The sequence below is a fragment of the Streptomyces sp. AcH 505 genome (assembly GCF_000818175.1).
In the GTDB taxonomy this organism is placed as follows: Bacteria; Actinomycetota; Actinomycetes; order Streptomycetales; family Streptomycetaceae; genus Streptomyces.
This window is the reverse complement of record NZ_JTIY01000002.1, coordinates 839,688-883,035: the sequence shown is the minus strand read 5'-3', so window position 1 is coordinate 883,035 and position 43,348 is coordinate 839,688. Positions and strand designations below refer to the sequence as shown.

The window sequence follows — 43,348 nt, the reverse complement described above, 5'->3', positions numbered from 1 at the left end:
CGAGCGCGACGGCGGCGGCCAGCCATACGGCGTCGTGCCCGGCCGCGCGTCGCAGCAGGTCCGTGGCCGAGTTGCCCCGCTCGGGGCGGGCCAGGGCGAGGGACGCGGCCACCACTCCGCTGCCCGGCCCCGATATCTTCGACAGCCGTCCAGGTCGCTTCATGAACTTGCCACACCTCTGCACCTAGTGAATCCGCTCTACGCGACCGGACCGGACCGCGGCGCCTCACCCTAATGGCGCCCCACTCCACCGTCGACGAGATGGTCGTCTGACGGATGCCCCCGACTCGGGCTCTCAGCCGCTCCGGAATATTGCGGTCCTGTGGAAGTTGCCCCGCGGGAGCTTCCTGGTTGCGGCGAAAGCGGGAATAGTGTTCCCGCGCGCCCGACCGTGTCCCCCACGACCGAATGACGGAAGAGGCTCCGGTGACCGCTGCTCCTGCTCCCGCTTCACGACGCCGTCGAGCGTCCTTTCGCTCAGCCGTCCTCTCCGTCGTCGCGGCCTCCGCGATGCTCGCAACGCTCGTCGTCGCCTCACCCGCCCAGGCAGCGGCGGGAGTTGACCCGGTCCCCGCCGCCGGTGACCCCTGCCTCGGCCAGTGCCAGGACATTCTCCCGGCCGGTGAGAACGGCCACGCCACGCTCGCCGGGATCCTGCTGCACCAGAGCGTCGGCACCCGGCCGAAGCACTCCGCGGACCAGATAGAGCCGTACGACAACCTCCTGCACGACTACTCGGGGCTGACGGAGGATCAGCTCGCCGCGTACTTCAACGACGCGTCGTTCGGGGTGGCGTCCGATCAGGTGGAGAGCACGAAGTCGCCCCGGTCGGACGTGACGATCACCCGGGACAAGGCGACGGGCACCCCCCACATCAAGGGAACGACCCGCGCGGGGACCGAGTTCGGCGCCGGGTACGCGGCCGGTGAGGACAAGCTGTGGCTGATGGACGTCCTGCGGCACGTCGGCCGGGGCGAGTTGTCGTCCTTCGCGGGCGGCGCGGCGGGCAACCGCGCCCTGGAGCAGAGCCTGTGGGCGGTGGCTCCGTACACCGAGAGCGACCTCACGGCCCAGCTCGAACGCGTCCGTGACTCCGGCACCAAGGGCGCGCAGGCGTACCAGGACATCCAGAACTACGTGGCCGGCATCAACGCGTGGATCGACGACACCGTCGGAGCCAACAGCTACCCCGGTGAGTACGTGCTGACCGGCCACGGCTCCTCGATCAAGGACTTCACGGCCACGGATGTGGTGGCGATGGCGTCGGTCGTCGGCGCGATCTTCGGTGGCGGCGGTGGCGGCGAGGTCGGCAACGCGCTCGCCAAGCTCGAATTCCAGCAGCGCTACGGCACGGCGGCCGGCAACACCGCGTACGCCGCGTGGCGCGCGCAGGACGACTCCGAGGCGGTGACCACCGTCCACAGCGGCACCTTCCCGTACGGGAACTCCCCCGCCTCCCCGAAGGGTGTCGCCGTACCGGATCCGGACACGGTCCAGGCCTTCAGCCACGCGCAGAACGGCACGGGAACAGGCGCGGCGAAGGCGGCGAAGGCATCAACGGCGGCAGGCGTGCTGCCCGGTGACCTGATCACCGCGAAGAAGGGCATGTCCAACGCCCTTGTGGTGTCCGGCGAGCACACCGCCTCCGGCCATCCGGTCGCGGTCTACGGGCCACAAACGGGTTACTACGCACCGCAGTTGCTGATGATCCAGGAACTGGACGGGCCCGGGCTGCGCGTCCGGGGGGCCGCCTTCCCCGGGTTGAGCTTCTACGTGGAGATCGGCCGCGGGCTCGACTACTCCTGGAGCGCCACCTCCGCCAACCAGGACATCACCGACACCTTCGCCGTCGACCTCTGCGAACCGTCGGGCGCGGCGCCCACCCGGGCCTCCGACCACTACCTGCTGCGCGGGGTGTGCACCCCCTTCGACACACTGACCAAGCACAACAGCTGGTCGGCGACCGTGGCGGACTCGACCGGGACCGGTGCCTACGATCTGGTCAGCAAGCGCAGTGCGTACGGGCTGGTCACGCACACCGGCGAAGTGGACGGGCGCCCGGTGGCCTTCACCGCGCTGCGCTCCACGTACCAGCACGACATCGACTCGGTGATCGGCTTCCAGCAGTTCAACGACCCGAACGCGATCACCTCGGCCCAGACCTTCCAGAAGGCCGCCCAGGACGTCGGCTACACCTTCAACTGGTTCTACGTCGACGCCGATCACACGGCGTACTACAACTCGGGCATCAATCCGGTCCGGGCCGCGGGAACGGATCCTGACCAGCCGATCCTGGCCGGGGCCGGCCACGAGTGGCAGAACTGGGACCCGGTCCGCAACACCTCCGCCGTCACGCCGCCGGCCGATCATCCGCAGTCCGTCGACCAGGACTACTACGTCAGCTGGAACAACAAGCAGGCCAAGGGCTTCGCTTCGGACTGGGGCAACGGTTCGGTCCACCGCGCCGACATCCTCGACAAGCGGGTCTCGGCCCTCGTCGCCGCGGGCAATGTCACCCGCGTCCAGCTCGTGAAGGCCATGGAAGAGGGCGCGACGGTCGACCTGCGGGCCGAGAGCGTGCTGCCCTCCGTGCTGGACGTCATCGACAGCGCGCAGATCACCGACCCCGCCCTGGCAGCGACGGTGGCGAAGCTGCGGGCCTGGACCGCGGCCGGTTCGCACCGCAGGGAGACCGCGAAGGGATCGCGCGTCTACGCCGACGCCGACGCGATCCGCATCCTGGACGCCTGGTGGCCGCTGCTGGTGGAGGGCGAGTTCAAGTCCGACCTGGGCAACGACCTCTACCAGGCGCTGACGTCCGTCGCCCCGATCAACGAGTCGCCTTCGGGCGGCCAGAACGGCACCGGCGGCGCCGCCACCGGGATCGCGGCGGGCGAGGCACACAAGGGCTCGTCGTTCCAGCACGGTTGGTGGAGCTACGTCGACAAGGACCTCAGGTCCGTGCTCGGCAAGCCCGTGAGCAGTCCGCTCAACAAGACGTACTGCGGGGCCGGTTCGGTGTCCGACTGCCGCGACGTGCTGCTCTCCACCCTGGCCACGGCGGCGGCCACGCCGGCGACCGAGGTCTACCCGGCGGACGACGAATGCGGGGCGGGCGAGCAGGTCTGCGCCGACTCGATCGTGCACCGGGCGATGGGCGGCATCACCGTGCCCCGCATCGCCTGGCAGAACCGGCCGACGTACCAGCAGGTGGTCGAATTCCCGGCCCGCCGCGGCGACAACCTCACCAACCTCGCCGCCGGCGCGAGCGTGAGCGCTTCGGACTACCAGGACGCGATCATCGTCTCGTACCCGCCGAAGAAGGCGATCGACCAGGACCCGGCCACCCGCTGGGCGAGCAAAACCACCCCCACCGCCTGGATCACCGTCGACCTCGGCGCACCCCGCCAGGTCGGCCGCGTCACCCTCAACTGGTCCGACCAGTACGCACTCGCGTACCGCATCGAGGTCTCGACGGACAACGCGACCTGGCGGACCGTACACACCACAACGGCGGGCAGGGGCGGAGTGGAGAACCGGGCGTTCACCCCGGGCAGCGCCCGGTACGTACGGATCACCTGCACGCAACGCGGCACGGACAACCGGTACTCGCTCAACGAGATCGGGGTCTACAGCAGCTGAGTAGGGGAGTTCGCGACGGACTGACCGGGGCCCGCGAGAAGGCCGGGCGTACGCGTAGCGGCCATGCTCACGGCGCTCAGCGCAGTACGGCCGCCAGCAGGTCGGATCCCAGCGCCGTCAGGTCGGGCAGTTCGAGGGTGTAGTGGACGTAACGGCCGTGCCGCCGGGCTGTGAGCAGGCCCGCGCGGCGCAGGACCGCGAGGTGGCGGGAGACCTCCGGGGGTGAGAGTTCCCAGGCCTGGGCCAGCTCGCCGGTGGTGTGCGGGCCGCGGGCCAGGGTGCGCAGCAGCCGTAGCCGTACCGGATGTGCGAGTGCCTCCAGCCGTAGCGTGACGGTTTCCAGCGACACCGGCTCGGACTGCTCAGGGCCGGCCACGGGGTACTGCATCACCGGCTGCCACCCGGGCGCGTAGACCGCCACCAGGTGCGGGTGTCCGAAGACACTGGGGATGAAGGTGGCCCCGGTGCCCTGGGCGGACGTCGACTTGTCCTGGAGCTTGTCCACGACGATGTGGCCGCCGTCCGGTGCCAGGGTGACCGCCTCGGAGACCGATGCCAGCGCGGCGCCGATGCCCTGGCGCTTCAGCAGGTCGTTCTTCAGTCGCAGGTCGGTGGCGAGTCGCACGGCGACGCCTGTCCAGGCGGCGTCGAAGAAGGCCTCGGCGCACTGTTCCAGGGTGTGGCGCACCCGCGCCCGTACGACGGCCGGGTCCGCCAGCAGCCGTTCCGCGAAGGCACCTTGGAGTGCGCCACGGGCCTGGGCCAGGCCCAGGGCGCGCTCGCGCGCAGTCGCGTCGGCGAGCGGCGACGGCGCGCCGAAGTGGAGCCGGTTGCTGCCGCACGTGGTGACGAGCGCGGACGTCACATACGTCTCGTCGTCGATCCGGTCCACGTCGTCCAGCTCCTCGGCGAGGGTCGCCCGGGGCCGGGCGGGGACGAGGAAATCGGCTCGTGAGGAACGCCAGAGGAACTCCGCCTCCCGCAACCGCTCGGCCAGCTCCGGCCGCAGGCCCGCCCAGACGTCCCCGGCCCAGCCGGCGAGCCGCGGATGGTGCCCGGGTTCGGCCAGCACATGCAGCATCGCGGTCAGCTCGGCCAGCGGGGAGGCGGCGAACCGCAGCCGCTCCGGCGGCAGGCCGTTGATGTCGATCCGCAATGTCATACCCACATCATCACTGGCCGGACGGCCTACGGCGGAGTCGGTTGACGGTGTCCGTCAACCGACTCCGCAGGCCCGGCGGACGAACGCACCGTTGGCGCCATGGCAACCACCACCAAAGTCCGGCCCGCCGCCCTCGTCCGGGCCTCCGGAGGTCCCCGCTACGCCGTCGCCCTGGCCGTGGACGCGCTCGGCACCGGCCTGCTGCGGCCCTTTCTGCTGCTCTACGGGGTGACGGTGCTGAGGCTGTCGGCTCCGGCCACCGGCATCGCCATGACGCTCGGCATCGTCGCGGGGCTGGTGTGCATGCCGGCGGTCGGCCGATGGCTGGACCGGGGCGCGCGCAGCGCGGTCGTGGCGGCGTCGATGCTGGTGCGGGTGGTGGGCGTGGCGCTGCTGCTGGCCGCCCCGGCGGGGCACGTCTGGGCGTTCTCGACGGCGGCGCTCTTCCTCGGCATCGGCAACCAGGCGTGGCCCGCCGCCCACGCGGCTCTTGTGGCGACGGTCGCCCACGGCCGGGAACGCGACACCGCTCTCGCGGCGGGCCGCGCTCTGCGCAACGCCGGCATGGGCGCGGGCGCGCTCCTCGCCACCGTATGTCTGACGGGCGGCGCCACCGCGTTGCAGGCGCTGGCGGCCGTCACCGGACTCGCCTATCTCACCGCGGCGGCCCTGGTGTGGTCGGTCCACCTGCACGCCCGGCCGGCCGCGGGCCCGGCCGAGGACCGGGACGACGGGCCCGCACCCCGTATGCGCGCGCTGCTCGCCGCCAACGTGATCTACGCCTTCTGCCTCAACGTTCCCGAAATCGCCCTCCCGCTGGTCCTGGTGACCGAGTTGCACGCCTCCCCGGTGTGGTCGGCGGCCATCTTCGTGGCCAACACGGTGCTGGTGGTCACCCTCCAGGTTCCGGTCACCGTTCTGCTGTCCCGCTTCTCCCGGCGGACGGTGCTCGCTTTCGCCGGGGTGGTGCTCACCGTGTCCTACCTCGGTTTCCTGGTGGCCACGTCCCTGGGACACGGCTGGGGCGCCCCGGCCGTCGCCGCGGTGTCCGTGGTCTGCACGATCGGCGAGATCATCTATGCCGGCAGCGCCACCGCGCTCGTCACCGCCCTCGCCCCGGCCCATGTCCTGGGACGCGCCCTCACCCGCTTCCAGCTCTCCACGGGCTTCGGCCTCGCCGTCTCCCCGGCGGTCATCACCGCGCTCGCACCGTACGGCCCGGCAGCCCTCTGGGGCAGCCTCGCCGGTGCGACGCTCCTCTCCGCCGGCGCCGTCGTCACCGAAGAGGAGCACGGAAGCCGGCTCGGCGATTGACGCCGCCGGGGCATGCGCGATCATGATCCGCATGGACGCTCGTTTCCTCGGCATCGCCGAACTGGCCCAAGTCCCGTCCGTGGCGGTCGTGGTCGACGTCATGCGTGCGTTCACCGTCGCCGCCTGGGCCTTCGCCCAGGGAGCGGAGAAGATCGTTCTCGCCGGGTCGCTGGACGACGCTCTGGCTCTCAAGGCCCGTCACCCTGACTGGGTGGCGGTCAAGGACGGTCCGGCCGCGCCGGGGTTCGACGCCGTCAACTCCCCTGGTCTGCTGCGGTCCTTCGACCTCGGCGGACGGACCGTCGTACAGAAGACCACGGCAGGCACGGTGGGCGCCCTCGCGGTCAAGGACGCCGAGCTGGTGCTCTGCGCCGGCTTCGTGGTGGCGGAGGCGACCGCCCGGCTCCTGCGGACGCGTGCGAGTGACCGGGTCACGTTCGTGATCACCGGCGAGGACGGGCGGGCCGACGAAGACCTGGCCTGCGCCGAGTACATCGCCGGCAGGGCCACCGGGGCCGGTACGGACCCCGGCGCCTTCCTTCGCCGCGCCGCCGCGTCGCGCGCCGCCGCCGAACTGACTCTGGGGGTACGCCAAGGGGTCCACCCCGATGACGTCGCACTCTGCCTTGAGGTGGACCGGTTCCCCTTCGCCATGGTGGCGGCCCTGGAAGGCTCGCTCATGGTCCTGCGTCCGCAGGCGATGCCTTCGCCGACCGACAGGGACCCGGTCTGATCCCACGCCGGGGACTCTCCCAAACCGGCAGTCTCAGCCAAGTCGGGTTCATCGAGAGGTGGCCGAAACGCTGGGACGCGTCTTATTCAGGCACTGCATGCATCAGCCACCAAAACCGACATGACGTCCATTAATGCCACAAGTGTCCTGGCACGGCTAACACGGAGTCTCACCGAGCAGCAAGACCGCATAGGCCATCCGGAACCATGTACTTCACTAGTCTTCGGCGCGGCCCGAGTACGGCTGAAACTGGGACCCTGAGATCGTTGACCCTCCGAAAGATGCCCAGCTACCTTGATGAGCGACCCATTCCGCGAAGGAAACCCTAATCAGGGTCACGCAGGTACGGGAATGGCAACCAACGATGTGCGATCAGGGTCGAATTTCCCCTGACTCGCCGTTCCGTAAAGCGCAGCAAGTGAACGTATGTCGTTGATTTCGTCGCACCGTCGCGGCGTTCCCAGGCCCCCGGTCGAGCCGATGCGATAACGCCGGCAGTCGGGACGAGATGAGGCTGATGCACGTGGTGGATTCTGTCTTTGTCATGCCCGGTACGGTGGCTGCCCCGCGCGGAGGAATTCTGCGCGATTTGCACAACCGTTACGAGACCGTACGTGAAGCGCTGTCCCGCATCGACAAGGCGGCCCAGGAAATGGGGCTGCCGAACATCAGTGAACGACTGATCGAGCAGAACGGGACGAGCGACAGGCGCGGCCCCGAGGTGCAATATCTTGAGATATTCGCGGTCAGTATCGCGACACACCACATGCTGATCGCGGAGGGCGCCAAGCCGGTGGCGATCGTCGGACAGAGCATCGGGGAGCTGTGGGCCCTCGCCGCCGCCGGGCACCTGTCCGTCGAGGACGCGGCGCGGCTGGCCGTGGCCCGGTCCCAGGTGCTGACCCGGCAGAGCTGGGACGGAAAGATGCTGGCGGTGGGAGTGGACGGCCGCAGGGCCGAGTCGCTCGCCGGGCTGATCGACCATCCCCATCTGGTCCTGGCCTGCGAGAACGCCCCACGACAGAGCGTCATCAGCGGCCCCGAGCCGTTGATCGAGCACGTGGAGCGGGTGGCGGAGGCGCTGGACTGGCCGAGTCTGCGACTCGACGTCCCGCACCCGACGCACACTCCGGCGATGGCGCAGGCCGCGCGGGACCTGCGGGAGACCGCGCCACGGGTGCCGTACGGCGCGGGGCGCTGGCGCGTGTGTTCGCCCTGGCTGGGGCGCGACATCGGCGACGACGACCCGGTCGACCTGGTCGCGGGCGCACTCACCGCCCGGGTCAGGATGCTCCAGACGATCCGTGAGCTGCACGCGGCAGGCGCCGACGTCTTCGTCGAGTGCGGTGAGTGGCCCGTCGTGACGAAGTTCGTCGAGGGGTCGGTCCCGGGCGTGCGATGTGTCGTGCCGCTGAGCGAGAGCGACCCGGTCGAGGCCGTTCGGGCGCTGGTCGCCGAGTCCGCCGAGATGGGCCCGTTCCGCTCGCGCCCGGCGGCACCGTCGAGCAACGGACGCGGTCCCGTCGTACCGGTACGTGAGCCCGTGCCGGCCGGAGCGGTCGCGACACTCCCGGTCGCCGAGGTGCTGATCCCGGCCACCGCACCCACGGCTCCGGTGTCGTACGTGGCGCCGGTGTCCGACGTCGCACCTGTCTCCGTCGCGCCCCCCGTCTCCGCCCCGGCCCCCGTCTCCGCCCCGGCCCTCGCAGCGTCCTTGGCTCCGGCCGCTCCGGCCGCTCCGGTCGAGGTCGCGCCGCCCGCCGTCGCTCCGGTGGCTTCGCCGCCCTCCGCCGGTCTTGACTACGAGACGGTGCTGACGGAACTGCGGACGCTCTACGGCGACTTCCTCGGCTACCCGCCGGACCTGCTCGGTGAGGACGACGGCCTGGAGTCCGAGCTGGGTGTCGAGTCGCTCAAGCAAGTGGCCCTGCTCGGCCGGGTGTCCGACCGGTTCGACCTGCCAGGACTGCGGGCGAACTCCGCCCTGCTGACCATGGGCACACTGCGCCGGATCGCGGACGCCGTCGTACAGGGCCGGGCGGAGGCTGCCGCACGATGACCTCCACGGAGAATCTACGGGGCCGGGTCGCGCTCGTGACCGGTGCCGCGAAGAGCCTCGGCGCGGACATCGTGCGCTGCCTGGCCGAGCGCGGCGCCCATGTGATCGTCAACTACTTCCACTCGGTCGAGCAGGCGCGACTGCTGCAGGCGGAGCTGGAGGCGGCCGGTCACAGCTGCGAGTTCATCCGCGCCTCCGTGGCCAAGACCAGCGAGATCGACCGGATGTTCGACCTGGTCGAGGAGCGGCACGGCGGCCTGGACATTCTGATCAACAACGCGGCGGGCGGAGCATTCCTGCCGCTGTTCGACATCGACGACACGTACTGGCAGCGGGCCTGGTCCACCAATGTGATGGGGGCCTACCACTGTTCGCGCCGGGCCGCCGAGCTGATGGCGGGCAGAGAAGGCGCGACCATCCTCTGCCTGTCGAGCGTCGGGGCGCACCAGCCGGTACCGGGTTACGGCCCCGGCGGTGTCACGAAGGCGGCGCTGGAGTCGCTGGTCCGCTACCTGGCGCTCGAACTGGTCGGCCAGGGCGTGCGGGTGAACACCGTGCTGCTCGGCTCCGTCGCCAGCGAGATCCTGGTCAACCTCGGCGCGCCGGCGGCGACGCCGGGCGGCTCTGCCGAGACCGAGCTGATGAGCCGCGCCCTCTCGACGCCGGAGGCCGCCAGGTTGATCGTCCACCTCCTGCACGAGGACACCGCCTTCATCACCGGGCAGACCATCGTCGCCGACGGTGGCATCAGCATCGGCGGGATGCAGGGGATGCGGTTGCACAGCAGGCTGGCGGACCAGGTGAGCAAGCCCGACAAGCGCCAGCCGGTCCCGGCGGCTACAGCGCCAACCGCGACCACGACTGAGGCAGTTACGGCAACGATGTCGACCGGGGCGAGCAGGCCCGCGCCCGAACAACCGGCGGCCGTCCCCCCGGCGCACGCACCGGCACCGGCGCCCGTACCCGTATCCGCGCCCGTACCAACACCGGCACCTGTGCCCGCACCCGTCGCGGCACCAGCAGCGGAGACGGACCCCGGAGCCGTCGCCGTCGTCGGGCTCGGTGTCGCCCTGCCCGGCGCGAACAACACGTCGGAGTTCTGGGACCGGCTGCGCGAGGGCGTCCTGCTCTCCAGCGAGCCGTCCGCCTTCGACCTGAAGCACTTCTGGGCTCCCACCCGGCAGGACACGGACGCCTTCTACGTCCGTGAGGCCGGGTATCTCCACGACTTCGTCCCCGACCCCGCCTCGATCGCCGAGCCGGACGGCAACGCGGGACACCCCGGGTGGCCGCGTACCACGCGCTGGCTGCGGCACTGTGCCGTCCAGGCCCTGAAAGGGGTACAGCGGCGCCCCGACGACCGCTGGCTCGCCGCGACCACCGGCATCCACGACCAGACGGGACTCGGCTCGCAGGGAGTCATCCTGGGCGACGAGTACCGGCGCATGATGCGCGAGGCCCTCCCCGCCGACCAGGAAGGCGACTGGCTGGCCGAGTTGGCCGACCACGCGATCACCGCGCACTACGGCGGCGACGGCGGCGACCCGCAGGCCTATCTGCCCGCGTCCGTCTCGCGCAACGCGCTGCGCGGGCTCGTCCCCGACGATTCGCAGCATCTGACCCTCGACGCGGCCTGTGCGAGCGGGCTGTTCGCCATCGACGCGGCGGTCAAGGCGCTGCGCGAGGGCTCCTGCGACGTGGCGCTGGCCGGCGGCACGTCGGTGATCGAGCCGATCGGGTTCACCCTCTTCTGCCGGGCGCAGGGCATCTCGATGAGCGGCAAGGTCCGCCCCTTCGACCAGGCGGCCGACGGAACCCTCATCGGTGAGGGCTCCATCGTGCTCACGCTGAAGTCGTACGCACGGGCCGTGGCGGACGGCGACCGGGTACTCGGGGTCGTCCGGGGCACCGGTCTCGCCGCCGACGGGCGCGGCAAGGGCATTCACGCCCCGGCCACGCGCGGGCAGGAGATGGCGATCTCCCGGGCCTGGGCCGACGCGGGCGTCGAGGCCGACGACGTGGACTGGGTGGTGGCGCACGGCACCGGCACACCGGTGGGCGACGAGATCGAACTGCGCTCGCTGCTCTCCCAGTTGGGGCCGCGCGAGCGGGCCTGCCTGCTGACGTCGAACAAGCAGGTCTTCGGGCACACCGGTGTGCTGGCGGGGCTGGTCTCGGTCGCGCACGCCCTGGTCGCGCTCGAACGCGGCGCGGTCCCCGGCCAGCCCGTGGTCACCGATCCGCATCCGCTGCTGGAGGACGGCGCGCGGCTGACCGTACCGGTCAAGGACGCGCCCTGGCCGACGGACGAAGCCCGGCCACGGGTGGTCGGCGTGTCGTCGTTCGGCCTCGGCGGCGCGGACGCGCATGTGGTCCTCTCGGACCGCGTGCCGCGGACAACTCCCCCGCGACGGCCGGGCGTCGACGCTCCGACGGACACCGAGGAACTGGTCGTCGTCGGCTGGAACACCCATCTGCCGGGCCTGGACACCGCGCGGGTGCCCGCCTGGCTTCGGGGCGAAGGCCCGCTGCCGGAGGCCGACTTCGGGATGCCGTACCCGCTGCCGTCCCCGCGACAGGTACGTATCCCGCCGCTGACGATGCGTCATATGGACCCCGCGCACCTGATGATGCTCCAGGCCGTCGGCCCGCTGCTGGAGCAGCTCGGCGAACCGGGGCTCAGCCTGCGGTCGACCACGGCCATCGTGGTGGGGGCGACGCTGCCGACCACGCACAACACCCGGGCCGCCCTGCGCGTGCATGCCGGTGAGTGCGCCACCACGTTCGACATCCTGCCCGACCCGGCACAGGTACAGACGCTGAAGGACTATCTCGCGAAGGGGATGGCGGAGGCCAAGGGGGTGATCCCCGGCGACCTGAACGAGGACGACTTCACCGGGGCCGTCTCCTGCATCCTGTCGGGCCGGGCGGCCAACTACTACGACTTCCAGGGCCTCGGCACCAGCGTCTACGCCCAGCGGGACTCCACGCACACCGCCCTCGACCTGGCGCTGCGCCAGCTGCGGCACCGGGCGTGCGACCTCGCGATCGTCGGTGCGGTGTGCCAGCGGCCCATCAGCGGCTGGGACCGTCACCTCGACGATCTGGTGCCGGAGGGCAGGTCCATCGCGGAGGGTGCCGCCGTCATGGCGGTCACCCGGCTCTCCACCGCGCTGGAGCACAACCTGCCCGTTCTGGGTTCGCTCTCCACCGCCGTGGACGGCACGGACGCCCGGCACCCGGCCACGCCCGCGCACGCCTTGTCGGCGCTGGCCGACTCCGGACGCACCTACCTGTCGCTGGACGCCCTGCTGGCGGTCCTCAAGGCCGTGTCGACCAAGACGGACACCGTCGTGACGCCCACCGTGCCCGGATCACCACCGATCCGGTACACCCGGCCGGCCGGCCCGCGTCAGGGCGACCCCGCCGAGGCGGACGGAGCCGCACACGCCGAGCCGTCCCGTACGGCTTCGGAAGGTACCGCCCCGGCGACCGCCCCCGCCCCGGCCGGGCAGCCCGAGCACGCCGAGGCCTTCACCGGCCGCCGCCAGACCTTCCGGCTCGTCCCGACGGCCCCGCCCCGGAACGCCTCGGCCACACCGCCGGGCACCGTCGTCATCACCGACGCCCCGGATCTCGCCGAGGCCGCCGCGGGCCCGGACATCGCCGTCTGGTCGCCGTGCGCCGGCACCGGAAGCGTCACCCACGTACCGCCCGAGGAGGCGCCGGGCGTCCTGGCCGGTCTGCCGTTCATCCCGCGCCACATCCGGGTCCTGTCCCGGCTGCCGGACGGGATCGACGCGTACGACGACGCCGAAGCCGGCCGGATGGAGGACCTTCAGGACCTCGCGTTCACCACGCTCCAAGCCGCTCTGCCCGCGCTGCGCTCCGGCGGGTCGCTCGGCGTCCTGCTGCTCGGCGCGGTACCCGACGACCTGCCGCCCCCGCTCAGCGGGCTGTTCACCGGCCTGGTCCGCTCCGTCAGGGCCGAGGTCCCGCAGTGCGGCGGAGTGACCCTGCTGAGCGACGCCCCCGACGTGGCGACGGCCCTGGACCAGCTGGCGCGGGCAGGCACCGCGCAGGTGCCGACCCACACGCTGGCCTGCCGCGGGGACGACTGGCTCACCCTGGCCGTCACCGACGACCACGCGCCGCCGCCCCCGCCGGGGTCCGCGGCACTGCCGCCCGGCGCGGTCGTCGTCGCCTTCGGCGGCGCCCGGGGCATCACCCCCGAGCTGCTGCACGCGATCGCCCACAGCAGCGACCGGCCGTATGTGTACGTCGTCGGCCGCACCCCGCTGCCGGAGACCGACGAACCGCTGCCGCCGCAGGCCGAGTTCATCGCGTCCGAACGCCGCAGCCGTCCCGGCGCCTCGGTGGGTGAGCTGCGGGCCGCCTACGAGAAGGCCCAGGGCCGCCTGGAAGTACGCCGTACGGTACGGCGGTTGACGGAGCTGTGCGGCGAGGACCGGGTCCACCACCGGGTGTGCGACATCCTCGACGCCGGGCGCACCTCCGCCGTCCTCGACGAGGTGCTGGACCGGCACGGTCGGATCGACCTGCTCATCAACACCGTCCTGGACCTGCGTTCGCGCGCGCTGCACGCCAAGACCCTCACCGATTTCCGGGCGGTCAGGGCCACCAAGGCGATCGGTTACCGGAACCTCAAACGGGCCCTGGCAGGTCGTCCGCCGCGGATCTGGTGCAACTTCAGCACGCTGGCGACGCTCGCCCCCGCACCCGGTGACATCGACTACTGCGCCGTCAACGAGTACCTCGCCTATGCGAGCGCCCGGGCGCAGCGGCACGGCCCTGCGGGGCATCAGGAGTTCGCGGTTCTCTGGAGCGGCTGGCGGGAGGTGGGTGTCGCCAGCAGCGTCACCATGCGGGAGACCCTGGAACGCAACCAGATGGACGCCTACATCAGCACCGCGCAGGGATGCGCGCAGTTCCTCTCCACCGTGGTCCGGCCGCCGGCCGGCGGGGTGGCGTTCTTCATCCGCGAGGAGGAACGCGTCCTGCTGGCCCGGCGCGGCATCAGCACGTACGGGTCCGCAGGCGAACCGCAGGTCCCCGCCCCGGACGCGCCCGCGCCCGCAGCGCCGGATCCGTCGCTGACCAGTCCGCTGCTCGACGGTGTCCTGCACCGCGGCAAGGACTGGGCCGTGTTCACCAAGACCTGGGATCCGCACACCCTCGCCGAGCGGGACGGGCGGTGGATGCGTCATCACCGGGTCAACGGCGAGTACACGCTGGCCGGTACGTTCACCCTCGAAGCAGCTGCGGCGGCTGCCGCGACCCTCTGCCCCGGCCTGGTGGTCACCGGGTTCCGCGATCTCGTCTGCCGGACGTCGATCACGGTCAGACTCGCGGGACCGCTGCGCACGGTCGCGGTCGAAGCGCGGGTCACCAGCCGCGAGCGCGACCGCGCCGAGGTGGCGGTCCGGATGACGGCGCACCGGATCGGCAAGAACGGCAAGGTGCTGCGCTTCAACGACCTGCTGTGCGAGACGAAAGTCGTGCTGGCGGAGCGCTATCCCGCGCTCGCAGCGCCGCCCGACTCCTCGTCGTACGAGCCCGAACCCGATTTCGCGCCGCCGGTCTACTCCCCCGACCCGCCCATCTCGCTGACCGGCCCGTTCGCCGGCACCGGCGGCTACACCCGAGGGCGGACCGGGAACAGTGCCAAGTGGGCGCTGGACCACGTCACTTGGGCTCCGGCGCTGGCCGGGATGACCGTACCCGCGATCCTGCTGGACGCGATGGTGCATCTGTTGCTGCTGCCGCCGCGCGGTGACCACCCGCCCCTGGTCGGCCCGATGGCCGGCCTCGACGAGGTCGATCTCGGCGGGCCCGGCAACGACTGCGGGCTCAGCGCGGAGCACCCGGACATCCGGCTGCACTGCGCCTTCGACACCGGGGACCTGACCGCGGCGGGCGGTGACGGCCGGGTGCTGGCCCGGATCGCCGGCGTCGCCGCCCACCCCCTGGACCACAGCGGGGAGCTGGTCAGGCCCCGCGCCCGCGTTCCGCAGTCGCACCTCTCGTGACCAGCCGACAGCCGAGGAGACAGCAGTGTTGTGGCAGGACATCACGATCGCAGGGACCGGTGCGTGGATCCCGCCCATCAAGCCCGAGCACGGGCCGTGGGGCGGACCGGTCACCGAACAGCCCTCCGTGGCGGGGCTCAACGGCTTCACATCGGCCGCCGTGTCGAAGGACCACACGCCGACACAGATGGCGGTCAGGGCCGGTCTCAAGGCGCTGCGCCACGCGAACGTCGCCAGTGCCGACCTGAGTCTGCTCGTGCACGCCAACTTCCAGGACGAGGACCACTTCACGCCCGCGCCCTACATCCTGCGGGTGCTCGGCGGAAAGGACACCGCAGGGATCGAGCTGGGCGCCGCGAGTGACGGCGGGGTCGCCGGACTCGTCGCCGCGGCCGAACACCTCACCGCCCGGCCTGCCGCGAAAGCCGCCCTGGTCACGGCGGGTGCCCGCTTCTCCGACCAACGGTGGGGCCATGTACGGGAGATGGGGTACGTGGCCGGTGACGCCGGCGCTGCCGCCGTAGTCACCCGGGGGTCGGGCTTCGCCCGCCTGCTGGCGACAGCGCACGCGACGGAGCCGCAGCTGGAGGTGCTGACCCGGACCAGGCGGGGATACGCCGCCGGCGGTGGCGAGCGGCAGTTCATCGTCGAGGACACCGGGTTCATGCCCCACATCGAGGTCATGCAACGGGCCACCCACCGCTGCATCCGGTCCGTCCTCGACGAGACCGGGGTGAAACCGCGGGACGTCTCGCACGTGGCGGCCATCGCGATCGGCTCGGCCGTGCTCGACCTGCTGCTGACCGGTTCACCGCTCGGCCGCCGCTCCGACGACACCAGTTGGATCTTCGGCAGGCACCTCGGCCACGCGGGGCCGAGCGACAACCTGCTCGCCCTCGACCGGATGTTCCGCTCCGGCACCCTGCGGGCCGGCGAACACGTCCTCGTCGTGAGTTTCGGCGTCGGTTTCCGCTGGACCACGGCGCTGCTCGAAATCACCCGCGACCCCGTCGCCGTACCCGTACCCGCCGCCGCATCCGCCGGCCACTCACCCACAGAAGGAAGTCGTTCATGACAGACACCACCACGGCGACCGCAGCCTCGGTTCCGGTGGCCCCGGGGGCGCTGCCGCTGCTGGGCCACGCGCTGCCGCTGCTCCGCGATCCGCTGGCGTTCATCATGTCCCTGTCCGGGTACCGCAAGATGGTCCGCGTCCGGCTGGGCCCGAGCACCGCCATGATGATCTGCGACCCGGACCTGACCCGGCAGGTGTTCCTCAACGACCGGGTATTCGACAAGGGCGGCCCGATCTACGACCGGATCCGCGAGGTCATCGGCGACGGCCTGTCGACCTGCGCGTACCCCCTGCACCGGCGGCAACGACGGCTGTGCCAGCCGTCGTTCCACCCCACCCGGCTCCCCGGGTACGGGTCGGTGTTCGCCCGCGCCGCGACGCTGAAGGCGGACTCCTGGCACGACGGCGACGTCCTCGACATCACGCAGGAAATGATGACGCTGACGACCCGCGCAACCATGGAGACGATGTTCAGCGGCTCGCTGCCGGAAGAGACCATGCGCCGGGCCCTGGCCGACACCGCGACCATCGTGACCGCGTTCTTCCGCCGGATGATGACCCCGGCCCTGCTGCGCCGGGTGCCGACGCCGCGCAAGCGTCAGTACGAGAACGCCACCAACCGGCTGGCCGCCACGATCGCGGAGATCATCGCCGAGCGGCGCGCCGACCCGACCGACCACGCCGACCTGCTCTCCACGCTCGTCGCCGCCGTCGACGAGGAGAGCCAGGACGGCCAGAAGCAGCTGAGCGACGCCGAACTCGCCGACGAGGCCCTCACGTTCTTCCTGGGCGGGATGGAGACCACGGCCATCACCCTGGCCTGGGCCCTGCACCTGGTGGCCACGCACCCGGACATCCAGCGGCGTCTCCAGGCCGAGAGCGACGCGGTCCTGGCCGGCGGGAAGCTCGACCCCGCGCATCTGCCCGCGCTCGGCCTGGCCGGCCGGGTGGTGACCGAGACCCTGCGGCTGTATCCGCCCGCCTGGATGATGACCCGCGCGGTCAGGTCGGACACCGAACTGGGCGGGGTGCGGCTCAAGGGCGGCAGCACCATCGTGCTCAGCCCGTACCTGCTGCACCGCAGGCCCGACCTGTACGCCGATCCCGACACCTTCGACCCGGACCGCTGGCTCGAAGGGCAGCCCGACCGGGCGACCTACATTCCGTTCGGCGCCGGGGCGCGCAAGTGCATCGGGGACCAGTTCGCCCTCACCGAGGCGATCCTGGCCCTCACCGCCGTCGTCTCCCGCTGGGAGCTGAGCCCGGTGGGCGAACAGCCGTTCAAGCCCAAGGTGGAGACGAGCCTCAGTTCGCGCGGGGTACGCATGCGGCTCAGCGAGCGGCGGACCGGCGGTGCCAACCCCGCCGAGGCGCACTCGGCCGCACCGCTGACCACACCTGTCCAGCCGTCCACGCAGCCGGGCGCCGGCACCTGCCCGGTGAAGCATTAGGAGTGATGCCGTGAAGCCTCACCTGAAGCCTTTGGTGAAGCATCTCCTCACGAACAGGGAGGTGAGCCTGCCCACCGCGGCCCCGGCCGACAGTCTGCGCGCTTCCTCCCTGCCCTACCCGAACGGGTGGTTCTGTCTGGCCTTCAGCTCCGAAGTGCGACCCGGAACCGTCACCACCCGCCCGCTCGCGGGGGCGGAGGTCGTCCTCTACCGCACGTCCAAAGGTGTGCTGCGGGCGGTCCGGCCGCAGTGCCCGCACCTCGGCGCGCATCTGGGGGTCGGCGGATCGGTCGAGGGCGAGGACATCGTCTGTCCCTTCCACCGGTTCGCCTTCGACCCGGCCGGCGTCTGTGTGCGTACGGCCTACGACCAGCCGCCGCCGAAGGCGTCGCTGACGCAGTACCCGGTGTGCGAGGCCAACGGCTCGGTCTATGTGTGGCGGCACGCCCTCGGCCTGCCCCCGCAGTGGGAGGTGCCGGCCTTCCCGATGGACGACCGGCAGCCGTTCAGCCACAACACGTTCGACATCGCGGGTCACCCGCAGGACGTCATGGAGAACGCCTTCGACTGGGGTCATCTGCCGGCGTTGCACGGTCTGACGGGCCTGGACATCGGGGGCAATCCGGTGGCCGGCGAACAGACCAGCACGGTCACGGCGACCGCCCGCGGCACCATGGTGCGCGGGTTCAACCAGTCCTACACGCTCACCGTGATCGGACTGGCCAGCATCGCGGCACGCACGGTGCTGCCCGCGGGCCTGGGGACCATGTACGTGATGCTCCACGCGACCCCCACAGGCCCTGGCCGTATCCAGCTCCGGTTCGGTACGAAGCTGGAGCTGAGCGACATCCCCCGGGTGCCCGGCGCGGTGGGCCGCAGGGTGACCATGCCGACCGCCCGGCTCCTCAGCAGTGTCCTCCAGCGGGTGGGGAGCATGGACACCGGCGCCGACCTGCTGATGTGGCACTACCAGGAGCATGTCGAGCACCCGAAGCTCGCCAAGGGCGACGGTCCCATCGGCCGCTACCGGCAGTGGGCGCAGCAGTTCTACACGGATCCCGTTGACGATCTCGTGCCACCGAGGCCCCGGCGGACCGGGGTCAGTTCGGAGGAGTGACCACCGGCGTCCGACGTGCCCCGGGAGCCGGCGAGCTTCCGGGACGGAAAGAGAGCGACATGGCAGCGGAGAACGGTACGCCCGGTGCCGGGCCACGACTGGTGGTGCTCGGAGCGGGGGTGATGGGCTCGGGGATCGCGGCGCTGGCGATCGGGCACGGGATCGCGGTGTCGCTGGTCGACCTGGACCGGCGCCGTCTTGACGAGGCCCCGGCGAAGATCGACCACCAGGTGCGGACGGCGCGGCTGATGGGCGCGTTGCCCGACGAGGCCGTCCCTGGCGCGCTCGTCACCGGTCTGTCGCTCGCCGACCTACTGGCGGCCGGCGACAGCGCACCCGTCGCGGTGATCGAAGCGGTCACCGAGGACGCCGACGCCAAGGCGAAGGTCCTCGCCGACGTGTCGGAGCTGGTCGCACCGGGCACCCCGATCATCTCGAACACCTCGGCGATTCCGATCGCCGAGCTGGCTCTGGCGACGGCACGGCCGGTCGATCTGATCGGCACTCACTTCATGAATCCGCCTTACCTGATCCGGACGGTCGAGGTCATCCGGGGCGCCGAGACCGGCGAGGCGACCCTGGACGCGCTGCGGGCCCTGCTCGCCTCGCTGGGCCGGCAGCCGATCGTGGTCGACGACGCACCGGGCTTCGTCACCAGCCGGCTGCTGCACCCCATGATCAACGACGCGGCGCGAGTGGTGGCGGCGGGCACCGCGAGCGCCGAGTCGGTGGACCAGCTCATGCAGGGCTGCCTCGGGCATCCGACGGGCCCGCTGCGCACCGCCGACCTCATCGGTCTCGACAACCTGGTCGACTCGCTGTGGGTGCTGCACAGCAGGACAGGTGACGACGGGTGCCGCCCCTGCGACCTGCTGCTGGAGCTGGTGCGGGCCGGCCACCTCGGCCGCAAGAGCGGGCGTGGCTTCTACGCGTACGAGTACGAAGGAGAACAGGCATGACCACGCCATCCGACCGGCCGGTGCCGGAGCCCATCGGCGGCTCCGAAGCCGTCGAGAAGGAAATGCTGGATTTCCTGGCGAAGCGCACGGGCAGGAGCTGGGCCACCGACGCCGATGTCTTCGGCATGGGCGGCCTGTCCTCGCTCTTCGCCATGGAGCTGGTGGTCCATCTGGAGAAGTCGTACGGCATCGCCATCCGCGGCGGCGATCTGCGGGTGGACAACTTCCGTACGGTGCAGCGGATGGCCGCGCTCGTCGAACGGCTACGGCAGCCAGCCGCCGGCGGTCCCGGTGCGTGACGACGTAGCCGCCGCGGCCTCGGCCGTCACCGAACTGGTCGGTGACCGGGCGGCCGGCTGGGACCTGGCGGGCCGGCTGCCGGAGGACCTGGTGCGCAAGCTCGGCGCAGCGGGGCAGCTCACCGGCCAGATCCCGGCGGCGTACGGCGGGCCGGGCTGGGGCAGCGCGGACAACGGCGAGTTCACCGCCCATGTCGGCAGTCTGTGCAGCTCCCTGCGGAGCGTCATGACGTCGCAGGGCATGGCGGCGTGGACCGTCGAACGGCTCGGTGACCCGGCGCAGGCGGCCGATCTGCTGCCGCGGCTCGTCTCGGGCGAAACGGCGGCCGTGGCCTTCAGCGAGTCCGAGGCGGGCAGCGACCTGTCGGCGATCGGGACCACCGTCACCGTCGAAGGGGACACGCTGCTGCTGAGCGGCCGCAAGAAGTGGGTGACCGCCGCCGAGTACGCCGATCTCATCCTGGTCGTGGCCCGGATGGACGACGGCGGCGCCGTGGTCGTGGTGGACAGGACAGCGCCCGGGGTCGAGGTGCGGCCGGTGGCTGATCCGCTGGGCTGCCGGGCGGCCGGGCATGCGGAAGTCCGGCTGGACAACGTGCGGTTGCCGCTCAGCAGCCTGCTGGGCGGCGGCCGGCAGCCGCTGTCCCTGCTTGTGACGACAGCCCTGGCGTACGGCCGGCTCTCCGTCGCGTGGGGCTGTGTCGGGATCCTGCGGGCCTGTGTGGCGGCGGCCGTCGGACACGCGGGCTCCCGGGAGCAGTTCGGCAAGCCGCTGGGGCAGCACCAGCTCGTCGCCCGGCATCTGGCCGACCTGTGGACCGCCGAGCAGGTGTCCACCCGGGCCTGCGAGCACGCGAGCCGCTGCTGGGACGACAGCGACGCCGACCTGGTCACCTCGGGCGTGCTGGCGAAGTACGTCAGCGCCGGGCACGCGGCCAGGGGTTCGGCCGCCGCCGTCCAGGTACTGGCGTCGGCCGGGGCGCAGGACGGTCATGTGGTGGCGCGGGCGTACCGCGACGCCAAGCTGATGGAAATCATCGAGGGCAGCAACGAGATGTGCCAGCTGATTCTGGCCGAGCACGCGCTCGGCCGCCGGTGATGCTGCCACCCCCCTTTCAAGGAGCCGAACATGAGCGACACCACCGCGGTGGTCCCGCCCGTGACCGTGAAGTGCCTGGTCTGGGATCTCGACAACACGCTCTGGCAGGGCACGTTGCTGGAGGACGGGAAGGTCGTCCTGTCCGAGGCGGTCCGTGAGGTGATCGTCGGCCTCGACGCGCGGGGCATTCTCCAGTCGGTCTCCAGCCGCAACGACCACGACCTCGCCTGGGCCGAGTTGGAGGCGCTGGGCGTCGCCGACTACTTCGTCGTGGCCGAGATCGGCTGGGGGCGGAAGTCGGACGCCGTACGCCGGATCACCGAGCGGCTGGACTTCGCTCCCGGCACCGTCGCCTTCATCGACGACCAGCCCGCCGAGCGAGCCGAGGTCGCCTTCCATCTGCCGGACGTGCGCTGCTACCCGGCGCAGGACGCGACGACGCTGCTCGACCTGCCGGAGTTCAACCCGAAGTCGGTGACGGTCGATGCACGGCGGCGCCGTGAGATGTACCAGGCCGGCTTCCGCCGCACGGACGAGCAGACGCGGTTCACCGGATCGGACGAGGACTTCCTCCGCTCGCTGGAGTTGGTGATGCGCATCGGGCGGGCCACGGACGAGGAGCTGTCGCGGGTGGAGGAACTGACCCTGCGCACCAGCCAGATGAACGCGACGGGGGTGCACTACCCCGATGAGGCGCTGCGCGCGCTGATCGCCGACCCCGGCCATGAGGTCCTGGTCACGACGCTCACCGACCGCTTCGGATCGCACGGCGCCGTGGGCGTGCTGCTGCTGGAGAAGCGTCCGGCGGCATGGCATCTGAAGCTGCTCGCCACCTCCTGCCGCGTGGTGGCGTTCGGCGCCGGGACGATCATCCTGAACTGGCTGGTCGACCAGGCCGGCCGGGCCGGTGTCCATCTGCTGGCGGACTTCCGCCCCACCGAGCGCAACCGGATGATGGAGATCGCCTACCGGTTCGCCGGCTTCGACGAGCAGCCGTGCGACTGCCGGGACGCGGTCGCGGGGAGTTCCGGCGACGATGTCCAGGTGCTGCATCTCGTCGCCGAGCGCCGGGCGGCCCCCACGACGGCCCGGCTCGTCGCTCCGGATCTCACCGCCGACGGACCAGGGTGATGCCGTCGGCCATCGGGAGCATGCAGACATCGACCCGCTGGTCGTCCCGGATCCTGGCATTCACCTCGCGAACACCCGTGGTGTCCGCGTCGTCGGCGAGAGGATCGATGACCCGGCCGAAGAAAAGCGTGTTGTCCACGACGACCAGTCCGCCCGGACGCACAAGCCGCAATGCCAGCTCGTAGTACTGCGGATAATTCGCCTTGTCGGCGTCGATGAAAACGAGCCCGAATCGATCCGCATAACCGTCGGCGAGCATCTTCTCCAGCGTTTCGACAGCAGCACCGACGCGAACGTCGATCCGCTCGGAAACACCCGCGCGCCGCCAGTATTCGGCGCCGATCTCCGGCCACCGATCGGTTATGTCACAGGTGACGAGTTTCCCGTGCGACGGAAGAGCGCGCGCCATCCACAGCGTGCTGTAGCCGGTAAATGTGCCGATCTCCAGTACGTCCGCGACGCCGGTGGTCGCGATCAGAAACGCAAGGAACTGCCCCTCCTCGGCCATGACCTGCATCGCTTCCCCGCCGGGCAGCTCAGCGGTCGTCTGGCGCAATTCACGCAGAACCTCGTCTTCCCTGAGCGAGAACTCCCGCACATACGCGAGGATTTCCGGTCCTGCCGCTATTTGATTCGCCATATCGAGAAGGGTAGATGAGCCTCCGACGAGATTCAATAACGCCTTGTCGAACCGGACCGCCACAAGTCGCGGAGCAGCGCGATCTCGGCCATGTGATGGATGAATTCGAGATTGGACCCGGCGAGTACGGACACGAACGGGTCGTCGGGGTCGGAGCCGTACGGGTACTGCGAGAAGCCGACCGTATCCAGTTGTGCCTCGGTGACGGTGGCGACGCTGTCGCGCCAGCGGTCGATCAGCGTCCAGAACCGCTCGACCGCCAGGGCTGCGGAGGGCGTGAAGTCGACCAGTTCCTTCGGCTCGTGACGCCGTTCGCCGAAGGTCCACTCCCAGCCGCCGGCGAAGTGGAAGTGCAGGTGCGCCAGCCGCCACGCGATGGTCGTGACCGGTGCCTCGTCGGACGGGAGCGGGCCGGTGTGGGCGAGGATCTCCTCGACCCGTTCCGTGCTCACGCTCCAGTCCTCGGCGATCTTGGCCACGGTCATACCGCCGGCCGCCTGCCGGGCGACCTCCGCGTACTCGTTCGCCGGGATGTCGGCGGCGCCCAGGTCGAGTACCCACTCGCCCGGTCCGAACGCCCTGGGCGTCCGCGCATCCTCCCGGCGCCGGACCGACCAGGCTCCGGCCGCCGGCTCCCACAGGAACTCCTCGTCACCGAGGCCCGCCAGCCGCACCTCGGCCATCTCCCTGGCCTTGTCGAACTGGTCGAGCAGCAAACCCAGTCGGTCCGTCCGCAGGCCCTCGGTCTCCATGTGGGGCTTCCCTTCGCCGTCGCGCGGCGTAACTCACCGCGCTCCGGCAGAAGGTAACGGCTCGCCCCACCCGAAGCGACCGAATTCAGGGGCGCCGCCGCCCGCTCAGACGGCGGTCGTCCGGTCCGGATCGTCCAGCGGGGTGTTCACCCGCAGCCACCGGTAGCCGTACGGTGCCAGGTCCGCGCTCACCTTGCCGCCCGCGGCCGCTTTGACGGTGTCGCCGGTGAACAGGTCGGTGAGCAGCCGGCCGCCCTTCAGCCCGGGGACCGTTGTGGTCGCCGTGACCGGGCCGTCGGAGAAGTTGTGCAGCGCCAGCACGGCCCCTTCCGGCAGTGAGCTGACATGGGCCAGTACGCCGGAGTCGTCGGTGTCGAGGACTTCGTAGTCGCCCCAGGCCAGTTCGGGTGCCTCGCGGTAGCGCTCGATCAGGGTCCGCATCCGGCTGAGCGGCGAATCGGGGTCCTGCGCCTGGTCGTGCGCGTTGACGCGCCTCGGCCCGAACGCGCCCTCCACCACGGGGTTGGGCAGGCGGCCGGCGTCGGCGGTGGAGAAGCCGCCGCCCTTGTCGGCGGTCCACTGCATCGGGGTGCGTACGGCCTGCCGGCCCTCGGCCGCCAGGTTCTCCCCCATGCCGATCTCCTCGCCGTAGAAGAGCACGGGGGTGCCGGGCAGGGTGAAGAGCAGGCTGTACGCCAACTCCACGCGGCGGCGGTCGCCTTCGACCATCGGCGGCAGCCGGCGGCGCAGCCCGCGGTCGTAGAGCTGCATGTCCTTGTCGGGGCCGAAGGCGGCGAACACCTCGGCGCGTTCGTCGTCGTCGAGCTTGTCGAGTGTCAGCTCGTCGTGGTTGCGGACGAACGTCGCCCAGTGCGCGTCGCGGGGCGCCGCGGGCCGCTCCCGCAGGGCGGCGGCGAGCGGCGCCGCCTTGCCGCGGGCCATGGAGAGATACATCCGCTGCATGCCGATGAAGTCGAAGCACATGGTCAACTCGTCGCCACGGGACGAGTCCTGGTCCCCGAAGAACCTCGCCGTCTCGGGATAGGGCAGATTCACCTCGCCCAGCAGGACGGCGTCCCCGCTGCGGCGGCCGAGGAAGGCGCGGAGGTCGGCGAGGTACTCGTGCGGGTCGGGCAGTTGGTCCGCGTCGTCCTGGCCGTCGGTCTCCAGCAGGAACGGGACGGCGTCGACGCGGAAGCCGGAGAGCCCGAGCTGCGTCCAGAAGCCCATGATCCGGGCTATCTCGTCGCGCACCGCCGGGTTGGCGACGTTCAGGTCGGGCTGCTGCTTGTAGAAGCGGTGCAGGTAGTACTGCTCGGTGCCCTCGTCGTACTCCCACACGCTCTTCTCGACGTCGGGGAAGACGACGCCCTCAGGTCCGTCCTCGGGCGGTGTGTCGGCCCAGACGTACCAGTCGCGGTGCTCGGACTCACGGCTGGAGCGGGCGTCCTGGAACCACGGGTGGTGGTCGGAGGTGTGGTTGACCACCAGGTCGGCGATGACCCGGATGCCCCGGTCGCGCGCGGTGCGGACGAACTCGGTGAAGTCTCCGAGCGTGCCGAGGCGCGGGTCGACGGCGTAGAAGTCGGTGATGTCGTAGCCGTCGTCGCGCTCCCTCGTCGGGTAGAACGGCATCAGCCACACACAGGTGACGCCGAGGCGTACCAGGTGGTCGATCCGCTGGGTCAGTCCTGCGAAGTCCCCTGTGCCGTCGCCGCTGCTGTCCTGGTACGTCTCCACGTCCAGGCAGTACACGACCGCGTTCTTCCACCACAGGTCGGATGTCCTGGTCAGCCTCATCGGGCACTCTCCGCGAAGTACGGCTTGGGGCGGGTGATGTCCAGCTGCGGCAGTACGTCGGCGCCGAACGCGTCGATGAAGGGGCCCTGTTCCTGGCCGACGTGGTGCAGCATGACCGCGTCGAAGCCGAGATCGGCGTACTCCTGGAGCCAGGCCGCGTGCTGACCGAGGTCCGCCGATACGTTGACGGACTCGGCCACCCGCTCGTGCGACACGTCTTCGCTGACGCTGTCGAAGAGCGTCGCCGAGTCGAGGTCCCAACTGACCGGCGGGCCGTGCACGTTGGTTCGCCACTGGTCGTGGGCGACGGCCCGGGCGGCGTCCAGGTCGGGTGCCCAGCTGAGATGGGCCTGCAGGTGCAGCTGTCCCGCGCCGCCCGCCGAGCGGTAGGCGTCCACGATCCGGCGCAGCGTCTCGTGCGGCGCGTTGACGGTGATCAGGCCGTCGGCCCACTCGGCGCACCAGCGCGCGGTGGCCTCGCTGCACGCGGCGCCGATCAGCGGCGGCATCGTGTCGGGGCGGGTCCACAGCCTGGCCCGGTCCACGGTCACGAGTCCGTCGTGGCTGACTTCCTCGCCGCGCAGCAGTGCCCGGATGATGTCGACGCACTCGCGCAGCCGCGCGTTGCGGACGTCCTTGCGGGGCCAGCCGCCGCCGGTGATGTGCTCGTTGGACGCCTCGCCGCTGCCGAGGGCGGCCCAGAAGCGGCCCGGGTACATGGCGGCGAGGCTGGCGATAGCCTGGGCGATGATCGCCGGGTGGTAGCGCTGTCCCGGCGCGTTGACGACTCCGAACGGGACCTGGTCGGTGGCCTGCAGGGCGGCGCCGAGCCAGGACCACGCGAAGCCCGACTCGCCCTGCCGGACGCTCCAGGGCGAGAAGTGGTCCGAGCACATAGCGGCGGTGAAGCCCGCGTTCTCGGCGTGGACGACGGCGGCCAACAGGTCGGCGGGAGGCACCTGTTCGTGTGAGGCGTGGAATCCGTAAACGGTCATGGAGTCCGCGTACCCGGGGAGTCCCGGATCATCGGCGCCCGGTCACCGGGTGCGCCGGTGGACCCTCGCCTCCCAGGGCGCGAGGGTGAGCCGGCCGGGCTCGTCCGTGGCGGACGGGCCGTTGTCCAGGAGGAGTTCGGCGCCCTCCCAGCCGTCGGGCAGGTCCACGGCGACGATGTCGCCGGTGAAGTTGCCAGCGACCAGCAGCGTCGTGTCGCCGTACCGGCGGGTGAAGGCGTAGATCCGCTCGTCGTCCGGCAGCAGCATGGTGAAGTCGCCGTGCACGACGGCGGGTTCGCTGTGCCGCAGCGCGATGAGCCGGCGGTAGTGGTGGTAGACCGATGCCGGGTCGGCGTACTCTGCCGCTGCGTTGATCTCGGTGTGGTCGGGGTTGACCGGGATCCAGGGGGTGCCGGTGGTGAAGCCGGCCTGCGCGGACGCGTCCCACTGCATGGGGGTGCGGGCGTTGTCCCTGCCCATCGCCCGCAGTCCTCGCAGGATGTCCTCGGGCTCCTGGCCCGCGTTCAGCGCCTGCGTGTAGTGGTTGAGGGATTCGATGTCCCTGAAGTCCTCGATGGTGCGCAACGGGGCGTTGGCCATGCCCAGTTCCTCGCCCTGGTAGACGTAAGGGGTGCCCCGGTGCAGGTGGAGCACGGTGGCGAGCATGGTCGCCGACCGGGTGCGGTGCCGGGGGCCGTCGTCGCCGAACCGCGAGACCACGCGCGGCTGGTCGTGGTTGTTCCAGTAGAGGCTGTTCCATCCGACGTCGGCGAGGCCGGTCTGCCAGCGGCCCAGGGAGGTCTTGAGGTCGGTGAGCCGGAGCGGTCGCGGGTCGAACTTGCCCTGGCCGTGGTCGAGTCCGACATGCTCGAACTGGAACACCATGTCGAGTTCGGCGCGCCGCGGATCGGTGAACAGCCGGGCCTGTTCGACGGTCACCCCCGGCATCTCCCCGACGGTCAGCAGCCGCCCGGGGTACCGGGCGGTCACCTCTCGGTGCATCTCCTGGAGGTAGTCGTGGATGCGCGGTCCGCAGACGAAGTACGGCGAGCCGTCGCCGAACGGTCCGTCGCCGTGCAGCGCGCCGTCGGGCAGGGCCGGGTCCTTGGAGATGAAGTTGACGACGTCCATCCGGAAGCCGTCCACGCCCCGATCGAGCCACCAGCGCATCATGGCGTAGACGGCCTGGCGCAGGTCGGGGTTCTCCCAGTTGAGGTCGGGCTGCTTGGGCGAGAACAGATGGAGGTAGTACGCGTCGCTCGCCGCGTCGTGCGCCCAGGCCGAACCGGAGAAGAACGAGCCCCAGTTGTTGGGTTCGCGGCCGCCGCGCGGGGGCCGCCACCAGTACCAGTCGCGCTTGGGGCTGTCCGGGTCACGCGACTCCTGGAACCAGGGGTGCTCGTCGGACGTGTGGTTGACGACCAGATCCATGATCAGCCGCATGCCGCGCTCGTGCACGGCCGCCAGCAGCCGGTCGAAGGCGGCCAGGTCGCCGAAGACGGGGTCGATGTTCCGGTAGTCGCTGATGTCGTAGCCGTTGTCGTCCTGCGGCGAGGGGTAGACCGGGGACAGCCACAGCACGTCGACACCCAGTTTGGCGAGGTGGTCCAGCCGGCCGGTGAGACCGGCCAGGTCACCGATGCCGTCGCCGTCGGAGTCGGCGAAGCTGCGGGGGTAGACCTGGTAGACGACGGCGGACCGCCACCAGGCGTCGTCGCCTCGCGCCGCGTCCTCGCCTGGCTCCAGGTGGTGGCCGGTCATCGACGCCCTCTTCTCGGCTCGGGGATCACAGGACGTGGTTCACCTGCCCGGGACGGCGCGGTTGTACCGGGGCGCGCCGGCTCGTCCGTACCCGGCACACAGAAAACGTCCAGGCCGACCGCGTGGGCCGACCTGGACGCTCCGCGCCGGACTGTGATCAGACGAGGTCGAACCGGTCGAGGTTCATGACCTTGGTCCATGCGGCGACGAAGTCGCTCACGAACTTCTTCTTCGCGTCATCGCTCGCGTAGACCTCGGCGACGGCGCGCAGCTCGGAGTTGGAGCCGAAGACGAGGTCGGCGCGGCTGCCGGTCCACTTGACCGCGCCCGAGGCGTCACGGGCCTCGAACGTGTTGGCGTCCTCGGACGTCGCCGTCCACGTCGTACCCAGGTCGAGCAGGTTGACGAAGAAGTCGTTCGTCAGGGTGCCCGGGGTCTCCGTGAGGACGCCGACCTTCGAGCCGTCGTAGTTCGCGCCCAAGACCCGCAGGCCGCCGACGAGGACCGTCAGCTCGGGAGCGCTCAGGGTGAGCAGGTTCGCCCGGTCCAGCAGCAGGTACTCGGCAGGCAGCCGGTTGCCCTTGCCGAGGTAGTTGCGGAACCCGTCGGCCGTCGGCTCCAGGGCCGCGAACGACTCGGCGTCGGTCTGCTCGTCCGTCGCGTCGACCCGGCCCGCGGCGAAGGGCACCTCCACGGCGTGACCGGCGTCCTTGGCGGCCTTCTCGACCGCCGCTGTGCCGCCGAGCACGATCAGGTCGGCCAGGGACACCTTCGCGGCGCCCGAGCCCGCGTTGAACTCGCGCTGGACGCTCTCCAGGACGCGCAGCACGGCGGCCAGCTCGTCCGGGTTGTTGACCTCCCAGCCGCTCTGCGGCGCGAGTCGGACCCGGGCGCCGTTGGCGCCGCCGCGCTTGTCGCTGCCGCGGTAGGTGGACGCCGAGGCCCAGGCGGCCGAGACCAGCTGGGACACCGAAAGACCGGAGTCGAGGATCTTCGCCTTGAGGGCGGTCACGTCGTCGGCGCCGATGGTCGCGCCTTCGGCCTCCGGCAGCGGGTCCTGCCACAGCAGGGTCTCGGCGGGGACCTCGGGGCCGAGGTGGAGCGACTTCGGGCCCATGTCGCGGTGGGTCAGCTTGTACCAGGCGCGGGCGAAGGCGTCGGCGAACTGGTCGGGGTTCTCGTGGAAGCGGCGCGCGATCGGCTCGTAGACCGGGTCGAAGCGCAGCGCCAGGTCGGTGGTGAGCATCGACGGCGCGATCTTCTTCGAGGCGTCGTGGGCGTGCGGGACGGTACCCGCGCCCCCGCCGTCCTTCGGCCGCCACTGGTTGGCGCCCGCGGGGCTCTTGAACAGCTCCCACTCGTAGCCGAAGAGGTTGTCGAAGAAGCCGTTGCTCCAGCGGGTGGGCGTGCTGGTCCAGGTGACCTCAAGGCCGGACGTGATGGCGTCCGCGCCCTTGCCGGTGCCGAACGTGTTGTGCCAGCCGAGGCCCTGCGCCTCGATCGGGGCGGCCTCGGGGTCGGCGCCCACGCTCTCGGCGGGTCCGGCGCCGTGGGTCTTGCCGAAGGTGTGGCCGCCGGCGATGAGGGCGACCGTCTCCTCGTCGTTCATCGCCATCCGGCGGAACGTCTCACGGATGTCGCGGGCCGACGCGATCGGGTCCGGGTTGCCGTTCGGGCCTTCGGGGTTGACGTAGATGAGGCCCATCTGCACGGCGCCGAGCGGGTTCTCCAGCTCGCGGTCGCCGGTGTAGCGCTCGTCACCGAGCCAGGTGGTCTCGGGACCCCAGTAGACGTCCTCCTCGGGCTCCCAGACGTCGGCGCGGCCGCCGGCGAAGCCGAAGGTCTCCAGGCCCATCGTCTCCAGGGCCACGTTGCCGGTGAGGACCAGGAGGTCGGCCCAGGAGAGCTGCTGGCCGTACTTCTTCTTGACCGGCCACAGCAGCCGGCGGGCCTTGTCCAGGTTCCCGTTGTCGGGCCAGCTGTTGAGGGGGGCGAAGCGCTGCTGCCCGGCACCGGCGCCGCCGCGGCCGTCGCTGATGCGGTAGGTGCCCGCGCTGTGCCAGGCCATCCGGATCATGAACGGGCCGTAGTTGCCGAAGTCGGCCGGCCACCAGTCCTGCGAGGTGGTCAGCACCTCGGCGATGTCCTGCTTGACGGCGGCGAGATCAAGGGAGTTGAACGCCTCGGCGTAGTCGAACTCCTCGCCGAGCGGGTTGGCCACCGCGGGGTTCTTCGCGAGGATCTTGAGATTGAGCCGCTCGGGCCACCACTCGCGGTTTCCGCCGCCCTGCGTGGGGTGCGGAGCACGGTCGTGCGCGACGGGGCAGCCGCCGCTCTCCGCCTGTCCGTCGGTCTTCGCGTCTACGACGATCGCGTCATGGTTCTCAGACATGGGAATCCTCTCAGACATGGGAATCTTTCCGGACAAAGCAGATAGACCCTGCCGTACTGGAGTCTTCCCCGTCCCTTGGTTATTGCCGGAACCGATCCTACGATGGATGCTGTCCAAGTCAAGAAGAGTGCCAAGTGTATATGTCGTCATAACTCGGACGTTCACAGGTGAACTTCGAATATCCCACGGACCCGAATAGGTGAACCGATATGAGTGACCTGCTGGAGCGACTGCGGGGGCGCAGCTGGCGGTTGACCTCCCAGCGGCGTGTCGTCGCACAGGTCCTCGACGGTGACCATGTGCATCTCACCGCTGACGAGGTGCACGCGCGCGCCGCGCGGCTGTTGCCCGAGATCTCCCGGGCGACGGTCTACAACACCCTGGGCGAGCTGGTCTCCATCGGTGAGGTGACAGAGGTCTCCACCGACGGGCGCGCCAAGCGGTACGACCCCAACGCACACCACCCGCACCAGCACTTGGTGTGCTCCGGCTGCGGGGCGGTCCGTGACGTCCACCCGACCGGTGACCCGCTGGCGGCCCTGCCGGCCGACGAGCGGTTCGGCTTCACGGTGTCGGCGGCCGAGGTCACGTACCGCGGACTGTGCCCGTCGTGCACTGTTCATCAGGACGTCGACGGCCGGGCACCCGGCGACGGCTCCGTGGCGCCCGCCTAACGGCGCCGCACCCCTCATACCCCTTACACACGCGCGGGAAGTGGCAGGCCGGCACTTCCCGCGCTTCGGCGTTGCCGTACCCCTTGTCGGCATGTCCGGGAGCGCCTAGCATCGCTGCATTCCGTCGAATCGAATCGATTCGACGGGTGTTCGACGACACATCGACGGCACGTCGACCACCCGTCGAACCTCCGTCTTCTCACAGAGCCGTAGACCGAACGGAGAGCCGCCACCATGCACCTTCCCCGCCGACGCCCACCGGCGTCGGCCGCGATCGCCTGCGCCACCGCCTTCCTGACCCTGGCCGGTCTCACCGGCTGCGGGAACGTCCCCGACCCCGGCACGATCACCGTGCTGAACTCGGCCACGGACACCCATGAACACGATCAGGAACAGAAGTTCTTCGACGCGTGCGCCGAGCCGCTCGGAGTCAAGGTCAGGCAGACCAGCGTGCCGGCCGACCAGGTGGTGTCGAAGGCGTTGCGCATGGCCTCGTCCCACTCGCTGACCGACATCCTGGAGCTGGACGGCTCCGAGGTGCCGCAGTTCGCCGACACGGGTGGCCTCGTACCGCTGAAGAGCGCCGGTGTGGACGTGGCGGGGATGTCGGGCAGCGCCATCACCATGGGCAGCTTCAAGGGCACGCTCTACGGCATCGCCCGTTCGGTGAACTCGCTCGCCCTGTTCTACAACGTGGACCTGCTCAAGAAGGCCGGTGTCGAGCCGCCCACCACCTGGGACGAGCTCAAGACCGCCGCGAAGACACTGACGCGCGGCAAGACGTACGGGATGGCCTTCAGCGCGACGCCGGACGCCGACGGCGTCTACCAGTTCCTGCCGTTCTTCTGGTCGGCGGGCGGCGACGAGGCCCATCTCGACGACGGCAAGGGCGCGCCCGCGCTGCAGCTGTGGAAGGACCTGGTCGGCCAGAAGTCGGCGTCGAGCGCCGCGGTCACCTGGAACCAGCAGGACGTCAACGACCAGTTCATCGCGGGCCGTACGGCGATGATGATCAACGGTCCCTGGCAGGTCCCGGTGCTGAGCGAGCAGAAGGACCTGCACTGGGCGGTGGCCGCGATACCCGTCCCCGAGGCGGGCAGGCCGCCGGTTCCGCCGATCGGTGGCACGGTGATGAGCGTCCCGCAGACCAAGGACAAGGGGCGGCAGCGGATCGCGGCGAAGATCATCAACTGTCTCAACGAGCAGAAGAACCAGGTGGCTTGGGGCGAGGCAGTCAACAACGTACCCACCCGGACGTCGGCGGCGGCCGCGTACAAGGCCAAGAACCCGAAGCTCGGGGCCTTCGCCGACGAGGTCGCGACGGCGCGCTCGCGCACCGACCGGGTCGGTGCCGACTGGCCGGTCGTCTCCGACGCCCTGTCCGGCGCCTTCCAGTCCGTACTGACCGGCCGCTCCACCCCTGAAGCGGCGCTGAGGCAGGCCCAGTCACGGGCCACGGCCGGCGAGTGAGGAGACGACTGCCATGACCATCACCGCCGCCGTTCCGGCGCCTTCGACGGGCACCGCCGCAGCCACGGGGACACCCGGGGCGAACCGGCGCCGCAGCGCACTGCTGCGCTGGGGCTTCGTCGCTCCCGCCGTCCTGTACATGCTGGCCTTCTTCGGCTACCCGCTCGTCCGCAACATCGTGATGAGCTTCCAGCACTACACACCGCGCACCTTCTTCACCGGCGAGTCGCCGTTCAACGGATTCGACAACTGGCGCGGTGTGTTCGACAACCCGCTGTTCACCGGCTCCCTCTGGCACACCCTGGTCTTCACCCTCGGCTCGCTGCTCGGCCAGTTCGTCATCGGCCTGGCGCTCGCCGTGTTCTTCTCCCGCCGCTTCCGGCTCTCGGGATTCGTACGCGCCGTACTGCTGCTGCCCTGGCTGGTGCCGATGGTGGTGTCGGCGGTCGTCTGGCGAAAACTCCTCGACCAGGACACCGGCGTCGTCAACAGCCTGCTGATGGACCTGCACCTCGTCTCGTCGCCGGTCTCCTGGCTCAGCAGCCCGAGCGTCGCCCTGCTGTCGGCGATCCTGGTCAACGTCTGGATCGGCATCCCGTTCAACATGGTGATCCTGTACGGCGGGCTCCAGGAGATCCCGCGCGATCTGTACGAGGCCGCGTCCCTGGACGGCGCCGGCGCCTGGCGCACGTTCCGCAGTGTCACCCTGCCGCTGCTGCGCCCGGTGGTGACCGTCGTCCTCGTCCTGGGCTTCATGTCGACGGTGAAGATCCTCGATCTGATCCTGGCGCTGACCGGCGGCGGCCCCGCCGACTCCACGCAGACCCTCGGCACGGTCACCTACCAGCTCTCCTTCCAGCAACTGGACTTCGGGCAGGGCGCGGTGGTCGGCAACATCCTCATTCTTGTCAGCGCGGTGTTCGCCGTGCTCTATCTGCGTCTCAACCGTGCCGACTTCGGCCAGGGGAAGTGATCGCCATGTCCACCCGCCACCTGCGCAGGGGCACGAACACCGTCGCCGCACTGATCATTCTGGTCGTCCTGCTGTTCCCGCTCTACTGGATGCTCAACATCGCCCTCCAGCCGGGCGAGAGCCTCGCCTCCACCGACTGGTTCCCGACAGCGCCCGGCTGGGAGAACTTCCACCGCGCGCTCAGCAGTCAGGGCGGCTCGCTCGGCACCAGCCTGGTCGTGGCGCTCGGCGCCGTGGTGGTGTGCCTCGCGCTCGCCGCACCGGCCGCGTACGGCCTCGCGCAGCTCGGGCTGCGCGGCAGCCGCACCATGGTCTTCGGCACGCTCATCACCCAGATGGTGCCGGGCATCGTCATCGCCAACGCGCTCTACAGCGCCTACGTCGACCTGAACCTGGTCAATTCGACGTTCGGCCTCATCCTCGCCGACGCCTCGCTCGGACTGCCTTTCTCGATCGTGCTGTTGCGGGCCTTCATGGTGTCCATACCGAGGGAGGTCGTGGAGGCGGCGCTGGTGGACGGGGCGAACCGCTTCACCGCGTTCTGGCGGATCGTCCTGCCGATGAGCCGCAACGCCCTCATCACCTCGGGCCTGTTCGCCTTCCTCTTCGCCTGGTCGGACTTCATGTTCGCGCTGACCCTCAACACCACCGACGACGTCAAACCGATCACCCTGTCCATGTACGAGTACATCGGCGCCCATGTCAGCGACTGGGGCGCGGTCATGGCGACGGCGGTGGTGTCCGCCGTACCGGCCGCGATCCTGCTCGTGGTGGCTCAGAAGTACGTGGCAGCCGGCATCACCGGCGGCTCGGTCAAGTAGCCCCGCAGCGGCCCGTAATCACTCCACCGCACCGCATTCACCACAGACCCGAAAGGGCCCGGCACGACCATGAGCACTTCCTTCCCCGTTCTCCCCCGGGGCTTCACCTTCGGTACCGCGACGGCGAGTTACCAGATCGAGGGCGCCCACGACGAGGACGGCCGCGGTCCTTCGATCTGGGACACCTTCAGTCATACCCCCGGCCGTACCAAGGACGGCGCCACGGGCGACACGGCCTGCGACCACTATCACCGCTACCCCGAGGACGTGGCGCTGCTGCGCGACCTCGGCGTCGACTCGTATCGCTTCTCCGTCGCCTGGCCACGGATCCAGCCGACGGGTACGGGACCGGCGAACGCCAAGGGTCTCGACTTCTACGACCGGCTCACCGACGAACTGCTCGGCGCCGGAATCGCGCCCGCCGTGACCCTCTACCACTGGGACCTGCCACAGGCTCTTGAGGACCTGGGCGGCTGGCGGACACGGGAGACGGCCGAGCACTTCGCCGAGTACACCCGTCTGGTGGCGGAGCGGCTCGGGGACCGGGTCGCGCGCTGGATCACCCTCAACGAGCCGTTCTGCACGGCCTTTTCGGGCTACGCGGAAGGCCGGCACGCTCCCGGTGCCCAGGAGGGCACACCGGCGCTGGCCGCCGCCCACCATCTGCTGGTCGCCCACGGCAACGCCGTGCGCGTGCTGCGCGAGGCGGGTGCGCGGGAGGTCGGCATCACCCTCAACATCGACCTGGTCGAGGCCGCATCGCCGGCGCCCGCCGATGTGGCGGCGGCGCGCCGGGCCGGGACGCTGCACAACGACGTCTGGACCGAGCCCCTGTTCGCCGGGCGCTATCCGGCGACGGAGGCGGAGACCTGGGGCGCGCTCGCCGACGGCTCGTACCGCGAGGACGGCGATCTGGCGCTGATCGGCGCGCCGCTCGACTTCGTCGGCATCAACTTCTACCGTCCGCTGACCTTCGCGGACGCACCGCACACGGAACCCGAGGAGAGCCGGCGCAGCGCCGTCGACATCGGGGTGCGGCCGGTCGATCCGTACGGCAGCCGCCGTACGACGATGGGCTGGCCGGTCGTACCGGAGGCGTTCACCACACTGCTGACCGGTCTGGTGGCGCGCTACCCGGGGCTGCCGCCGGTGTACATCACCGAGAACGGTTCGGCCGAGGCCGACACGGTCGCTCCGGACGGCGCGGTGCACGACCAGGACCGGGTGACGTATCTGCACGACCATCTGACCGCCGTGGCAGCCGCGATCGACGCGGGGGTGGAGGTGCGCGGCTACTACGTGTGGTCGCTGCTGGACAACTTCGAGTGGGCGCACGGCTATCGGCAGCGCTTCGGGATCGTACGCATCGACTACGACACGCAGAGACGCACACCGAAGGACAGCTACCACTGGTTCCGGCGGCTGATCGAAGGACACCGCGCCATGGACGACGCCGACCGCGCCCCCGTACAGGAGAGCCGATGAAGTTCACCGACGGCTACTGGCTGATGCGCCCCGGCGTCAGCGCCCACCACGCGGCGTCCGTGGCCGACGCCGTGGTCACCGACGACCGGCTGACGCTGTACGCGCCGGTGGGCCGGGTCACGCACCGGGGCGACACGCTCAACGGGCCGTTGCTGACCGTGGACTGCTGGTCGCCCGCCGAGGGCGTGATCGGCGTCCGTACGACCCACCACGGCGGACGGGCGCCCCGGCGGCCCGAGTTCGCCCTCACCCCGGCGGAGCAGTCGGCGGCCAAGACCGTACGCGAGGGCTCGGCCGTCGAACTCATCTCCGGCGAGCTGTCGTTGAAGGTCGACACCGAGGCGCCGTGGCGACTGGACTTCAGCGCGGGCGGCCGAACCCTCACCTCGGTCGGCAGGCGCGGCACCGGCTTCGCGACCGACGCCGAAGGACGGCACTTCATGCTCACGCAGCTGTCGCTCGGCGTCGGCGAGAGCGTGTACGGGCTCGGCGAGCGCTTCACGCCGTTCGTACGCAACGGCCAGAGCGTCGACATCTGGCAGGCCGACGGCGGCACGAGCAGCGAACAGGCGTACAAGAACGTCCCGTTCCATCTCACCGACCGGGGGTACGGCGTCTTCGTCAACCATCCGGGCCAGGTGTCGTACGAGGTCGGCTCGGAGTCCGTCGGGCAGGTCCAGTTCAGCGTCGAGGACCAGTCGCTGGAGTTCTTCGTCGTGTACGGCCCGACGCCGAAGGACATCCTCGCCCGCTACACGGCGCTGACCGGCCGACCCGCGCTGCCGCCCGACTGGTCGTTCGGCCTGTGGCTGTCCACGTCGTTCACGACCTCCTACGACGAGGCGACGGTCACCCGGTTCGTCACGGGCATGGCCGAGGCCGAAATCCCGCTGAGCGTCTTCCACTTCGACTGCTTCTGGATGCGCGAGTACCAGTGGAGCGACTTCGTCTGGGACCCGGACGTCTTCCCCGACCCGGTCGGCATGCTGGCCCGGCTCAAGGCGCAGGGGCTGCAGATCTGTGTCTGGATCAATCCGTACATCGCCCAGAAGTCGGCGCTGTTCGCCGAGGGCATGGCGCTGGGGCACCTGCTGAAACGGCCGGACGGCGACGTATGGCAGTGGGACAGATGGCAGGCCGGCATGGCGCTCGTCGACTTCACCAGTCCCGCCGCGCGGGAGTGGTACGCGGGCAAGCTGCGGCTGCTGCTCGACCAGGGCGTGGACTGCTTCAAGACCGACTTCGGGGAGCGGGTGCCCCTCGATGTGGCCTGGCACGACGGCTCGGACCCGGAGCGAATGCACAACTACTACACCCAGTTGTACAACGAGACCGTCTTCGACCTGCTGCGGGACGTGCGCGGCGAGGGTGAGGCCGTCGTCTTCGCGCGCTCGGCGACCACCGGCGGCCAGCGGCTGCCGGTGCACTGGGGCGGCGACTGCGAATCGTCCTTCGAGGCGATGGCCGAGTCGCTGCGCGGCGGGCTCTCGCTCGGCCTCTCCGGCTTCGGCTTCTGGAGCCATGACATCGGGGGGTTCGAGGGCACGCCGACGCCCGCGCTGTTCAAACGCTGGGTGCAGTTCGGGCTGTTGTCGTCGCACAGCCGTCTGCACGGCAGCAAGTCCTACCGGGTGCCGTGGGACTACGGCGACGAAGCGGTGGCCGTCACGCGCTCCTTCACCCGGCTCAAGCACCGGCTGATGCCGTACCTCTACCGCGCCGCCGTGCAGGCGCGCGACGCGGGTACGCCGGTGATGCGGGCCATGGTGCTGGAGTTCCCGGCCGACCCCGCCTGCCGCTCACTCGACCGGCAGTACATGCTCGGGGACGACCTGCTGGTGGCGCCCGTCTTCACCGAGGACGGCTCTGTCGAGTACTACCTCCCGGCCGGTACCTGGACCAACGTCCTTACCGGGGAACGGATCTCGGGGCCCGGCTGGCAGCGGGAGACCCACGGCTTCGACACGCTTCCGCTGCTCGCCAGGGAAGGCGCTGTCGTGCCGTTCGGAGCGGTCGCCGACCGGCCGGCGTACGACTGGGCGGACGGGGTGACCCTGCGCGTTCACACGCCGGCCGACGGGTCGACGGTGGTGACGGCCGTGCCGCTCCCGGACGGTTCGGGAGAGGCGGCGGTATTCACCACGCGGCGGTCGGGGGACGAGATCGTCGTGGAGACCGACAGCCAACTGCCCTGGAACGTGCTGCTCGTGGGCGTCGAAGCCGCTGAAGGCGGCGTGCCGCACGGGCTGGGCACGCTGTACGTCTGCCCGGCGGGTACGCCGAGACTGACGGCCCGCTGGTCGTAGCAGACCTGAACTCGGCGCGTCTCGCCCGGCTTCACCTCGCGCCGGCCTTCACCTCGGGTCGGGCTTCACCTCGGACTCGACGAAGGCGCCGATGGCGTCGAACACGGCTGCGGGCTGCTCCAGTTGCGGGAAGTGGCCGGCTTCCGCGACGGGGCGGAACGTCGCCCGGGGAAAGGAGTCGGCCAGGGCGCGGCTGTACTCCAGGGGCACGATGCCGTCCTGTTCGCCGGGCAGCACCAGCACGGGGACGGTGACACGGTGCAGGCGTCCGCGCAGCTTGGGGTCGCTGCAGAAGGGGTCGCCCGCGTAGACGGCGAGCGTCGCCTGGTTGGCCGCCATCGCGGCCCTCTGGTCAGCGCCGAGGGTGGCAGGGTCGGGCCGCAGTTCGGGCCGGTGGAAGGCGAGTTCACCGGTGCGGACCGGACCGAGCTGCGCGGGGTCGGCGATGGTGAGCGGGGGTTCGGGCGTGATGCCGGTGGAGGCGAGCAGTACGAGCGCGCTGATACGGCCGTGGTTGTCGCGGACGCCCATCTCCGCGGCTATCCAGCCGCCGACGGAGTTCCCCGCGACCAGCACGGTCTCCAGGCCGAGTTGGTCGATGAGGTCAAGGTAGGCGGTGGCGAGGTCGGCGACGCTGTCGGTGCTCTCCGGGCGATGCGTACCGTCGAAGCCGGGGTGGGTGGGGGCGACGACGTACGCGTGCTGGGACAGCGCGGCGGCGAAGCCGTCGACCGAACGGGGTCCGGCGCCGCCGTGCAGGACGAGCGCGCCCGCGCCGCCGGCCGCGTCGCGGTCGCCGTACTCCTTGATGGTGATGTCCAGACCGCTGGGCAGAGCGATCGTACGGACGGTGCCGGTGGGGGCGGAGACAGTCATGGTGCGGGGTTCCTTGTCGTCAGTTTCGTGAGAGTCAACTGTCATGAAGATAGCCCCGCCCCCCTCGCTCATGCAAGTGAACTCTCACGAAGAGATGCGGCTCTCCCCCGCCCCGCTCGGCCCCGGTTACGCGAAGTCGGTCGCGGCGACGGTGCCGTACCGGCCCATCACCTCACCGACGACCTGCGGGGTCATCTCCTGCCCGGCCGCCATCGTGTCGCGCAGATCCTGGAAATAGCGCACATAGAGATCCGGGGTAAAGGTGTTGATCATGACGACGGGCTCGTCGCCCGGGTTCGCGAAGGTGTGCGGAGCGCCCGGCGGAATCATGGCGAGCGTGCCGGCGGGTGCGTCGTACCGGCTCTCGCCGACGGTGAAGCGGGCGGTGCCCGACACGACGTAGAAGCCCTCGTCATGCAGGGAGTGCCGGTGCTGCGGCGGTCCTTCGGTGTGCGGGGCCAGGGTGATCTCGCCGATGCCGAGCCGGTGCGCCGTCGTGGAACCGTCCTCCAGGATGCGGATCCGGGCGCCGCCGAGATCGATCACTTCGCCGGCGTCGGGGGCGACGACGGAGACGTTGTTCATGAGTACTCCCGCTGATGCCGTGAGGATGAATGCGAGTAAGCTCTCATAACAGGAGTCAACTAGCTACAGTTCCTCAGACGTGACGAGGAGAAGGGCCGACGGATGGCACCCCAGAACCCCGGTGGCCGGGCCAATCAGAAGCTGCGCACCCGCACCGCGATCCTCCAGGCCGCGGCGGAACTCATGCGCACCGGCCGCGAGATGACGATGCCCGCCGTCGCACGGGCCGCCCTGGTGTCCGAGGCCACGGCCTACCGCTACTTCCCCGATCTCGCCAGCCTCCTCCAGGAGGCCATGGCCGGGCAGTGGCCCACCCCCGCGCAGGCGCTGAGATCCGTCGCGGGCTCCCGCGACCCGGTGGAGCGCATCGCGGCGGCGACCGAGCACCTGTTCCGTACGGTCCTGAGCCATCAGGGCGCGACCCGCGCGATGATCGCGGCGACCATCACCCGGCCTGCGGCCATCTCCGCCCGTCCGGCCATGCGCGTCGGCCTGATCGACTACGCGCTCGCCCCGCTGGACGACACCCTCGGTGCCACCGACCCGGCCGCGCTGGCCCAGCTGAAGCGCGACCTCACCGTCGTCATCAGCGCCGAGGCGCTTTTCACCCTGACCGACCTGTGCGGGCTGGACCCCGACGCCGCTGTCGCCAGCGCCGTGCACACCGCGACGGCTCTCACCCGGGCGGCGCTGCCCGGCTGAGCCGACTTCCGCTGTCACAGATCTCCGGGCTGCGCGGTCAGTGGTACGTAACCGCAACTCAGCCAGGAGAAACCCATGGAATCGCGTCTCAACTTCTTCGGCAACGCCCTCGCGGGCAAGGTGCTGAAGCACATCAACTCGGCGGGCAAGATCGTCTCGGACTCCGGCCTGCCGCTCGCGACACAGGAGCTGGTGAAGATCCGCGCCAGCCAGATCAACGGCTGCGGCTTCTGCACGGACATGCACACCAAGGACGCCACCGCCGCCGGGGAGACCCAGGCGCGGCTCAACCTGGTGGCCGTCTGGCGGGAGGCCACGGCCTTCACCGAGGCGGAGCGCGCGGCGCTGGAGCTGGCGGAGCAGGGCACGCGGATCGCGGACGCGGCGGGTGGCGTCAGTGACGAGGCCTGGGCGAACGCGGCCAAGTACTACGACGAGGACCAGCTGGTCGCGCTGATCTCCCTGATCGCCGTCATCAACGCGTACAACCGGATCAACGTGATCAACCAGCAGCCGGCCGGCGGCTACCAGCCGGGTCAGTTCGGCTGAGCCTGGGGCCAGCTCCGGGCCTGACTCCGGTATCCCGGTGCGCGGACGTGTGCGTCACCGCACTCCGGAATGTTCCGGCAGGCGTCAGCTCGGGCCAACAGTGACGACCTCACTGACCAGTTGAGCTGGCGCCGGCCGACCGCGCGGCGCGGCGGGCTGACGCACCGTCCCGTCGTACCCGGCGGTGGTCGTGCCGCAAACACACTCCGGCCGGGGTGGGCTGTAGCGTGGTGGGTCTCGGTGCGGCCTCTGTGCCGGAAGGGACGACCATGCACACGGATAATGACGCCGACTCCCTCGACGGCGCGACACGGGAGTTCCTGGCGGCGCGCCCGCAGCTCTTCGGCATCGCCTACCGCGTGCTCGGCAGCGCGGCGGAGGCCGAGGACATCGTCCAGGACGCCTGGTTGCGGTGGCAGAACGCCGACCGTACGGACATCGTCGAGCCGAAGGCGTTCCTGGCCACCGTCACCACGCGGCTCGCCATCAACACGGCCAAGTCCGCGCGGGTGCGGCGCGAGTCGTACGTCGGGCCGTGGCTTCCCGAACCGGTCGACACCAGCCAGGATCCGCAGGTGGGGGCCGAACGGGCCGAAGCACTCGAACTCGCGGTGCTCCTCGTCCTCGAAAAGCTGAACCCGGTCGAACGGGCCGCCTACGTCCTGCGGGAGGCGTTCGACTACCCGTACGGCCAGGTGGCCGAGATCCTGGAGACGAGCGAGGCCAACGCCCGCCAACTGGTGAGCCGCGCCCGCAAACATCTGGCCGCCGAACGCAAGGAGCGGGTCAGCCCCACCGAGCTGCAGCGCCTGCTGGAGGTCTTCCTCGCCGCCGCGCGGACCGGCGATCTGAAAGTGCTTGAGGATGTGCTCGCCGCGGACGTCGTCAGCTACTCCGACGGCGGAGGCGTACGCGGCGCATCGCGGATTCCGGTCGTCGGACTCCCGCACGTGTCCCAGTACCTCGTCGCGTTCGCACCCCGCTTCTGGCCCGAGGCCGAGATCCGCCGCGTCGAGGCGAACGGCGGACCGGCGGTGCTCGTCCTGTCCGGCGGGAACGCAGTCGCGCTGCTGACCATCGACGCGTCGGCCGAGGGGATCGACCGGATCATGTGGATGATGAACCCGGCGAAGCTGGCGCCGTACGTGGAGTCGCTGGACGGCTGAGCACCGATCGCCGCGCACCTCGCCGATCGGCGATGAGTTCGGGCGGCGGGGCCGGTCTGAACTGACATGACTCGAATCATCGCCGACATCTCGGTCTCCCTCGACGGCTTTGTCACCGGGCCCGACCCCCGCCCCGGCAGTGGTCTCGGTACCGGTGGCGAGGCTCTGCATACCTGGGCGTTCTCCGACGACCCCGACGACCGGCGGTACCTGAGCGAGGGGACCGCTCGCTCGGGGGCCGTCGTGCTCGGGCGCCGGCTCTTCGACACGGTCGACGGGCCGGACGGCTGGGACGACGAGACCGGCTACGGGGCCGGCGAGGTCGGGAAGCCCGCGTTCGTCGTCGTGACGAGCGCACCGCCGGAGTCGGTGCGGCTCGCCGACCTCGACTGGACGTTCGTCACCACCGGTCTCGCCGACGCCGTCCGCACCGCGCGCGAGCACGCCGAGGCGGCGTCGGCGGCCGGCGGCAAGGATCTCGATGTCGTCCTCATGGGCGGCGGCGCCACCGTCGGCTCGGCGATCGAGGCGGGGCTGGTCGACGTGCTGACGCTGCACCTCGCACCCGTCGTGCTCGGCGCCGGGACGCCGCTGTTCACCGGCGGAACGCCTCGGACGCTGGTGCGGCGGGAGGTGTTCGCGACATCGAACGTGACGCATCTGACCTACGACGTCTGCTGACGACGAGGCCCCCGGGTCACCTTGTCAGCCGAAACTGAGCTCGACCGGGGCGCCGGACATGGTGTCCGCCTCCAGGAACAGTGAGCGGGCCCCCCACTGGGTGAACGGGATCTCCCGACCTACCAGGTACGACCGCGCGGCGCCGAAGTCGGCCACCTGGAGGGTGAGCCAGCAGATCCGTTCGCCGTGGGCCGCCAGGAACGCGCCGGCCCTGTCGAGGACGCTGCCCGACCGGGAGCCGATGAACTCCACCCGATGGTCGGCCAGTGCGACGCCGTGGCCGGTGGTGTTGAGCGCGCTGTTCTCGGTGGCGTAGGCCGGCTGCCCCACCAGCGCGGAGAGTGCGGCGGCAGCGGCGGCCGGGTCCGTAGCCGTCAGCTTCACCGTCGGCGGGCCGGTGAGGCCGAGGGGGTTCCCGACCGTGTCCTCGGTGCCGCGCTCGCCGGTCTCGGCGGCGGTTGCCCGCACGATCTCCAGGCGGAGCCCGTGCAGATCGTCGGGCTCGGTGAACAGTCCGCCGCCCGGGGCGCGCTCCGCCACCCGGACGCCGTGCTCCTTGAGCGTGTCGGACGCGTCGTCGGTCGACGGTACGGTCCACCGCAGCGCGTGCCAGCCGGCCGGCCCGCCGG

At 70.6% G+C, this 43,348-nt stretch carries 32 protein-coding genes; 22 read left to right on the top strand and 10 right to left on the bottom strand.

The window, feature by feature from the left end; all coding sequences use genetic code 11:
* The first annotated feature begins 510 nt into the window (after positions 1-510).
* On the top strand, positions 511-3,642 hold the full coding sequence (locus tag HY68_RS33900) for a penicillin acylase family protein (RefSeq protein WP_041999210.1): 3,132 nt from the start codon (positions 511-513) through the stop codon (positions 3,640-3,642).
* A gap of 76 nt (positions 3,643-3,718) precedes the next feature.
* Here the strand turns inward: HY68_RS33900 and HY68_RS33895 are convergent, their stop codons facing one another.
* Entirely contained in the window at positions 3,719-4,804 is a 1,086-nt protein-coding gene (locus HY68_RS33895; protein WP_041999207.1) for a DUF5937 family protein, read from the bottom strand.
* A 99-nt stretch (positions 4,805-4,903) separates the two neighbouring features.
* Here HY68_RS33895 and HY68_RS33890 point away from each other — a divergent pair, with 99 nt between their 5' ends.
* The 11 genes from HY68_RS33890 (at position 4,904) to HY68_RS33840 (ending at position 22,091) form a co-directional block, all read left to right on the top strand.
* On the top strand, positions 4,904-6,118 hold the full coding sequence (locus HY68_RS33890; RefSeq protein WP_041999204.1) for an MFS transporter: 1,215 nt from the start codon (positions 4,904-4,906) through the stop codon (positions 6,116-6,118).
* A 31-nt stretch (positions 6,119-6,149) separates the two neighbouring features.
* Positions 6,150-6,851 carry a 2-phosphosulfolactate phosphatase gene (locus tag HY68_RS33885; protein WP_347560678.1) on the top strand — a complete coding sequence of 234 codons (702 nt, stop codon included), beginning with the start codon at positions 6,150-6,152 and terminating at the stop codon, positions 6,849-6,851.
* Positions 6,852-7,377: 526 nt separating this feature from the next.
* A complete protein-coding gene (locus HY68_RS33880) occupies positions 7,378-8,910 on the top strand; it encodes an acyltransferase domain-containing protein (protein WP_198533475.1) in 1,533 nt (510 codons plus the stop codon).
* Positions 8,907-14,960 carry an SDR family oxidoreductase gene (locus tag HY68_RS46100; protein WP_041999197.1) on the top strand — a complete coding sequence of 2,018 codons (6,054 nt, stop codon included), beginning with the start codon at positions 8,907-8,909 and terminating at the stop codon, positions 14,958-14,960. The genes HY68_RS33880 and HY68_RS46100 overlap by 4 nt, the downstream gene beginning before the upstream one ends.
* 25 nt (positions 14,961-14,985) lie before the next feature.
* Positions 14,986-16,035 (top strand): 3-oxoacyl-[acyl-carrier-protein] synthase III C-terminal domain-containing protein, encoded by a 1,050-nt coding sequence (locus tag HY68_RS33870; protein ID WP_041999194.1) that lies wholly within the window; start codon positions 14,986-14,988, stop codon positions 16,033-16,035.
* On the top strand, positions 16,032-17,486 hold the full coding sequence (locus HY68_RS33865; protein WP_041999192.1) for a cytochrome P450: 1,455 nt from the start codon (positions 16,032-16,034) through the stop codon (positions 17,484-17,486). Before HY68_RS33870 ends, HY68_RS33865 begins: the two co-directional genes overlap by 4 nt.
* Before the next feature lie 10 nt (positions 17,487-17,496).
* A complete protein-coding gene (locus HY68_RS44370) occupies positions 17,497-18,603 on the top strand; it encodes a Rieske 2Fe-2S domain-containing protein (protein ID WP_107070255.1) in 1,107 nt (368 codons plus the stop codon).
* Positions 18,604-18,662: 59 nt separating this feature from the next.
* Complete coding sequence (locus HY68_RS33855) at positions 18,663-19,562, top strand: 3-hydroxyacyl-CoA dehydrogenase family protein (RefSeq protein ID WP_041999186.1); 900 nt, start codon at positions 18,663-18,665, stop codon at positions 19,560-19,562.
* On the top strand, positions 19,559-19,861 hold the full coding sequence (locus HY68_RS33850) for an acyl carrier protein (protein ID WP_041999183.1): 303 nt from the start codon (positions 19,559-19,561) through the stop codon (positions 19,859-19,861). Before HY68_RS33855 ends, HY68_RS33850 begins: the two co-directional genes overlap by 4 nt.
* Positions 19,854-20,960 carry an acyl-CoA dehydrogenase family protein gene (locus HY68_RS33845; protein WP_041999180.1) on the top strand — a complete coding sequence of 369 codons (1,107 nt, stop codon included), beginning with the start codon at positions 19,854-19,856 and terminating at the stop codon, positions 20,958-20,960. The genes HY68_RS33850 and HY68_RS33845 overlap by 8 nt, the downstream gene beginning before the upstream one ends.
* A 30-nt stretch (positions 20,961-20,990) precedes the next feature.
* A complete protein-coding gene (locus HY68_RS33840) occupies positions 20,991-22,091 on the top strand; it encodes an HAD-IIIC family phosphatase (protein WP_041999177.1) in 1,101 nt (366 codons plus the stop codon).
* Here HY68_RS33840 and HY68_RS33835 read toward each other — a convergent pair.
* From HY68_RS33835 to katG, 6 genes are all read right to left on the bottom strand, one after another.
* Complete coding sequence (locus tag HY68_RS33835; RefSeq protein WP_041999174.1) at positions 22,069-22,731, bottom strand: class I SAM-dependent methyltransferase; 663 nt, start codon at positions 22,729-22,731, stop codon at positions 22,069-22,071. The genes HY68_RS33840 and HY68_RS33835 overlap by 23 nt on opposite strands.
* A gap of 32 nt (positions 22,732-22,763) precedes the next feature.
* The gene (locus tag HY68_RS33830; RefSeq protein WP_041999171.1) at positions 22,764-23,483 is read right to left on the bottom strand and encodes a DinB family protein; all 720 of its coding nucleotides are present in this window, start codon (positions 23,481-23,483) and stop codon (positions 22,764-22,766) included.
* 105 nt (positions 23,484-23,588) lie between these two features.
* Complete coding sequence (locus tag HY68_RS33825) at positions 23,589-25,283, bottom strand: alpha-amylase family protein (RefSeq protein ID WP_041999168.1); 1,695 nt, start codon at positions 25,281-25,283, stop codon at positions 23,589-23,591.
* The gene (locus tag HY68_RS33820) at positions 25,280-26,278 is read right to left on the bottom strand and encodes a TIGR03885 family FMN-dependent LLM class oxidoreductase (RefSeq protein WP_041999165.1); all 999 of its coding nucleotides are present in this window, start codon (positions 26,276-26,278) and stop codon (positions 25,280-25,282) included. Before HY68_RS33820 ends, HY68_RS33825 begins: the two co-directional genes overlap by 4 nt.
* Before the next feature lie 42 nt (positions 26,279-26,320).
* Positions 26,321-28,039 carry an alpha-glucosidase gene (locus HY68_RS33815; RefSeq protein ID WP_041999162.1) on the bottom strand — a complete coding sequence of 573 codons (1,719 nt, stop codon included), beginning with the start codon at positions 28,037-28,039 and terminating at the stop codon, positions 26,321-26,323.
* Positions 28,040-28,196: 157 nt separating this feature from the next.
* Positions 28,197-30,431, bottom strand: a complete 2,235-nt coding sequence (gene katG / locus HY68_RS33810) for a catalase/peroxidase HPI (RefSeq protein ID WP_041999159.1) — start codon at positions 30,429-30,431, stop codon at positions 28,197-28,199.
* Positions 30,432-30,640: 209 nt separating this feature from the next.
* Here katG and HY68_RS33805 point away from each other — a divergent pair, with 209 nt between their 5' ends.
* From HY68_RS33805 to yicI, 6 genes are all read left to right on the top strand, one after another.
* The gene (locus HY68_RS33805; protein WP_041999156.1) at positions 30,641-31,105 is read left to right on the top strand and encodes a transcriptional repressor; all 465 of its coding nucleotides are present in this window, start codon (positions 30,641-30,643) and stop codon (positions 31,103-31,105) included.
* A gap of 234 nt (positions 31,106-31,339) precedes the next feature.
* Positions 31,340-32,575 carry an extracellular solute-binding protein gene (locus HY68_RS33800; RefSeq protein WP_041999153.1) on the top strand — a complete coding sequence of 412 codons (1,236 nt, stop codon included), beginning with the start codon at positions 31,340-31,342 and terminating at the stop codon, positions 32,573-32,575.
* Positions 32,576-32,588: 13 nt separating this feature from the next.
* The gene (locus HY68_RS33795; protein WP_041999150.1) at positions 32,589-33,548 is read left to right on the top strand and encodes a sugar ABC transporter permease; all 960 of its coding nucleotides are present in this window, start codon (positions 32,589-32,591) and stop codon (positions 33,546-33,548) included.
* A 5-nt stretch (positions 33,549-33,553) separates the two neighbouring features.
* A complete protein-coding gene (locus tag HY68_RS33790) occupies positions 33,554-34,369 on the top strand; it encodes a carbohydrate ABC transporter permease (protein ID WP_042000660.1) in 816 nt (271 codons plus the stop codon).
* 69 nt (positions 34,370-34,438) lie between these two features.
* Entirely contained in the window at positions 34,439-35,854 is a 1,416-nt protein-coding gene (locus tag HY68_RS33785) for a GH1 family beta-glucosidase (protein ID WP_041999147.1), read from the top strand.
* Positions 35,851-38,160: an alpha-xylosidase gene (gene yicI / locus HY68_RS33780; protein WP_041999145.1), complete on the top strand. Its 2,310-nt coding sequence runs from the start codon at positions 35,851-35,853 to the stop codon at positions 38,158-38,160. Before HY68_RS33785 ends, yicI begins: the two co-directional genes overlap by 4 nt.
* A 48-nt stretch (positions 38,161-38,208) precedes the next feature.
* Here yicI and HY68_RS33775 read toward each other — a convergent pair whose 3' ends face one another.
* Both HY68_RS33775 and HY68_RS33770 read right to left on the bottom strand, forming a co-directional pair.
* A complete protein-coding gene (locus HY68_RS33775) occupies positions 38,209-39,036 on the bottom strand; it encodes an alpha/beta fold hydrolase (RefSeq protein ID WP_052457440.1) in 828 nt (275 codons plus the stop codon).
* Between the two features lie 126 nt (positions 39,037-39,162).
* Positions 39,163-39,621 carry a cupin domain-containing protein gene (locus HY68_RS33770; protein ID WP_041999143.1) on the bottom strand — a complete coding sequence of 153 codons (459 nt, stop codon included), beginning with the start codon at positions 39,619-39,621 and terminating at the stop codon, positions 39,163-39,165.
* 102 nt (positions 39,622-39,723) lie between these two features.
* Here HY68_RS33770 and HY68_RS33765 point away from each other — a divergent pair, with 102 nt between their 5' ends.
* The 4 genes from HY68_RS33765 (at position 39,724) to HY68_RS33750 (ending at position 42,719) form a co-directional block, all read left to right on the top strand.
* Positions 39,724-40,323 carry a TetR/AcrR family transcriptional regulator gene (locus tag HY68_RS33765; RefSeq protein ID WP_041999140.1) on the top strand — a complete coding sequence of 200 codons (600 nt, stop codon included), beginning with the start codon at positions 39,724-39,726 and terminating at the stop codon, positions 40,321-40,323.
* 75 nt (positions 40,324-40,398) lie between these two features.
* On the top strand, positions 40,399-40,872 hold the full coding sequence (locus tag HY68_RS33760) for a carboxymuconolactone decarboxylase family protein (protein WP_041999137.1): 474 nt from the start codon (positions 40,399-40,401) through the stop codon (positions 40,870-40,872).
* Between the two features lie 269 nt (positions 40,873-41,141).
* Entirely contained in the window at positions 41,142-42,038 is an 897-nt protein-coding gene (locus HY68_RS33755) for an RNA polymerase sigma-70 factor (RefSeq protein ID WP_041999134.1), read from the top strand.
* A 66-nt stretch (positions 42,039-42,104) separates the two neighbouring features.
* Positions 42,105-42,719, top strand: a complete 615-nt coding sequence (locus HY68_RS33750) for a dihydrofolate reductase family protein (RefSeq protein WP_041999131.1) — start codon at positions 42,105-42,107, stop codon at positions 42,717-42,719.
* A gap of 24 nt (positions 42,720-42,743) precedes the next feature.
* On the opposite strand, the gene HY68_RS33745 is transcribed toward HY68_RS33750, so the two are convergent.
* Positions 42,744-43,348 (bottom strand): hypothetical protein (locus HY68_RS33745; RefSeq protein WP_041999128.1); only part of this gene is annotated, 605 nt, incomplete at its 5' end.

Excerpts from the sequence above, each read along its gene's own strand:
- HY68_RS33900 (WP_041999210.1), top strand. The coding sequence starts at position 511 with ATGCTCGCAACGCTCGTCGTCGCCTCACCCGCCCAGGCAGCGGCGGGA.
- HY68_RS33895 (WP_041999207.1), bottom strand. The coding sequence starts at position 4,804 with ATGACATTGCGGATCGACATCAACGGCCTGCCGCCGGAGCGGCTGCGG.
- HY68_RS33890 (WP_041999204.1), top strand. The coding sequence starts at position 4,904 with ATGGCAACCACCACCAAAGTCCGGCCCGCCGCCCTCGTCCGGGCCTCC.
- HY68_RS33885 (WP_347560678.1), top strand. The coding sequence starts at position 6,150 with ATGGACGCTCGTTTCCTCGGCATCGCCGAACTGGCCCAAGTCCCGTCC.
- HY68_RS46100 (WP_041999197.1), top strand. The coding sequence starts at position 8,907 with ATGACCTCCACGGAGAATCTACGGGGCCGGGTCGCGCTCGTGACCGGT.
- HY68_RS33865 (WP_041999192.1), top strand. The coding sequence starts at position 16,032 with ATGACAGACACCACCACGGCGACCGCAGCCTCGGTTCCGGTGGCCCCG.
- HY68_RS33855 (WP_041999186.1), top strand. The coding sequence starts at position 18,663 with ATGGCAGCGGAGAACGGTACGCCCGGTGCCGGGCCACGACTGGTGGTG.
- HY68_RS33850 (WP_041999183.1), top strand. The coding sequence starts at position 19,559 with ATGACCACGCCATCCGACCGGCCGGTGCCGGAGCCCATCGGCGGCTCC.
- HY68_RS33840 (WP_041999177.1), top strand. The coding sequence starts at position 20,991 with ATGAGCGACACCACCGCGGTGGTCCCGCCCGTGACCGTGAAGTGCCTG.
- HY68_RS33835 (WP_041999174.1), bottom strand. The coding sequence starts at position 22,731 with ATGGCGAATCAAATAGCGGCAGGACCGGAAATCCTCGCGTATGTGCGG.
- HY68_RS33830 (WP_041999171.1), bottom strand. The coding sequence starts at position 23,483 with ATGGAGACCGAGGGCCTGCGGACGGACCGACTGGGTTTGCTGCTCGAC.
- HY68_RS33825 (WP_041999168.1), bottom strand. The coding sequence starts at position 25,283 with ATGAGGCTGACCAGGACATCCGACCTGTGGTGGAAGAACGCGGTCGTG.
- HY68_RS33820 (WP_041999165.1), bottom strand. The coding sequence starts at position 26,278 with ATGACCGTTTACGGATTCCACGCCTCACACGAACAGGTGCCTCCCGCC.
- HY68_RS33815 (WP_041999162.1), bottom strand. The coding sequence starts at position 28,039 with ATGACCGGCCACCACCTGGAGCCAGGCGAGGACGCGGCGCGAGGCGAC.
- katG (WP_041999159.1), bottom strand. The coding sequence starts at position 30,431 with ATGTCTGAGAACCATGACGCGATCGTCGTAGACGCGAAGACCGACGGA.
- HY68_RS33805 (WP_041999156.1), top strand. The coding sequence starts at position 30,641 with ATGAGTGACCTGCTGGAGCGACTGCGGGGGCGCAGCTGGCGGTTGACC.
- HY68_RS33800 (WP_041999153.1), top strand. The coding sequence starts at position 31,340 with ATGCACCTTCCCCGCCGACGCCCACCGGCGTCGGCCGCGATCGCCTGC.
- HY68_RS33795 (WP_041999150.1), top strand. The coding sequence starts at position 32,589 with ATGACCATCACCGCCGCCGTTCCGGCGCCTTCGACGGGCACCGCCGCA.
- HY68_RS33790 (WP_042000660.1), top strand. The coding sequence starts at position 33,554 with ATGTCCACCCGCCACCTGCGCAGGGGCACGAACACCGTCGCCGCACTG.
- HY68_RS33785 (WP_041999147.1), top strand. The coding sequence starts at position 34,439 with ATGAGCACTTCCTTCCCCGTTCTCCCCCGGGGCTTCACCTTCGGTACC.
- yicI (WP_041999145.1), top strand. The coding sequence starts at position 35,851 with ATGAAGTTCACCGACGGCTACTGGCTGATGCGCCCCGGCGTCAGCGCC.
- HY68_RS33775 (WP_052457440.1), bottom strand. The coding sequence starts at position 39,036 with ATGACTGTCTCCGCCCCCACCGGCACCGTCCGTACGATCGCTCTGCCC.
- HY68_RS33770 (WP_041999143.1), bottom strand. The coding sequence starts at position 39,621 with ATGAACAACGTCTCCGTCGTCGCCCCCGACGCCGGCGAAGTGATCGAT.
- HY68_RS33765 (WP_041999140.1), top strand. The coding sequence starts at position 39,724 with ATGGCACCCCAGAACCCCGGTGGCCGGGCCAATCAGAAGCTGCGCACC.
- HY68_RS33760 (WP_041999137.1), top strand. The coding sequence starts at position 40,399 with ATGGAATCGCGTCTCAACTTCTTCGGCAACGCCCTCGCGGGCAAGGTG.
- HY68_RS33755 (WP_041999134.1), top strand. The coding sequence starts at position 41,142 with ATGCACACGGATAATGACGCCGACTCCCTCGACGGCGCGACACGGGAG.
- HY68_RS33750 (WP_041999131.1), top strand. The coding sequence starts at position 42,105 with ATGACTCGAATCATCGCCGACATCTCGGTCTCCCTCGACGGCTTTGTC.